The sequence below is a fragment of the Peribacillus sp. NPDC006672 genome (genome assembly GCF_050274955.1).
Classification (GTDB): domain Bacteria; phylum Bacillota; class Bacilli; order Bacillales; family DSM-1321; genus Peribacillus.
This window is the reverse complement of sequence record NZ_JBNNOR010000023.1, coordinates 1-57671: the sequence shown is the minus strand read 5'-3', so window position 1 is coordinate 57671 and position 57671 is coordinate 1. Positions and strand designations below refer to the sequence as shown.

At 38.7% G+C, this 57671-nt stretch carries 51 protein-coding genes and 2 riboswitches (1 of these 53 running past the window's edge); of the genes, 16 read left to right on the top strand and 35 right to left on the bottom strand.

What is annotated here, in order from left to right; genetic code table 11:
• The 14 genes from ptsG to ACQKKK_RS23755 form a co-directional block, all read right to left on the bottom strand.
• Positions 1-473: the beginning of a glucose-specific PTS transporter subunit IIBC gene (ptsG, locus tag ACQKKK_RS23820; protein WP_427619624.1), read on the bottom strand. The gene continues 1597 nt to the left of window position 1, outside the view; 473 of the gene's 2070 nt are visible here — the first part of the coding sequence; it begins with the start codon at positions 471-473; its stop codon lies beyond the left edge, outside the window.
• Between the two features lie 214 nt (positions 474-687).
• Entirely contained in the window at positions 688-1530 is an 843-nt protein-coding gene (glcT, locus tag ACQKKK_RS23815; protein ID WP_427619623.1) for a glucose PTS transporter transcription antiterminator GlcT, read from the bottom strand.
• 152 nt (positions 1531-1682) lie between these two features.
• A complete protein-coding gene (locus tag ACQKKK_RS23810) occupies positions 1683-3014 on the bottom strand; it encodes an NCS2 family permease (RefSeq protein ID WP_289318820.1) in 1332 nt (443 codons plus the stop codon).
• A 106-nt stretch (positions 3015-3120) separates the two neighbouring features.
• Positions 3121-3222, bottom strand: a riboswitch (purine riboswitch).
• Positions 3223-3446: 224 nt separating this feature from the next.
• Positions 3447-5003: a glutamine-hydrolyzing GMP synthase gene (guaA, locus tag ACQKKK_RS23805; RefSeq protein WP_427619622.1), complete on the bottom strand. Its 1557-nt coding sequence runs from the start codon at positions 5001-5003 to the stop codon at positions 3447-3449.
• Between the two features lie 141 nt (positions 5004-5144).
• Positions 5145-5246: riboswitch (purine riboswitch) on the bottom strand.
• A gap of 36 nt (positions 5247-5282) precedes the next feature.
• Positions 5283-7484, bottom strand: a complete 2202-nt coding sequence (locus ACQKKK_RS23800; RefSeq protein WP_427619621.1) for a DUF4129 domain-containing transglutaminase family protein — start codon at positions 7482-7484, stop codon at positions 5283-5285.
• A complete protein-coding gene (locus ACQKKK_RS23795; protein WP_427619620.1) occupies positions 7481-8641 on the bottom strand; it encodes a DUF58 domain-containing protein in 1161 nt (386 codons plus the stop codon). Before ACQKKK_RS23795 ends, ACQKKK_RS23800 begins: the two co-directional genes overlap by 4 nt.
• A 32-nt stretch (positions 8642-8673) precedes the next feature.
• Positions 8674-9630, bottom strand: a complete 957-nt coding sequence (locus ACQKKK_RS23790) for an AAA family ATPase (protein ID WP_427619619.1) — start codon at positions 9628-9630, stop codon at positions 8674-8676.
• A 459-nt stretch (positions 9631-10089) separates the two neighbouring features.
• The gene (gene essA / locus ACQKKK_RS23785; RefSeq protein ID WP_427619618.1) at positions 10090-10572 is read right to left on the bottom strand and encodes a type VII secretion protein EssA; all 483 of its coding nucleotides are present in this window, start codon (positions 10570-10572) and stop codon (positions 10090-10092) included.
• Positions 10559-13486, bottom strand: a complete 2928-nt coding sequence (esaA, locus tag ACQKKK_RS23780; RefSeq protein ID WP_427619617.1) for a type VII secretion protein EsaA — start codon at positions 13484-13486, stop codon at positions 10559-10561. Before esaA ends, essA begins: the two co-directional genes overlap by 14 nt.
• A complete protein-coding gene (essC, locus tag ACQKKK_RS23775; protein WP_427619616.1) occupies positions 13479-17960 on the bottom strand; it encodes a type VII secretion protein EssC in 4482 nt (1493 codons plus the stop codon). Before essC ends, esaA begins: the two co-directional genes overlap by 8 nt.
• Before the next feature lie 30 nt (positions 17961-17990).
• Positions 17991-19295, bottom strand: a complete 1305-nt coding sequence (gene essB, locus ACQKKK_RS23770; RefSeq protein WP_427619614.1) for a type VII secretion protein EssB — start codon at positions 19293-19295, stop codon at positions 17991-17993.
• A 71-nt stretch (positions 19296-19366) separates the two neighbouring features.
• A complete protein-coding gene (locus tag ACQKKK_RS23765) occupies positions 19367-19606 on the bottom strand; it encodes an EsaB/YukD family protein (protein WP_427619629.1) in 240 nt (79 codons plus the stop codon).
• Between the two features lie 97 nt (positions 19607-19703).
• Entirely contained in the window at positions 19704-19994 is a 291-nt protein-coding gene (locus tag ACQKKK_RS23760) for a WXG100 family type VII secretion target (protein WP_427619612.1), read from the bottom strand.
• A 432-nt stretch (positions 19995-20426) separates the two neighbouring features.
• Positions 20427-21341, bottom strand: coding sequence for a nucleoside hydrolase (locus ACQKKK_RS23755; protein ID WP_427619628.1), 915 nt, complete (start codon positions 21339-21341; stop codon positions 20427-20429).
• A 322-nt stretch (positions 21342-21663) separates the two neighbouring features.
• On the opposite strand from ACQKKK_RS23755, the gene ACQKKK_RS23750 reads away from it, so the two are divergent.
• Entirely contained in the window at positions 21664-21846 is a 183-nt protein-coding gene (locus ACQKKK_RS23750) for a hypothetical protein (RefSeq protein ID WP_427619610.1), read from the top strand.
• A 56-nt stretch (positions 21847-21902) separates the two neighbouring features.
• Here ACQKKK_RS23750 and ACQKKK_RS23745 read toward each other — a convergent pair whose 3' ends face one another.
• Both ACQKKK_RS23745 and ACQKKK_RS23740 read right to left on the bottom strand, forming a co-directional pair.
• Positions 21903-23630 (bottom strand): glycine betaine ABC transporter substrate-binding protein, encoded by a 1728-nt coding sequence (locus ACQKKK_RS23745; protein ID WP_427619608.1) that lies wholly within the window; start codon positions 23628-23630, stop codon positions 21903-21905.
• 4 nt (positions 23631-23634) lie between these two features.
• The gene (locus ACQKKK_RS23740; RefSeq protein ID WP_427619607.1) at positions 23635-24840 is read right to left on the bottom strand and encodes a quaternary amine ABC transporter ATP-binding protein; all 1206 of its coding nucleotides are present in this window, start codon (positions 24838-24840) and stop codon (positions 23635-23637) included.
• Between the two features lie 1482 nt (positions 24841-26322).
• Between ACQKKK_RS23740 and ACQKKK_RS23735 the strand changes: the two genes are divergently transcribed.
• Complete coding sequence (locus ACQKKK_RS23735) at positions 26323-26496, top strand: hypothetical protein (protein WP_427619605.1); 174 nt, start codon at positions 26323-26325, stop codon at positions 26494-26496.
• Between the two features lie 467 nt (positions 26497-26963).
• Here the strand turns inward: ACQKKK_RS23735 and ACQKKK_RS23730 are convergent, their stop codons facing one another.
• Positions 26964-27371, bottom strand: a complete 408-nt coding sequence (locus tag ACQKKK_RS23730; RefSeq protein WP_427619603.1) for a sporulation protein — start codon at positions 27369-27371, stop codon at positions 26964-26966.
• A gap of 62 nt (positions 27372-27433) precedes the next feature.
• The gene (locus ACQKKK_RS23725; RefSeq protein ID WP_427619602.1) at positions 27434-28405 is read right to left on the bottom strand and encodes a sporulation protein; all 972 of its coding nucleotides are present in this window, start codon (positions 28403-28405) and stop codon (positions 27434-27436) included.
• A 621-nt stretch (positions 28406-29026) separates the two neighbouring features.
• Here ACQKKK_RS23725 and accD point away from each other — a divergent pair.
• Both accD and ACQKKK_RS23715 read left to right on the top strand, forming a co-directional pair.
• On the top strand, positions 29027-29884 hold the full coding sequence (accD, locus tag ACQKKK_RS23720) for an acetyl-CoA carboxylase, carboxyltransferase subunit beta (protein ID WP_427619600.1): 858 nt from the start codon (positions 29027-29029) through the stop codon (positions 29882-29884).
• A 3-nt stretch (positions 29885-29887) separates the two neighbouring features.
• Positions 29888-30841, top strand: coding sequence for an acetyl-CoA carboxylase carboxyltransferase subunit alpha (locus tag ACQKKK_RS23715; protein ID WP_427619598.1), 954 nt, complete (start codon positions 29888-29890; stop codon positions 30839-30841).
• Between the two features lie 551 nt (positions 30842-31392).
• Here ACQKKK_RS23715 and ACQKKK_RS23710 read toward each other — a convergent pair.
• From ACQKKK_RS23710 to ACQKKK_RS23695, 4 genes are all read right to left on the bottom strand, one after another.
• Positions 31393-32790, bottom strand: coding sequence for an amino acid permease (locus tag ACQKKK_RS23710; RefSeq protein WP_427619627.1), 1398 nt, complete (start codon positions 32788-32790; stop codon positions 31393-31395).
• Positions 32791-33144: 354 nt separating this feature from the next.
• Complete coding sequence (hutH, locus tag ACQKKK_RS23705) at positions 33145-34662, bottom strand: histidine ammonia-lyase (protein WP_427619596.1); 1518 nt, start codon at positions 34660-34662, stop codon at positions 33145-33147.
• A 120-nt stretch (positions 34663-34782) separates the two neighbouring features.
• A complete protein-coding gene (hutP, locus tag ACQKKK_RS23700; protein WP_427619594.1) occupies positions 34783-35232 on the bottom strand; it encodes a hut operon transcriptional regulator HutP in 450 nt (149 codons plus the stop codon).
• A gap of 416 nt (positions 35233-35648) precedes the next feature.
• Positions 35649-35900 (bottom strand): GNAT family N-acetyltransferase, encoded by a 252-nt coding sequence (locus ACQKKK_RS23695; protein WP_427619592.1) that lies wholly within the window; start codon positions 35898-35900, stop codon positions 35649-35651.
• A 23-nt stretch (positions 35901-35923) separates the two neighbouring features.
• Here ACQKKK_RS23695 and ACQKKK_RS23690 point away from each other — a divergent pair, with 23 nt between their 5' ends.
• Positions 35924-36205 carry a GNAT family N-acetyltransferase gene (locus tag ACQKKK_RS23690; protein ID WP_427619591.1) on the top strand — a complete coding sequence of 94 codons (282 nt, stop codon included), beginning with the start codon at positions 35924-35926 and terminating at the stop codon, positions 36203-36205.
• 27 nt (positions 36206-36232) lie between these two features.
• On the opposite strand, the gene pbp4b is transcribed toward ACQKKK_RS23690, so the two are convergent.
• The 9 genes from pbp4b to ACQKKK_RS23645 all read right to left on the bottom strand — a co-directional run bounded on the left by pbp4b (position 36233) and on the right by ACQKKK_RS23645 (position 42808).
• A complete protein-coding gene (pbp4b, locus tag ACQKKK_RS23685) occupies positions 36233-37603 on the bottom strand; it encodes a penicillin binding protein PBP4B (protein WP_427619626.1) in 1371 nt (456 codons plus the stop codon).
• Positions 37604-38605: 1002 nt separating this feature from the next.
• Positions 38606-38761 carry a hypothetical protein gene (locus ACQKKK_RS23680; protein ID WP_427619589.1) on the bottom strand — a complete coding sequence of 52 codons (156 nt, stop codon included), beginning with the start codon at positions 38759-38761 and terminating at the stop codon, positions 38606-38608.
• Between the two features lie 71 nt (positions 38762-38832).
• Positions 38833-39483 carry a hypothetical protein gene (locus ACQKKK_RS23675; RefSeq protein ID WP_427619587.1) on the bottom strand — a complete coding sequence of 217 codons (651 nt, stop codon included), beginning with the start codon at positions 39481-39483 and terminating at the stop codon, positions 38833-38835.
• Position 39484: 1 nt separating this feature from the next.
• The gene (locus tag ACQKKK_RS23670) at positions 39485-40015 is read right to left on the bottom strand and encodes a sigma-70 family RNA polymerase sigma factor (RefSeq protein WP_427619585.1); all 531 of its coding nucleotides are present in this window, start codon (positions 40013-40015) and stop codon (positions 39485-39487) included.
• Between the two features lie 177 nt (positions 40016-40192).
• Positions 40193-40498 carry a hypothetical protein gene (locus tag ACQKKK_RS23665; RefSeq protein ID WP_427619583.1) on the bottom strand — a complete coding sequence of 102 codons (306 nt, stop codon included), beginning with the start codon at positions 40496-40498 and terminating at the stop codon, positions 40193-40195.
• Entirely contained in the window at positions 40491-40745 is a 255-nt protein-coding gene (locus tag ACQKKK_RS23660) for an RNA polymerase sigma factor (protein WP_427619581.1), read from the bottom strand. The genes ACQKKK_RS23665 and ACQKKK_RS23660 overlap by 8 nt, the downstream gene beginning before the upstream one ends.
• Positions 40746-41031: 286 nt before the next feature.
• Positions 41032-41865 carry a class I SAM-dependent methyltransferase gene (locus ACQKKK_RS23655; protein ID WP_427619579.1) on the bottom strand — a complete coding sequence of 278 codons (834 nt, stop codon included), beginning with the start codon at positions 41863-41865 and terminating at the stop codon, positions 41032-41034.
• 426 nt (positions 41866-42291) lie between these two features.
• A complete protein-coding gene (locus ACQKKK_RS23650) occupies positions 42292-42429 on the bottom strand; it encodes a hypothetical protein (protein ID WP_427619577.1) in 138 nt (45 codons plus the stop codon).
• Positions 42430-42643: 214 nt separating this feature from the next.
• Positions 42644-42808, bottom strand: a complete 165-nt coding sequence (locus tag ACQKKK_RS23645; protein ID WP_427619575.1) for a hypothetical protein — start codon at positions 42806-42808, stop codon at positions 42644-42646.
• Between the two features lie 523 nt (positions 42809-43331).
• Here ACQKKK_RS23645 and ACQKKK_RS23640 point away from each other — a divergent pair.
• On the top strand, positions 43332-45104 hold the full coding sequence (locus tag ACQKKK_RS23640) for an oleate hydratase (RefSeq protein ID WP_427619573.1): 1773 nt from the start codon (positions 43332-43334) through the stop codon (positions 45102-45104).
• A gap of 360 nt (positions 45105-45464) precedes the next feature.
• Here ACQKKK_RS23640 and ACQKKK_RS23635 read toward each other — a convergent pair whose 3' ends face one another.
• The gene (locus ACQKKK_RS23635; protein WP_427619571.1) at positions 45465-46055 is read right to left on the bottom strand and encodes a hypothetical protein; all 591 of its coding nucleotides are present in this window, start codon (positions 46053-46055) and stop codon (positions 45465-45467) included.
• A 792-nt stretch (positions 46056-46847) separates the two neighbouring features.
• Between ACQKKK_RS23635 and ACQKKK_RS23630 the strand changes: the two genes are divergently transcribed.
• The 9 genes from ACQKKK_RS23630 to ACQKKK_RS23590 all read left to right on the top strand — a co-directional run bounded on the left by ACQKKK_RS23630 (position 46848) and on the right by ACQKKK_RS23590 (position 54139).
• Complete coding sequence (locus ACQKKK_RS23630; protein ID WP_427619569.1) at positions 46848-48122, top strand: IS110 family transposase; 1275 nt, start codon at positions 46848-46850, stop codon at positions 48120-48122.
• Positions 48123-48318: 196 nt separating this feature from the next.
• The gene (locus ACQKKK_RS23625; RefSeq protein ID WP_427619567.1) at positions 48319-48630 is read left to right on the top strand and encodes an ArsR/SmtB family transcription factor; all 312 of its coding nucleotides are present in this window, start codon (positions 48319-48321) and stop codon (positions 48628-48630) included.
• Positions 48627-49685: an ACR3 family arsenite efflux transporter gene (gene arsB, locus ACQKKK_RS23620; protein ID WP_427619565.1), complete on the top strand. Its 1059-nt coding sequence runs from the start codon at positions 48627-48629 to the stop codon at positions 49683-49685. Before ACQKKK_RS23625 ends, arsB begins: the two co-directional genes overlap by 4 nt.
• Before the next feature lie 11 nt (positions 49686-49696).
• Positions 49697-50113, top strand: a complete 417-nt coding sequence (gene arsC, locus ACQKKK_RS23615; RefSeq protein ID WP_427619625.1) for an arsenate reductase (thioredoxin) — start codon at positions 49697-49699, stop codon at positions 50111-50113.
• Positions 50113-50394: a Fe-S cluster assembly protein HesB gene (locus ACQKKK_RS23610; protein WP_427619563.1), complete on the top strand. Its 282-nt coding sequence runs from the start codon at positions 50113-50115 to the stop codon at positions 50392-50394. Before arsC ends, ACQKKK_RS23610 begins: the two co-directional genes overlap by 1 nt.
• Position 50395: 1 nt before the next feature.
• Positions 50396-50605, top strand: a complete 210-nt coding sequence (locus tag ACQKKK_RS23605; RefSeq protein ID WP_056528883.1) for a hypothetical protein — start codon at positions 50396-50398, stop codon at positions 50603-50605.
• 66 nt (positions 50606-50671) lie between these two features.
• Positions 50672-51997, top strand: coding sequence for an NAD(P)-binding domain-containing protein (locus ACQKKK_RS23600; protein ID WP_427619561.1), 1326 nt, complete (start codon positions 50672-50674; stop codon positions 51995-51997).
• A gap of 51 nt (positions 51998-52048) precedes the next feature.
• Positions 52049-52531: an N-acetyltransferase family protein gene (locus ACQKKK_RS23595; protein ID WP_427619559.1), complete on the top strand. Its 483-nt coding sequence runs from the start codon at positions 52049-52051 to the stop codon at positions 52529-52531.
• A gap of 651 nt (positions 52532-53182) precedes the next feature.
• A complete protein-coding gene (locus ACQKKK_RS23590) occupies positions 53183-54139 on the top strand; it encodes a patatin-like phospholipase family protein (RefSeq protein WP_427619557.1) in 957 nt (318 codons plus the stop codon).
• 309 nt (positions 54140-54448) lie between these two features.
• Here ACQKKK_RS23590 and ACQKKK_RS23585 read toward each other — a convergent pair whose 3' ends face one another.
• Both ACQKKK_RS23585 and ACQKKK_RS23580 read right to left on the bottom strand, forming a co-directional pair.
• Positions 54449-54658: a hypothetical protein gene (locus ACQKKK_RS23585; protein ID WP_427619555.1), complete on the bottom strand. Its 210-nt coding sequence runs from the start codon at positions 54656-54658 to the stop codon at positions 54449-54451.
• 283 nt (positions 54659-54941) lie between these two features.
• A complete protein-coding gene (locus tag ACQKKK_RS23580; protein WP_427619554.1) occupies positions 54942-55157 on the bottom strand; it encodes a hypothetical protein in 216 nt (71 codons plus the stop codon).
• Positions 55158-55365: 208 nt separating this feature from the next.
• Here ACQKKK_RS23580 and ACQKKK_RS23575 point away from each other — a divergent pair, with 208 nt between their 5' ends.
• Complete coding sequence (locus ACQKKK_RS23575; RefSeq protein ID WP_427619552.1) at positions 55366-55974, top strand: hypothetical protein; 609 nt, start codon at positions 55366-55368, stop codon at positions 55972-55974.
• A gap of 831 nt (positions 55975-56805) precedes the next feature.
• Here ACQKKK_RS23575 and ACQKKK_RS23570 read toward each other — a convergent pair.
• On the bottom strand, positions 56806-57327 hold the full coding sequence (locus ACQKKK_RS23570) for a DUF4871 domain-containing protein (protein ID WP_427619550.1): 522 nt from the start codon (positions 57325-57327) through the stop codon (positions 56806-56808).
• Positions 57328-57671 lie beyond the last annotated feature (344 nt).

The window sequence follows — 57671 nt, the reverse complement described above, 5'->3', positions numbered from 1 at the left end:
AGTTCAATTTCATAAAATTTATTATACATAACAGCAGCCATGACACCGACAATAATGCCGCCGAACACGCCAGTTCCCAAAGTTGGGATACCCAGAACATTGCTGTAAACCGCACCATTGTTCTCAATGTCGGCAGCGTCAATTCCAAGGACAGTTCCCATCGTCACATTCATAATCAAGAACCCAATAATCGCTGCTAGCCCGGCAACACCCTCTCCACCAGCTAGCCCAATTGCGACCCCCACAGCAAACAACAAGGGAAGATTCCCAAAAATAATATTTCCGGCATTCTCCATGACCGATGCGATCATTTCAACACCGCCACTCGCAAGAAACGGGGCGATATCCAATAAAGTCTCGTTTTGCAATGCATTACCAAACGCAAGCAATATTCCGGCAGCTGGCAAAATGGCTACTGGAAGCATCAAGGCTTTTCCGATTTTTTGCAAAACACCAAACAACTTCTTAAACATAGGTTTTCCTCCTCTTTACTGTTTTTCCATGCTAATAAAACGGTTACATTTAACGATGGAATTCATCTTCCCACGCAACAGAGTTCAAATCAAAAAAGGCATAAGCAAAGATAGGATTGAAATGAAAATTCAGGTATATAATACCCTCTTTCATAACAATCATTCTCCTCACTTATGCCTGATCGAATCAGTAACACGTAAGTTAATGTATTTTTTATTTTATTTTCTTTTGTAATCGTTGGATATGCATCGTTAGATAGACAGCTTCCGCATCACAAACCGGTTTGCCTAATTTCTGTTGCATAATTTTTATTAGCTTCCATGAGATATTGTAGCACAATGGATATTCTTCTTTCAATAGCAATGCAATTTTTTCAGGTTCATCTACTTTTTCCCCAGCCAACACCCTGTCTATCATGAATCTTAAATGACGGACCAAACGTGTATAGTCAATGCTTTCCTTATTAATTTGTACATTGAGCTGTTCTTCAACGACATGGATAAGATGGTAGATTAATTGCGAGTGTTGATTGACTTCCGATAAGTCTTTATTTGCTATTGCACTATGAATATGAAGCGTAATAAAACCGATTTCCCCTTGCGGAAGGCCTATACCTGTCTTATCCTGAATTAAGTCGATTACATCAACAGCAATATCATGTTCAAAAGGATAAAGGGTTATCGTTTCTTTCAAGAATGGATTTTTGATAGTCATTCCTTGTGAAACACGCTGAAGGGCGAACAGTAAATGATCAGTTAAACCAACATGTATATGTTCATTTAGTTTTCCAGTTACTCGATCGTTAATGAGATGAATGGATTCTATTATGGCAGCTTGAAGACTTTGATCGATCTGCGGTAAAAGTTTTTTATAACTTTCCTGTTCCTTAACATTTTTGAGAACGAATGTTTTTTCCGCAAGTTCCGGACTTAACTCTTCGCCTTTCTTTCGGTTGAAGCCTAAGCCCTTTCCAATAGAAACTACTTCACCATACGACGGATGTGTGGCAATCACCACATTATTGTTCAAAACCTTTTCAACGATAAAACCATTCATTTTTCTCCCTCATTTTTCTCAAAGTCATCCTAATGCCCCATACAGGATAAAGTACTTAGTACTTAGTCCTTTTACTATACACGATATGACCTTTCTCTTACAACATGAAAGAAGAGCCCCAAAATCAGGGCTCTTTTAACTTACTCGCATTATTACTTCAAGAAAATGAAATATAGAAGGAAGACGACTCCAAGGCCCCACATGATTGGGTGAACTTCTTTAGCTCTTCCTTTCATCGACATTGTAATCGGATAGAAGATGAATCCACAAGCTATCCCTGTCGCAATTGAATATGTCATAGGCATCATGATAACGGTAAAGAAGGCTGGAACCGCAATTTCAAACTTCTGCCAGTCAATATTTTTAAGTGAAGACGCCATTAATACTCCGACTATAACCAATGCCGGCGCAGTCACCGCAGATGTCACCACTGAAAGAAGCGGGAAGAAGAAAAGGGAAAGGACAAACAGTAAACCTGTTACTACAGCCGCAAAACCGCTTCGAGCACCAGCAGCAACTCCCGATGTTGACTCTACATAAGATGTAGTGGTTGATGTACCAAGAATTGCGCCTGAAACGATGGATAATGAATCAGCGAGTAATCCTTTTCCTACTCTAGGAAGAACATTATCCTTCATCAGTCCAGCTTGTTGCGCAACAGCAACCAACGTACCTGCTGTATCAAAGAAAGCTACGAACAAGAAGGTCAATATCACGATTAACATTTGACCAGTGAAGAGATCACCGGGATTTCCAAAGGCATCGAATGCAACTCCGAATGTAGGTGCTATGCTCGGAACGGCCCCGATTATTTTCTCCGGCACCGGTACTTGCCCAAAGATCATTCCTGCAATGGCTGTAATGACCATTCCTATGAATACGCCGCTTTTGACGCCTCTCGTCATCAAAATGACGGTTACGACAATTCCAAATACAGCCAATAAAGTATTTCCTGAGGTTAGGTCCCCCAGTCCGACAAGAACGCTGTCATCATTCGTGATGATCCCAGCATTCTGAAACCCTACAAAAGTAATGAATAAACCGATACCTGCTCCAACTGCGTATTTCAGTTCGACTGGTATTGCATTAATGATTTTCTCACGTATTCCCGATAGGGAAAGCAAAACGAAGATAATCCCCGAAATCAATACTCCCGTTAAAGCAGTCTGCCAAGGAATTCCAAAACCAAGTACAACGGTAAAAGCGAAGAAAGCATTCAATCCCATGCCTGGTGCAAGCGATATTGGATACCTGGCTATGAGCCCCATCAATATCGAGCCAATTGCAGCCGCTAAGGCAGTTGCTGCAAAAACTGCTCCGTAGTCCATTCTCAATTCATCTGGATAATCCTCTATGCTTTGTAAAGTCAGCATCACAGGGTTAACAACCAGGATATATGCCATCGAAAGGAACGTAGTTAATCCACCAAGTATTTCACGGCGATAATTGGTTCCCAGTTCATTAAACCGAAAATAGTTTTTCATTATGAGTCTCCCCTATCATAGGTCGTAAGCCAACAGACAAATGCCCCATTCGCTTCCGAACGGGGCTTGACTACAATCATGTAAAGAAGTGGCGGTCTATCCTTGATCGCCAATCCATTAACATCGTAGTCAAGCCGTTCACGGCAGCTTGGTAGAAACTTTTGGGCCATATCCCCAATATTATACGACAATTATATTTTTTATTATTATAGGTATAGTGTAGCAGTCACTAAAATAATCGTCAATATACCAAACGAATATTTTTTATGTAATTTCAGGAAATGTTCGCTTTTCGCTACATATCCCTTAATTATTATGGGTACATATTAGTCAACATACCTGAAATGTAAATATTCAACATATTCTCTAATTATTTTAACAAAAAAAATCAGTGAAGGAAAATCCCTTCACTGATTGGATGATTTTAATCTTCTATTCCCACTCGATAGTTGCAGGTGGCTTAGACGTAATGTCATACACGACGCGATTTACATGGTTTACTTCATTAACGATCCTCGTCGAGATGATTTCAAGTACATCCCAAGGGATTCTCGCCCAATCGGAAGTCATTCCGTCAATGGATGTAACCGCACGGATCCCGATTGTGTAATCGTACGTACGGGCGTCGCCCATTACCCCTACACTACGGATGTTAGGAAGCACAGTAAAGTACTGCCAAATTTCACGTTCCAAACCATTCTTTTTAATTTCATCACGTAAGATATGGTCAGATTCACGAACGATTTCAAGTTTTTCATCTGAAATTTCGCCTAATACACGAATACCTAAACCAGGACCTGGGAATGGTTGACGCCAAACGATTTCATCTGGAATGCCCATTTCACTTCCAAGTGCACGCACTTCATCTTTGAATAAAGTGTTCAATGGCTCGATCAATTTAAATTGCATATCTTCCGGCAGACCGCCAACGTTGTGATGCGATTTAATTGTTTGTGCAGTAGCCGTACCACTTTCAATAATGTCTGTGTAAAGTGTTCCCTGTGCAAGGAAATCAATGCCTTCAAGCTTCGTTGCTTCATCATCGAATACGTAGATGAATTCGTTACCGATGATTTTCCGTTTTTGTTCCGGATCTGAAACGCCAGCAAGTTTCGATAGGAAACGTTCTGATGCATCGACCTTGATTACGTTCATATTGAAGCCCTCACTGAATGTTTCCATTACACCTTCGGCTTCTCCTTTACGTAGTAATCCATGATCAACGAAAATACATGTTAGCTGATCGCCAATCGCTTTATGGATCAATACAGCAACAACGGATGAATCCACTCCGCCGCTCAATGCGCATAACACCTTTTTATCTCCGACAGTTTGACGGATTTTCTCCATCTCGACTTCAATGAAGTTCTCCATTGACCAGTCACCTTTGCAACCACAAACGCCGAATACGAAATTTTTCAAAATGTCATTTCCATAAACTGAATGACGAACTTCCGGATGGAATTGTACGGCATACAATTTACGTGACTCGTCACTCATGGCCGAAATTGGGCAAGATGGGTTCGTTCCATCGATCTTGAAACCTTCAGGCGTTTCCACCACTAAATCACCATGGCTCATCCAGACGATTTGTTCTTTCGGCAGATCACTGAATAACTTAGACTCATTTTGGATCGCAAGTGTCGCTTTTCCGTATTCACGGTTTTTCGCTGGTTCCACTTTTCCGCCAAAATGTTTAGTCATAAGCTGCATGCCATAACAAATACCGAAAATCGGTAGGCCCATTTCGAATATGCGTTCATCACAGCCAAATGCATTTGCATCATAAACACTATTCGGGCCCCCTGAGAATATTATTCCCGTTGGGTTCATTTTCTCGATTTCCTCTACAGTAATTGTATGAGGATGAAGCTCACTGTACACACCAAATTCACGGATACGACGAGTGATCAATTGGTTATATTGGCTTCCGAAATCAAGTACTACGATCATTTCCTGGTTTTTTTGCAATTCTGTTTTCCCCGGCACAAACGTCACCTCTATTAATGTAATTCACTCTAAAATCGAGTGATACTTTCTTATAAAAAATATTATCATAAAAAAAGAAAAACTAAAAATCCACCCTCAAAAATACACAAAAAGTATAGACGAAGGCAGATTTTCAGCTTTCCTGTTAAAATCCGCCTTCATAGTCAAATCATTTACGGTGATTCGGTAGAAACTTTCGATCCATATTATCGAGGATATATGAAGGATATATTAGTTTAAGTTAGTTTTTGTTATTGTATCAATATAATAAAAACCTGGTCAAGAGCTAGTTTTTCTCATTAAGCTTTCCCAACCCTTTTGAAAGTGTTTCCATTCGCCATCTTCCACGTCTCCACGATATATCATTAACTCGTATCCAGCCGTCAATTCACTCATCTCATCTGTATCGTACACTGCATCCACGTAGGCTGCGTACTCCCTTAAAGTTTGCCCCTCCGGACGAACTAAACCTGCTCGCTTTAATTGTTTCAGTAATATTAAATATGCTGTCGTAAAACGAGCACCTGATTTGTTTCTATAATGATGAATCTGCAGATATGGAATCCACTTCCTTCTGGAAAAATAGCCTATTGAAGCAAGAATCATTACACTTAACAGTGTGATGGCAGTCCATTTCAAGAGTCCTCCCATGCCCCCAATACTAATTTTGCCTGATGATTGAGTTTCCCTATCGGGTGTATTCTGCCGTTCCCTGGTCTCTTTCTTTGTTTGTTCTTCATTAGTTGGGGTTTCTTCAGGGTTCTTGATTTCTTCCTGTTTCAACTCCGAATCGTAAAATTCAACTTCCCCATCGAAACCCTTTGTCGGCTCGAAGGGGACCCAGCCTATCCCTGAGAAATAAACCTCGGCCCAGGAATGTGCATTATTATTGGTCACCTTATAAACGGATTCACCATCATGGATTGATTTTTCCCCTTCCGTATAACCCTTTACCCACCTGGCAGGTATATTGGCGGCACGAAGTAAAACGACCATTGCACTTGAATAATTATCACAATACCCTATCTGCGTCTCGAATAAAAATTGATCGACATAATCTTGATTTGTTTCCGGATACGGAATATCGTCCTTTGAATAAATGAATTCAGGCCCGTCAAAATAATCCTCTATTGCTTTTGCTTTATCGTACCAATTCGATTCATTTCTTGTAAGTCGGGATCCCAATTCGTAGATCCGGTTTGGCAATCCCTCTGGAAGCTGTGTGTTTTTTTCCATTAACAAATCCATCGATTCGTCAGGTTCTGTGGCTTTCCTTAACTCAGCTATATCAAAACTCGGCATATCATAAACCAGCTCATACTCTTTCATGACCAGTCGTTCGCCATTTTCCTGTTCAGATATTACTTTGTCCATCCCCTGATAATATTTGAAATCCATTCCGTTCTTACCCTGAATTTTTTTTAAATACCCGGACTGCGGATGAAGTATATGGGAATATGATTCCGTCATGGACAGCTTTGCCGTCATTTCTTCTGTTTTAACCACTTCAGGAACGTCATAAATATTTAAAGATGCCATATCCTGACCGTTGGAAAAAGAGTGAAAGTCCTTTTCCAGTATGGAAACCCATCCTTTCCCGGTATAAATATCTTTGTTCTCCACTTTCCAATAATGTCCTGCAGGTGCATTATTATAAAAAACGGTGGAACTATCTGGCTCAATCGAACCGCCAAGATCCGAATCATCTTCATCATATCCGACACTTTTCTCCTTCGAACTACCGTCTTCTTTTAGGGCTTTATCAGAATAAGAAGTAATATAAGGCACTGGGTCCGGCCACTGCGGAGAGAGTTTTGGGGCACCGAAACCAACAAGGACACTTACCGATATCATTCCGGTCAGCATCAGGAGCCATTTATTTATGGAAACCATCGGAAACCTAATCATCTCGTGTATCGTTAGACGCAGCAGGGACAGCAGACCGAGCATCAAGAACCCGATGATGATGATCCTTATCATTGCCTTATCTCCCACATAGGGAGTGAATGTATCTAGTACAGAGATGAAAATCACTGTTAACATAAAAAAGAAAAAGATGCTTTGCCTCACCATCACCCAGTAATGAATCAAATACGTTACAAGCCAAAGAAGGACAAAAAACAGCAACGTCCGAAACGGATTTGTTAGCAATCCCCAATTCCCATCGTATATATACCCTAGGTTTTCCGAAAAATCCACTAGAAAACCTTTCAACCATGATAATTGAAATAAAGCGGTTTTCGAATGAAGGAACTGTAAAGAAATCATTATATAAGCACTAATGAGAATAAACCGGATTGACCAATGTACGTGGAAATAGTGCAGTAGTAAGGAAAAAATCAAAAATAGGACAAAAATGATGATATTCCCTGTATCGGTGAGTTTATCGACAGGCCTTAACCACTCAGTGATCAACAACAGACCAAAGATATATAGGAGGACATGCATGAACCTTTCCAACTTTTCGGTAGTGACTTTCATTCCGCCATCACCTTTGATAAATCAAGCTTTAGTTGGCCATGTTCAAAAAAGCTAACCTTTATCCCCCTCGAGACTGCTGTAGATCTTGACATTTTTTCCTCATCAGTAAGATCTGCCGGTTTCTTCACACATAACATCAATCCCTGATTAGCACGGGAAGCACTCAACATGTCCACCTTTTCTAAGGTTAAGTCTGAAACAATGAATATCACAGCAGCGTTTGCCGGAAAGATTCCCTTCCATATATTTTCTTTCAATGCGTTTACCTCACTTGGTTCTTCTTTAGCAAGTCGATAAAAAATCTTTCTTCTTTGATTATTGCCTGCTCCTGTCGGTATAATTACCTTCGATCCCATACTTGCATACCCGACCTCCATGCCTTTTTTTAACATGGCATGTGCAATGGAAGCCGTCATTACAATGGATTCTTCTAATAAATCCGAAGGCTTATTATCAAGCATGATGAATAAATCCCGGTTTTTCTGCACTTCGAATTCCTTCGTCATGATTTCACTCGTTCTAGCCGTCGCCTTCCAGTTAATCCATGATAACTGATCGCCTGGCTGATACTCCCTTACCCCGGAGACCACTGAATGTTCCCGTTGTGTTTTCTTTGTTGAACCCACTGCCCCCTCATTGAACACTCGAGCAAGATTACTGTAGGCAAGCTCATGATATGGAGGGAAAACAGTTATTTTCAAAGGTGAGCTATATATCGCCTCCTTTTCAAAGAGCCCGAAAAAATCCTCTACTCTGAAGCGGATCGATTGAAACGAATGTTCTCCGCGTGGCAAGTTTTCCAAGGTATATGACATACTGAAGGTACGCTTGAACCCCGGAAAGATCATTATTTTCCTTTGGAATCCGCTATCTTCCATCCTCTGAGGCAATTCCTCCTCTACCAACATAAATAATAGGGGCAGCAGGTTTTTACGGGTAAATGTCAAGACTACTTCAACAGATTCGCCTGCATGGCATTCCCTTTTATTGCTCTTTCTCTCAACGGTAAAGGCATGCAGCGGATAAAACAGCAGAAGCGCTGCGTACATTGAAAACGGCAAAAACGAATAAAAAATAAACCAACTGACAAAACCACCTTGAAACATTGCAAAGCAGAAGGTAACGGCCATGAGTGATACCAGTCCGATTACACTCATATTTCCCCTTGAAATGCTGATGAATTTTCCCATTAAGTCACAACTCGCTTTACAGGCACTTGAGTCATCGCGACAATTTCATGTATCACCATCCCGGCATCGAATCCAGCATAATTCGCTTCAGGTTTCAAAATAAGCCGGTGGGAGAATACGAATGGAACTAAATATTGAACATCGTCCGGTAGAACATAGTCCCTGCCCTGGATCAAAGCGTATGCTTGGGCTGCCTTCATCAACGCTATCGATCCACGCGGGCTTACCCCTAAATAAACCCCTTCATACGTTCGGGTTTTATTCGCCAATTCAACAATATAACGTTTTATTGTGTCATCCACTATCACCGCTTTTACCTCTGCCTGTAATGCTATCAATTCATCTAAGGTGATGACGGATTCAAGCTCTTCAAGCGGTGCCATATATTGAGCCCTATGAAGTACCTCTATCTCTTCCTCCACTCCTGGATAGCCCATGTTCATTTTTAATAGGAATCTATCCAATTGAGCCTCTGGAAGCGGATATGTTCCCTCGTACTCAATGGGATTTTGTGTCGCCATTACGAAAAAGGGCTTATCCAATCCTCTTGTGATACCATCAATTGTCACACTTGCTTCTTCCATGGCTTCAAGCAAGGCAGACTGCGTTTTAGGCGAGGTCCGGTTAATTTCATCGGCTAAAACAATATGGCCCATTATCGGTCCTGGCCTAAAAATGAATTCTTGTTCCTTAGGATTAAAGATGGAAACACCCGTTACATCAGAAGGCAGTAAATCAGGCGTGAATTGTATACGCTTAAAGCTTGCACCAATTGATTTTGCCAGCGCTCTTACCATTACTGTCTTTCCCACACCCGGAACATCCTCCAATAAGACATGCCCACCGGAAAGAAGTGCTACGATGCTTAGTTCTGCTATATCCCGTTTTCCGATAATCACCTTTTCAATATTACCTAGAACCATTTCAAGTTTCTGATTGACCTGCTTATAACTCATTCTCTACCTCCTGAGATTCCCCTATCACCATTTCATACCTTTTCTATATCAATGCCAACACACCATTTACATTAAGATCCAATTAAACCTTACATTGTAAGTTTACTAGATATTCAGTAATCCATAAACGAATTTCTCTAAAAATATTAATACTGCTAATGAAAAAGGTATGGTAAACTAATTGCCCTTGTCAGCTTAATAGGGAATTCGGTTTAAAACCGAAGCTGTTTCCGAACGGTAAGTACTACTGAAATAAGATGCGTCAACTCCCTCCCTTTCTTGTTTATGCTAAAATGAATGCAATCCACTCATAAGATATAAGGGGTACTGATGATCATGTATAAAAAATTCTTCATTTTGATCTTCGCAGTCGCCCTTCTTTTAGGGCTTATTAAAACCATTATGGAAATGTAGCAAAAACAGCCCGAGTCCTGACATAAGTCAGGACTCGGGCTGTTTTCATTTTCGTTTAACCTCTCCATTAAGCTTCCCCATTTTCGGGATAAGAATAAAAAACAAACAAACAACAGAAAGTGCCAAAATGACGCCGAGCAATATCGTCAGGTCAAACTTAAGGGAAGGTGCTGTTTCTTTTTCGCTTCTCGTTCGAACTCTGACTTCCGAGAATAATCCAAGCTGTTCTGATTTTGAAGCGATGGTATTATTTTGATTCTTCGGTACCGGAGAAAGAAACAGTGAATCCTTCACCGAGTCCATGACATCATATTTCCCTCTTTCAAAAGTAAGGTCCTTTTGTTCTTCAGGCAATCTCCGCTTCTGTTCCAACAATCCTTCCTCATGGAAATACTCCGTTTGAATATCAATATCACTTTCTTGATATTCATTGGGCTCCACCATGGGTTCCTCTTCTGCCCCGCCATGCGGTGTATGGCTAAAGAACATGAAGAATAAGACTGCCATTACGTATTTAATCCACTTCATGGGCCATTTCTCTTCTTTCTGTAAGACGCTTCACTATATATGGAATGCCCGTTCCGATAAGCGTCAGTACAATCAAGATGATAATAGCCGGAATGAATGCCGACTGATTACCGAATTGAATCGACATGTATACGTCTGCAACCGGGTGGTCGACATTGAAATTAGGCATGATTAAATCCAATAATGGAATGGTAAAGAAACTGATCAAACCAATCACCAGGATAGCACCGACAAACGGACCAATTGAGAAGGCAAGCCGGGTAAACGCTGAACAGAAGAATAAAAGCAGGACGGTGAAAACGGTCCATTTAATCTCCTGCATATCTCCCAGTGGATAAATCTTCAAACCATATATACTGATTATTAAACCTACGCTCAGATTCAATAATGTAAACAAGGCCGCATGGACCATCATTGGAATGGTTTCATAATGATGCAGGAAGAAACCGATCAATAACCCAGAAATGAGTATGATCACCAACATGACAATTGGCGGAATATTGACCTTTTCCTGATGAAGGACTTCCCCGCTGATTTGAACGGGATTCGCTAAATATTCGTACACATACCCGTTCTGCTGATCATCGACTAGAGTGTTGTTCAAGACGCTATATACGTCCGTCTTGATTTTTACGGTTGAGTCTACATTTTGGGACCAATTATCATTTAGCTGATCAGCCCTTTCCTGTACGGACCCCACTTTCGCTTGCAGGTCTGCTGTATCCTTCGTAACCGTGTCTTGTCGTTCCGCTACAGAATTGACAAGGGCGGAAATGGAGCCGACAGTTGTTGCCGTATTGTCTTGAAGTGAGACAAACATTTCACCATCAAGGTTCACTGGAGGTTCCGTCCCTATTTCAGGAACTTCAATATGATCTGATAAATTGGCAGATACTCCTTGAGCACGTTCGGTAATTGCCGCTAATTCAGCTAAAGTTGCTTTCTGCCCTGATTCGACGTTTGCATCATATTCCTTCATATAACCCATGATGGAGTCGGAGAACATCCCAAAGTTTTCATTGACTCCTGCCAAACTGGCTTTGACAAGTTTTGCTTCTTCATCTACATTTCCGGAAACCCCAATTTTCAAGTTTTCCAATTCTTTTATATTGGCTGCAAAAACCTTATCTACATTTGCTTCCGTGACTCTTTCAGCCAATTTGCCATAAGATGAGAGTGAACCATAATAGGCAAGGAGGGTAGTTGAATTCCGGTTAGTGATAGGTTTTTCAAAGGCCTTCACCAACATTGCCCGCCTTTCTCCCCCCACTTTTCCAAGGAGTGCCTGTTCGAGATTCTTGATCTTTGTGATGGCCTCGTCAAGTGTCATACTCTGGAAATCTTGTAATTTTTGAATATCTTTCTGGGACTGTTTCCACTGATCACCTAAATCCTTATAATTCATGCCAAGTTTATTATAATCAGCCTGTAATTTCGTAAATTGCGCGAGCAGATCATTATATGAATCTACCAGTGTATTAAACTCCGTTATCACTTGATTATAATTTCCCGTTCTGCCGTTTACCGTTCCGCTAAGATTATTGATTTCAGTTTGGAGTTCCGCTGTAAGAACATTGATTTGTTCGGCAGTTTCTTCACTTCCCTCTGCCGGCACCAAACTTTCAAGTGCCGTGTGTATGCCATTGATTTGATCCAGCAGTCCCTGTAACGACAGATCATCAATCGGGTCCTTCTTTGAAGGAACAGCCTCCGATTCACCTTTACCTGTTTCCGTTTCAATATCTTCTATAATCGTTGTTCCTTCATCAATAATTCCCCCATCTCCAGAGCTGTTTGCAAGATCTTCTCTTTGCATAAGCAAGGTAGACTGAAGGTTTTCAAGAACCGTCTCTTCAGAGTGTTTGAATTGTTCAATCGAGCTTTGTTGATCTTGGGTGATTTTCGAAATTTGTTCTACTTGTTTATCTTTCATATTTGTTGAAAATTGTTCCAACTTATTATTGCTGGAATCAAGTTTCTGCTTCATGATTTCAACATTTCCATTAATGCCTTGGTCATTTAGACTGTATTTCGTATTCATCCCTTGCTGAATCTCCGGTACAGATTGGTTACCCTCATTCAACACCTTGTCATATGATTGTACACTGTCCATGATCAGCTGCTGATTTTGGGCCGAGGTTTTCTCAAAAAGGTTACTTTGAGCTTTTTGATATTCCTCAAAAGAAACTACATCCTTCACAAAGGAAGCCATCTGGGCTTTAGTGTTTCCTATTTCACCCATTGTTTCATTACTCGTTTTCCCAGCATCCTTCGTCTGGGCAAAGACGCCTTCAAGCATCTCCCTATGTCGTTTGATTTCCCCAGCAAGGCTTTCCGAGCTTGGAGTATAGAACTTATACATCGTATTTTGAAAAGCGATTTCTTTGGCAAGGACATTATCGAACTTCTTACGAATATCCCCCACTGATTGGGAAACATAGCTCCAATACTGCGTTGAAATGTGCTTATTCATCTTGCTCTTTGTTTTTTCTAATTCCTTTTGTACCTTTTCCATATTCTCTGCGTTCAAACTTGTTTGTACTTTGTACTTGATCCCCGCCTTGACTGGCTGTTCATCATCGAACGTATAAATATTCTCTGAAAAATCCGATGGGAAGTAAATAACGGCATCGTACTTTTGGTTTGCAAGTCCACTTTCCGCCGTACTTCGGTTAACCACAAACCAATCATATTCAGAATCCTTGTCCAATGTGGCAGCAAGCTCTGAGCCGACGTAAATGGGATTATTGTTAAATTCAGTCCCATCATCTTCATTGACAATGGCGATTTCACGAGAAGCCGTTTCCGTCTTTTTCATTGGATTTTGGCCAATATAAGAAAAAAACAGGATTGGCAGCGCTAAGATCACCAGTATTTTACCGATTAATAGAATCGGCTTTATTTTTTCAGACACTCTCTTGCACTCTCCTTCTATATTCACTTAGAGGAATTTGGATTTTACTTTCCTGACCGTTTAGTACAAAATATCCGTAACCAGGCTGAATCTCTTCTTCTTTTCTCGAATAGGAGAGCGTATACAAGCTTTGGTCCGACTTTTTAAGAAGCAAAACTGCCTGTCTGACTTGTTTCAATTCGGTTGTCAACGAATCATATCCCTTGGTGAAGTCATTTGCATTTCCAGCGACGATTAGACTAAACCCAAGATGACTGTACTGTTTCATCAAACCACTGATCCTATCCTGAATCCTGCCGTCAATCGTTTGTTGAAGCCTTGAAATACTATCAATGACAAAAATGATCGATGGGAATTCCAGCTGCTTCATCGATTTCATTTCCAATGCCGCTAGATAACGTCGTTCACGATCCTCAAAGATGTCAGTGATATGATCGAGCCATTCGGTTATCTGGTCTTTTGTCTCCACATAACGTACCGTCTTCATTGAAGCATATGAAGATAGGCCACGGTCAACTCCGTCAAATAAACCTATTTCCCCAATGGTCTGTGTAAGCAGCGATTCCAATAGTATTTTAAGGACATTCGTTTTCCCTTTACGTGACTGTCCGACGACAAGCAAGAATGGATTGGAATCCAACTCCACACAAACAGGTGTAACGCTTTCCTCTGAAAGCCCGATTGGTATGGAATCCTCCTTAATGGCTTGTGAATAATATGTCTTGAAGGTGTCGGTATCAAGACGTGTCGGTAACATCGGAATGGCCGGCGGCTTAGCTAATTCTTTATATTTATCCTTATGCTTTGCAACAGCTTGTTTCATTTCATCCAAAACGGCTATATCATCCGCTCCATCGGCTGGTAAATAAATCTGCGTGAGATGGGTTTGGTCCTTTTTCACCAACGCCCTTCCCGGAACAGGTTCATTCTCATACTGGGTCCTTCCCAAGACTGAATATTGTTCCGAACTGTCCATTAAATAATGGACGACCTTCGTCTTAAGACTATTCATTAACGGCTGGCGAATCGAATTTATTCTCGTTGCCGTTAAAATCATGAAAATTCCAAGTGATTGCCCATCACGTGCAAACTGAATGAGCTGTGCTTCCTGGTCCTGCATTTCATCCTTCACTAAATCGAAATTATCGACCACGATAAAAATGATCGGCAATTTATCCTCCACTAATGCGTTATAAAGCTTTATATTACTAAGCTCCCTTTCTGAAAAAAGCTGCTTACGCCTTTCCATTTCCGCTTTCATGAACAACATGAATTTTTCAATTTTCCTTAACTCATCGAATCGAAAGTAATCCCCTGTGTGAGGCAGCTGGCGCAATGGCAGTAAAGCGCTATTCCCGAAATCGAAAATGTAATAATGCAGTTCTTCAGGAGTGAATTGATCTGCAAAACTAAAGAGAAGAGTCAAAACGGTGGTTGACTTGCCGTATCCGGAAGAACCAAAAATCCCAACATTCCCATCTTCAATCCAGTTATAGACATAATTTGTCTGGCTCTGCAATTCGGGCTCATCCTTCATTCCAAGATGGAATTGATTCATCGTCAGACTTGTTTCAGCATTTCTCGATAGACGGTCTTGAAGTGGCTGAAGCCATGGGCTTGCCAACTTCTTAATCTTCATTTCTTCCTGCGTCTTCACAATATGATCCGCAACGGCTTCAATTTCACTAATCTTTTCTTTCCTCTTATTAGTGATTTGTTCCGATACATTTGAGATTTGGACAAGACCAAGGTCTGTGACGAATGCCACTTCATCCTCAGATCCAACCGTATCCTCTAAATATGGTGCACCGCTCCAAGCAGACTGAAACAGTTCATAAACCTCATTATTTCCTACTTGCAAATATCCCCGTCCGGTGACCGTAATATTTGCGGCATCGCTATTCTTAAGAATTTCCTTACTATCATTGGCATCCTGCACTTTCAAGGAGATTTTAAAACGGGCATTGCTCCAAATCTGGTTATCAATAACACCGCCTGGCTTTTGCGTGGCAAGAATTAAATGAACACCCAAGCTTCGTCCAATTCTCGCCGTACTGACTAATTCGCGGATGAAATCAGGTTCTTCGTTTTTAAGTTCGGCAAATTCATCTGATATCAAAAATAAATGCGGCAGCGGTTCATCCGCTTTGCCTTCTTTGTATAAATCCGTGTAATCATTGATGTGATTGACTTCATATCGATCAAACATTCTCTGGCGTTTCTTCAATTCGCTATTGATGGAGGCTAGTGCCCTGGCACTGAAATTCTTGCTTCCCTCAATATTCGTAATGACTCCCAGAAGATGCGGAATCTGCCTGAAAGGCTGTGCCATTCCCCCGCCTTTATAATCAATGAGCAAAAAGGCAACTTCATGAGGGTGATAATGAACGGCTAATGATAGGATGTAGGTTTGCAGTAGTTCACTTTTCCCCGATCCCGTCGTCCCAGCCACCAATCCATGCGGGCCATGTGCCTTTTCATGCAAGTTCAATTCAACCCTATCCGTTTTCCCTTTCAATCCAATGGGTACCGCCAAGGATTTGGAAGACTGATTGGTCCGCCAGTTATGGCTGATAGGCAGATCTTCGACTTCACGCGCTTTCAATAATTCCAGAAATGATACCGTTTCTGGTATCGAATTATTCATGCCCTTTTGATGATCTAGTGAACGCAGCGTACGTGCATATCGCTCATTTCCTTCTTTTGTATGTGTATCAAGTGTAAAAGAAGTATGAACAGCCTTCGTTTGCTGGATGAGAATCTCACCTTCGCGATCATTTATATACTTCACAAGTGTATGGACATTTTCCGTCAAACTCTCTTTTGCATCCGCAGCAAAAATCGTCGAGATACCTAAATCGTCTGTTTTGCCTTCTAAATATTCCAGTATGACATGCTCCGCTATTAAATTACGATCCGTGACGATAAAGACGAAATGTGGGGTGAATCTCACTTTCCCTTTATTTTCATCCAAATCCCTTTCCCTCAAGAGCTGATAAATCGAAGTCAGTAGCTGGTCGCGGGATTGCTCATTGTAGATAAACCCTTTTGCATAGGCATGCGGCAGTTGAAAATGAGGGAGCCATTTCATCCATTCCCATTCTTGATAATCCTTTTCCGGAAAAATGGCCACAAATCGTACATCATGATAACTATGAAAAAAGGCCAGTTGTCCAATCAATTGCTGCAGCTCCCGTTTAACGATTGATTCTTTACCGACAAGGCCCATCGACCCGCTTGATAAATCAATGGATAGTGGAAGATCACCCAGGTTTTTATAAACATCGACAAGTTCCTGAGACTGCTCAAGTAAATCATCTATATCCCGATTGGACATATCGTTACTATTTACTGACACCTCATAGCTTGATGGTATAGTCGCCGTTCCAATCTTAAAGTGGAGAGCATCTTCACTTTCCAATGTTCGCTCCCAAATACGGTCGCTAATACTATCAGTTAGATGCTTCATCTTTTCAAAAGAAGGATAATGATAGAACAAAACATTCTTTTGCTTTTCAGACAGCTCTTGCAGTTCTTCCCTTTTCTGCTCTAGATACCGTGTATACACACGTTGACGTTTTTCTTCTCTGAATTTTTGCTTCTTCTTGTCTTTAAAGTATTGAACCGTCGAGGTTACTAAAGTCGTTGTGAACATCACAATCGATATGATGATGAAAATTCCCCGTGGCTGAACGATCGTGATGACCCCCATGACAATCAGCATCATTAACGGCGGCATAAGGATTAGCCATAACCCTCTATTATTATCCTCCGATTCTTGGCTCGGAAATGATATCGTCACTTTCTCATCCGGCAGTTCATAAATCATTCTTGGTGTTCGGCGATATTGTGGGTAGCTTTTTTTCATTTCAGAGATAGGCTTCTTCATTTTAGATAAGGATGTTTCATAACTTTCAGCACTATGAATCATCAATAAGTCGCCTTCAATCAACCTCAGCACCATATTCGGCCAGCAAATCAGATCGCCATTTTGAATGGGAAGTGTTTTCATTACCTTTTCACCGTTCAGGTATAGCCTGCTTGTTGCATCTGGTTTGAGAAGCCACTGCCCTTTATGAAGAACAAAGGAAAGGCCATTGCCGTGAACAGGTCCTTCTTTACGGAAAGTTGCTCCGCGATTTGCCGATATAGTGATTTCTTTCAAGTTGCCAATATAATAAAGGCTTTCTTCCAATTCCCCTGCCGTATAACAAATCTCGACCGTTTCTTCACCTTCATGAAAGGTGAAGCTTTGGAATGGTTTTACATCGCCAAGCTTCTTTCCCTCCCTAAACACCTCATATTCATCAAGCCCACCATGTCTTCTCAGCTCGATAGGTCCCTGTTCAAAGGGAATCGAATAGACGGTGATTGTATCCTGTTTTGAAGGCCCAATCGTAATTGGACCGTTATGTTTATCCTTGATCGTATAGGACTGGTAGGTCCCCTTAGAATAAATCCATAATAAACTCATTTAATCTCACCTCCGCAAAAGGCCCTATGCTCACTCTTTGCTTTTCTCTTTTTCTTCAGATGATTTTTTCGAAGAATCCTTGCTTTCTTCTTTTTCCCCAGAAGCTGGTTCCTTTTCTTCCTCTTCTTTTACAGCAGGCTGTTCTTGTTGCTCTTGCTGTTCTTCCAATTGCTTTTGCAATTCCTTTATTTCCTTTTCATATTGGGACAGCTCAGTATCGACTTCTTTAATTTGTGTTTCCTTTTCTTCCCCAGAAAGTTTATCGTCTAACTTAATCTGTTCTTTCTGATTTACCAGTCCATACATAATCAATTCGCGATCCTCCATGATTCTCGCCAAATCGATCGCGTCCTCGTTCATGCCCCTGCCTATATATATCCAATATAAGAGGTACTGACTATCGGTTTGCAAAGTGATTGCATTTTCTACATTCTTCTTCCTGACATCATCTAACGGCTCATAAATGACATAGGACTTCGCCAGTTCATATTGAACGACATACGGCATATTTTTCGGATCGTAGTTCTCCAACCGGTCAATGACTTCACTGTATTTTTGTTTTAAGAAGCTTTCACCGCTATCTACATATGCATCCTGCCTAGGTTGGGAGAAAAATAGTGTGTAAATCGTAAAGAACATCAGTGGTACTAGAATGATCATCGTACCCCAAAGTGTATAGCGGCCCGTTTTCCATTTTTTTTCAGGGATATGCACAAATGCTTTTTCTTCCTTCTCTAAAGCATCTATCCGTTTTTGAATGACCATGGATAGTTCATCCCAAGTCCCCGCTGCCAATATACTTTGTGATTCGTTCGATAATTTTAATGTTTTATAATAAAACAGATACTCTTCGAAAGTATACTGCCCATCCACTAATGCCGAAATCGTTGCCTTCGTTTCTTGAAATAGCTCATCTTGATTATGCTCATAAGGAGGCAAACTGTCTTTTACACCATAATGTAGGAAATATGGGGTCAAGCTTGGATCAAAAACGATATTTTCTGGACAGACGACTAGTTGCAGCCGAGTCAATTCATGATTTCTGATTTTCTTCACGATTTGATAAGACGATGCCCATCGACCTAAGAGGTTTCTATCTTTAGCATTGGAAAAAACAAAAAAAGAGGCCGGTGGATTTACTCTGATCTGCACCTCGTCCTCTGTCACTTCTATATGTTTCTGGAGAGCATCATCCGCTTCATGAATAAGCTGTAACTCCAGTGGGTCTTGCATCGATAGTTTTGCCCGTTGGAAAACGAACAGATACCCATTATCATCCTTCACCATTGCAGCTTCTGTTTTTTTCTCCAGATATGAGGATTTTTTCTCATCCATTCTATGTACTCCTTTACCCCTGCTAAAAGGGCTTTAGACTTTATTCCTATAACGAGCCCACACTTAATCCATTAGAGGATCTCAAGGCGGTCCCCCGTCGTAATTCCGCTATCAAGCAGGGTATCATAACCTGAACATACAAACTCTTTATTCTGGACCCGCACCCAATAGCCATCTTTAGGTACACTGGCAATATCCTTTACCTGCCATACAATTTCCACAACCTTCTTGATGGAGCGGTAATTCGAGACTTGCAAGTCAAATACTTCCCCTGTATACCTATTTAAATCGATCGTAAGTTGAATATATATGGAAACCACCTCTTTTAAAAGCAAAAAAGCACCACGATCTTCATTAAGAGTCGCGGCGCTTTTTCCTAGAAAATTCTTAATCTCTTTGACCTAATGATTATCCGCGAATTTGACTAGCAATCTGATTATCTGTGTCTTCAAGGATTTGAGCTGATTTATTCAATTGTTGAGAAACTTCATTCAACAAGCGAGCCATATCCATGAATGAAGGCTTCAATTCTTCATATTGCCCGACAAAAGCCTCACTGGAAGAACCTTCCCAAATACCAGTTAAATGATCTCTCATTTTATCTAAACGACCAATGATATCCGTTACCTGTTGGCTCTCATTATCATATTGCCTAGCTACATCTTTCAGTTCCGAAGGTGTTACGCGAATTTGTGACATATAAAAACTCCTCCTTTTATCTTATATAGTACATTTTAATGGAACCATACATTTTCTGCCATATAAATAAAGCTAAAGTCGAAAAATGGTAAATTATGATTAGAGAAAAAACCTAAATATGGAATTATTAAAGTCTATGTACCTGTTTTTTCGAATCAATAAACCTTTCTTTGAATAAGTTTTAATTTTTATTACTTTTTTATGGTAGAAAAAGTTCCTTATGCCCAACTTTTCTGGACCATTACTAAAAGGTATGGTTCCCATCAAAATCTCTATGAAATTAATCAAACGATTGATTAATTTTTTAAAAACCGATTAAAAGGATCGCCGAATGTACGAAGATCCTTTCTTCAAAGCAAATAAACTATTTTAATACATGGATTTCAGCTGTACGACTTAGTTAATGGAGATCATTATCAAATGATCAAGTTCTCATATAACCCGTTCCAAAAAGTGTTTCACAAACCGATCCGCTTCCACTTTCGTACAGACGCGGATTCTAGGTCCGCTATCCTGTTGGCCGATTGTCCTGCCTGTTTCTTCGCCTTCAGTCACCACCTTGACGTTCATCATTTCTGCACTTACAAAACTTGAATCAATCGCAACCCCGACTGCAAGTGGATCATGAAGGGCGCAACCGCCCAAACCTGGATGGGAGGTTTCATAAGCTTTCATATAATAATCGGCCATTTCCGCTAAAAATCGGGCGCTCTCCTTACCAGTTGCCCTCCATTCATCAAGCTTCGATTTCAAAAGATATGTTTGCAGTGTCACATCAAGTCCCACTAGGGTGATTGGCAGCCCGGATGAAAATACCTGGTCAGCCGCTTCAGGATCGGATACTATGTTCGCTTCAGCATAAGGCGTTACATTTCCTTGTACGTTTACAGCGCCGCCCATAATAACCACCTCTTTTACTAAGGACATGATTTTTGGGGCCTTTTTAATCGCCAATGCGATGTTAGTCAGTGGTCCTACTGCAATAACCGTAATTTCATGCGGTCGGCTTTTCACTTGGTCGATAATGAAATCTGATGCATTCCCTTTTGATGCTTTAATAGTTGGTTCAAACTGAAGGGTATTTCCTAATCCGTCTTCCCCATGGACATGCTTGGGATATTTCTTCTTCTTTCCGCGTACCAATGTTTGACCGGCTCCTTCGAAAACCGGAATGCGCCTATTTAATTTCTCCAAAACGGCAAGTGTATTACGGGTCGATTCAACAACGGGTACGTTACCAAAGCAAGTGGTAAACCCCAGCACTTCCAATTCTGGTGAATTTAATGCATATGCCATGGCCATGGCATCATCAATCCCAGTATCAACATCAAATATGATTGGTTTCAATATTTCCACACCTTCCAGAATTACATTTTGGGCCTCTAAATAGCTATCCACACGTTTCATGTCTTTTCTTATGTATCGGGGATCACTATTTTCCAACTGAATTTTAACATTCAATTATAGGCAGTTCCACAGAAATTTAAGAATACTCACAATTTCCAAACAATGAAAAAGCCTGCTGGTTCTTGTATCTACTAGTAAAAATAGTTGACCGCCTATAAATATCAATGATATAAAAAGGGAAATGAAGAAGTAGGGCCCTTATTCCTAGAGTCTTCTCTAAAGGTAGTTATGATTACATGCGGTTGACGAAGGTGGATAAAGGATGCAAATGTTTAAGTTAATCGAAGATGATCCTTTTACGTATAAAAAGGGAACAAAATTTTTTTTAATATCGCATTCAGAATTCATAGGTGTGAAAAGTTTTGTATTACTAGCTGAAGATTTGAAAGGAAAGATCGAAGTAACGGAAGAAGAATTGAAGAGTAAATTCGTTTCCATACATTGATCTTCGTTAAACTGAAAAAACGAGGGAATTTCATTTCTGAAATCCCCTCGTTTTTCTTATTTCAAATCTTCAATCGAATCAATATCGACGTAATCCGGTACGACCAGACCAAGCTTTGTTCCTTTTAAGTTTGGTCCAAGGTCAACCATGTCCTCTTTATACTTATTATAGTATTCAAGATGTGTTCCCGGGAGCCATGCAGCCACCATAGCATCCGCACTTCCGTTTGCAACGCCGGCAAACATTGGTCCCACTTCTACTTGACTTAATGTTACGTCATAACCATTCTGTTCCAGAACCTTGCCAATAACATTTGTACTGGCAATTTCAGTGTCCCATGCAACATAAACCAGTTTGATTTTTTCACCATTTCCTGATTTTGCACCTTGGGTCCATTCTGATACTTTGTCCTGATTTTCCTTAATCCATTTTTCTGCGGCCTCTGAAGGAGACATCCCTTCAGCGACTTTGACCATTACATCTTCCATATCTCCTGTTTCCCAGAAGAATTGATCAAGAATTTTATATGCACCGGGTGCATCCTGTTCAAGGCCTTTTCTCGCAATGGAATTGATGTTTTCAGCCTTGCCGAAGGATTCCTTCGGATCTTCGAGATATTTCAAGTCATATTTCGAAAACATCCAATGCGGTGACCATCCAGTAACGATGATCGGTTCTTTTTTATCAATTGCTTTTTTCAATTCAGCAACCATTGCCGCAGAGGACCCTTCAACCAACTTCCAATCATCCAGCTTATAATCACCTATAGCCGTTTTAGTAAGCTTCATCAAACCTGCTCCAGGTTCAATTCCGATGATTTCATAATTGGTTTTGGCAGCAAAACTGTTTTTATCCCCGTTCACAGCTTTTTCTTTTGTAAAAGTACCGAATAGTGCAGTCCCTACAACAAGTAAAGCTAATATTGTAAAAATGATTTTCCTGCTAACGATATGCTCGTAAGCTGGCTTACGAAGGTTTTGCGTGATACGATCTAGAATGATTGCAATGATTACGATGGATAATCCTGCTTCAAATCCTTGTCCTACATTAATTTGGCTGACAGCCCGGTAAACATCTGCCCCAAGTCCGGGTGCTCCAACCAATGAAGCTGTAACAACCATGGATAATGCAAGCATGATGCTTTGGTTAACTCCCGCCATAATCGTTGGAGTAGCCAATGGTATTTGTACCTTGAATAACTTTTGGCTGCTTGTTGAACCAAAAGCATCCGATGCTTCAATTAAATCATTAGGCACTTCCCGAATCCCAAGATTTGTCATACGGATTGTCGGTGCGATTGCGAAAATGAATGACGCAATGATCCCCGGCACTACCCCTATTCCAAAGAATAATATTGAAGGAATCAAATAAACGAATGCAGGCATTGTTTGCATGAAATCCAAAATTGGGGTTACGATCTTGCGCACGGTTTTATTTTGTGCACACCATATTCCGATCGGTATCCCGATCACTATCGTTAAAGCTCCTGACAATATAACGATTGCCAGAGTTTGGATGCTTGATTCCCAATACCCAAGATTATCAATCAATAGTAAGCTGATGAATGTAAATACTCCCAATGGCCATCTGCTTGTATAGGTAACCAGAAGGGTTAGGACTATGATTAACACGATGGAAGGTCCAGTACTCATTACATCGACCAAGATATTCAATAGACCCTCGATTACATTCGTAATAAATGTAAATAATCCAGCAAATACAATAGTTATCCAATCCACTAAAGAATCAACCCAAGCTCCTAGTGGGATTTTCGGCATATTCATTGAATTATTCACTCTCCATTTCATTCAAGGAATCTTTATTTCCTGCCAGAGCACCGATAACGGCACCACGAAGAAGAATTCCTTTAATTCTGTTCTGATCATCGATGACTGAGATTGGCAAACTTGAAGTCGCCATCACTTCCATGAGGTTTCCAAGTAATTCATCCTCTTTTACAGTTGGGATATCGGTTGACATCACTTCTGAGATCGATTGGTTATTGCTCATTGCCTGACGAGCCTGTTCAGCAGTCACGGCCCCCAATAACTTCTGCTTTCTATCCACAACAAAAATGCTGGAATACCCTTGTTTACGCATGATTTCCAAGGCAACCCTCGGACCTCTGTCCACCGCGACCTTCTCTGGGCGTATCATCACATGAGACGCTGTCAATACTTTTGATAAATCAACATCTTCCACAAACTTCTCGACGAATTCATTGGCTGGATTCATCATGATTTGTTCAGGGGTTCCCAATTGAATGACACTTCCATCCTTCATGAGGGCAATTCTATCCCCGATTCTTAATGCTTCATCAAGATCATGGGTAATGAATATGATCGTTTTTTTGTACTGATCTTGAATTTCAACCAACTCATCCTGCATATCCTTACGTATTAATGGATCAAGAGCACTGAAAGCTTCGTCCATCAATACTATGTCCGTATCACTAGCAAGTGCCCGAGCTAACCCAACCCTTTGCTGCATACCACCGCTAAGTTGTGATGGCAGCTGATTTTCGTAGCCTTTCAATCCAACGGCCTCTAGAGCCTTCATCGCTTTTTCATGACGTTTTGATGGATCCACTTTTTGAATTTCGAGCCCAAATTCCGCGTTTTCCAATATCGTTTTATGCGGGAATAAAGCAAAGTTCTGAAAGACCATGCTTATTTTCTTTTGCCTGACTTCCCTTAAGCGTGCCGCGTTCATCTTTACGATATCTTCTCCCCCAATTAAGATTTCTCCCAATGTAGGATCGATCAAACGGTTGAACATGCGGATTAGAGTAGATTTCCCACTTCCAGATAGACCCATGATGACAAAAATTTCGCCTGGATAAATCTCGAAATTCACATTATTAACCCCTACCGTTTGTCCCGTTTCTTTCAAGATTTCTTTTTTTGTTTTGCCTTGCATCAATAAATCTGTTGCTGCTTTTGGAGATTTGCCAAAAATTTTCGAGACATTTCTGACTTCTACATACGGCTTCATCAATTCACCTCATTCTAATAGTTGCCCATATGATTCAGTTTTGCTGAATTTCCCCGTTTTATGCGAGTTATGATTATTAATACACAAGCACCTTTAATCGAAATTTTAAAAACGATTCTACCCATACACTTTATTCTTCTGTTCTATACCATATTGAGGTAAAAAAAGCGGAATTGACATATATGTGAGTGGTCCCTTCTTGCACAGGACCTAATGAGCATAGATACTTCTATTTTTATTGTTCCCAAGAAGAAATTCTTTACTTGGATTATATATGTGTGATTAATTGAGCATTTCAAGTAGGAAAAGGAGGTGCAATCACAACTGAGGAAACAAGCAGGCACAACATATACCAACTGTAATATAAACGATTTCCACTTAGAGTTTTCTGTCCAAACCTTGGACTAAAGATTACCCTCTTAAGTACTTCATTTTCCTTAACCAGGTGGAATGATACTTGCAGTATGACACCATACGCATTGAAAATGATTATGGGATTCCCAATGTGTCTAATTTGAGCATTTCAAGCAGGGAAAGAGGTGCAATACAACTGAGGAAACTAACAGGCACAGCATATACCAACTGAAATATATGGTTTTTTATTTTTTAGAGTTTTGGTCAGTCCCATTACACGGAATAAACCGTTCTCCCTAAAGTACTTCATTACCTTAACAAACAATGAATATAAATTCAAATGATGTGCGGCGTAATTGTTGAGTACTTAGGTTAAGATGGTGCATCATATGAAAGTGGCGCCATACTACTATAAACATTGATTTATCAACGGTTAAAGCAAAAAAAGCGACATTGAAAATATATATCCGCATACACGATTAATCATTTTTTTCAAATGTAAAATTATCTCACAATCGAGTACTCTTCACGAACAAAACCAGAAGCATAATTGCCTTCTTTCAATTAACCCACTCATAGGTTCTTTGGCTGTACAAGTTTTCCATGCTGCAAAAGTTATTCAATAATAATAATAATAATAAATACAGACCATGCATTTAATTAAACCCGGCCTGAACAATCGCTCCACTTCTTCGCCTTACTATTCATAATAAAGATTGTATTTTCAATCATTTTTTGTTATTTTAAAATATTTTTTTGACGTTGCCGGGAGATGAAATCCGTATTTATCCTAATTGGAATATCCCTAACATCACTAGATTTCTTGGTAAACAAAATTCTCATCTTCACTTATCAATTCATAATTTCTATATACTATATAGATTTTTTTCACATATTTGTGATCAAAGGCAGAGGACGGGCCGGCACAAGGATAACTGCGGCTGGAATGGAGAAATTACTTCCAAAATAAAAGTGCGCTCTTTCATTTCCAGAATACTTTCACACGCGGAATCAAAATCGGATGCCCCGACAAGGCAAGCTTAGTGGGCGAGGGCGGATTCAAAACCCGAAGGCATGAAAAGAAGGTTCCTCTGATAAAAGGAACGTTTGAATGAGGGAGTGACAATTATGCCTGGGAAAAGACACCACTGTCATGGCGAAAGCTATCTTTTGTTAATCGATAATGATCATACCATTTGCCTTGCTTTTGAAGCCGGTCAACTTGAGTTATATGTAATGGGGCCTGTTCTTGTCTTCAACCCGCTTCAATCTACCAAGCATTATGTACAGCGCCTTCTATAATTGAGTAAATACTTTATTGAAGGTATTGCTGCAAATGAAGAGATCCTGTAAGAAAATGCGGAAAGCAGCATCGGTATCATATCGGCTATGAGACAGCTTTCCGTATTGCTCGCGAAGCTGCGGCAACAGAAAAGTCCGTGAGCTGTGTAGGAAGCGCGGGGTCCTCGAAAAAGAGGAACTGGATGTCACTTTGAATTCTTATGAAATGACATTCCGAGATTTGCAGATGTGTATCCATTGTGTATGTTCTGGAAAGAAATTTAAAATAGAGATTTCCTGTTAACTTGAAGGTTATGAAGCTAATCAAAAGTACATTCTTTTATTGCAACTTCACCCCTGGTGAAGTTGCTGTCTTTATACCTAAGGAACTCACTTTAGTTTAGTGCTGACTTTCCAATATCCTCCTTCTTAAACTTGGAAAACATGAAAATCATAATCCAAACTAAATTTATATATTATTGGCAACTTCAATTTTCTTGACTAATTTGTTCTACTATTTGAATGATGTCCTGGTCCTCACTTATTACTCCTTTATCAAAAAACAACCTCGTGTTAAATCGGTAGGATATGTGCTCTGATGACAAGGCAGCGGAAATCGGCAACTGGAATGAAAATGGAATAAGGATTTCCTGCTCCTCCTCTATAAATTTTGTTGTCAGTATGGTTGTGGTGTCAAAGATCCGTTGTACATTATTCACCTTGTCTAATTGCACTAAGTCACACTCCAACCGTTTTATTTTTTGCTCACAGATTCCTCCTATTATGTAGAATTCACCTGTTATCCGTTCTCCCAGCCCATACTTTACCTTAGGCAATTTAAGGTCGATTACAGCTTTTCCTATTCCTAATTGTGACAGATATCTTCTCAACAACAAGTTGTTTTCCCTCCTGGAATTTTACTACAACAATTAAAAATGATTAATGTTTGGTACCTAAGTTACTCATCCCCATCACCGAAAAAGCCACCAAAATCTTCAAACTGTTCTTCCACATCAAACATATTTTCTTCTATTCCGAGGGCATCAGTAGCCCCTTCAATCATTTCATCCATATCCAATCCATCTATCATTTCGCTAAGCAGCATGCCACCCAATACTCCTGCAGCTAATCCTCCAACCATTCCCCCAACACCACTGAATTTATTTTCTGTATGTGAATCTTGTTCATGGTAAGAAAATGGACGCGTGAACAATTGCGGCTGTTCCACAACCTCTGCAATTTGTTGCTGTAAAAAATGGGTAAGCTCTTGATGTTCCTTTAACAGTCTATGATCAATAACAAATTCCCGTTTGGCTTCAATTTCTCGATTCCCATTTCGACAATCGATTTCCATAAACACCTGCTCTACATCTTCTTTCGAAGAAACCCGTATCTCCAATTCATTGATCTGGCCGGCAAATTGTGCTGTAGGAAAGAATGAAAATTCCTGTCCATGCGCATCCACTTTTCCTGAAGTAGCTTGTTCTCGAAAACCGAGCTTACTAAGTGAGTTGAAAATGGCTTCTAGTTCCTCTGGAGCCTTAAGGACCAAAACATCTACATCAATGTGATCCAATCCACCTTGAATATCTAGGTGAGTATCGAAAAAGTAAGAAATTGAACCTCTTGTTAAAGGAAGATCTTGCGGGATTTTGTAAGTGAAATCAAAATGTTTCTCTTCCTTTTCCTTAATTGTAAACGGACCGCTTAAAGGTACAGATGACACTTTTTTCGTGACAGTTTCCCCACGTTTTGTCCTCACTTTAATCATGAAGCCAACTGCTAACTGGTTAATTTGTTGTTCCACTTCTCCGCCATGTAAAATTACTTCCCCTTTTAGTGTTTCACCTGCATAATAAGCACGGTTTTCGTAGCGTAAATCAACAGTTGCTGCACCTTTCCCTAACTTAGCCATAAACTTTTTAAACATTTGGTTCATTTCTCCTTTAATTTCCATTAGTCTGTTAATTTCACTTTCGATTGAACCCCTATCAATTTATACGAATATATAGCTCTTAAAGTTTCATTTACATTTTAAGATTGCCCTCTTGACTATTATGTGTTCCTAATCTGCCCTCTAAATTAAGAAAAAAACTATTAATCTTTATATTTTTAATAATCTGATACATCAATAAAATATTATCCATGGAAGAATGACCCATTCAATTATATTAGTAATCGCATATTATGAGCTTACACCAACTAATGGGAGCATTCGCTTTATTAAATGACGCCTTGCTATTTGGTAAATCGTTCTTTCTAAAAACTGGATAAATGGTGAAGCCATCGATAACCTTTATTCTCATATAGAAGATAATAGGTGTTTTTTAATGTTTGTATACTCGGTTTGTATACAAGCCTATGTATTTCCCTGATAAAATCGTTTCTGATTTTCCAAGTAAAAATGCATTCATACAGGAATAGATAATTTCATAATGAAGACCCACCATAAAATCTTCATTATCTAGGAGGATTGATAATTGTATAAAACAGCTAAAAAACACAACGGTGAGCGTAACTTGTAAAAAGCGGACTTACCAAAGGAGGATTGATGGAGATTTATCCATTAAAGAGAGAAAAAATAGAATCGAATTCTTTTTTTGAAATAGACAAAAGCATTACTCCAATCCCTTTTACTTGTAAATCATGTGGGGAAACTTTTGATGAATCTCTTATGAAAATAGAATTGAATGTATGTCCGAAATGCCAATATCACCACCCGGTTACAGCTTATGACCGCATTTCAATGCTTACAGATAGTGGTTCTTTTTCGGAATTCAATAAAAGTTTATTTTCCGTTGACCCGCTGAACTTCCCTGAATATAAAGATAAATTAATTTCTGATAAGAATAAGACTGCATTAAATGATGCGGTTATTACCGGGAAAGCTTCCATAGGTGGCTATCCGATTGTGATTGGTGTCATGGATTCTCGTTTCCGTATGGGAAGTATGGGCTCAGCAGTCGGTGAAAAAATCACAAGAGCCATTGAGGAATCATTAAAAACACGAAAACCATTTATATTGTTTTCGGCAAGCGGCGGAGCTCGCATGCAAGAAGGAATTCTTAGTCTCATGCAGATGGCAAAAACGAGTGTTGCTTTAGAACAACTAAACTACGAAAAAATCCTTTTCGTATCCGTTTTAACGAATCCTACAACGGGTGGAGTTTCTGCTAGCTTCGCTTCATTAGGTGATATCAATATCGCCGAACCACAAGCTTTAATTGGCTTTGCAGGAAGACGCATAATTGAACAGACGATAAGAGAAGAACTCCCGGAAAATTTCCAAACCTCTGAATTTTTATTGGAACATGGGCAACTGGATATGGTTGTAAATAGAAGTGAATTAAAACAATCATTAACAACCATTTTAAAAATCCATCATCTCGACTTCAGGGAGTGTTTTTAACCGATGAACTTGCAAGTATTAAAACAACTGGAAAATCAAATTGCTGAATTGAAAGAGGTGTCTACAAAGCATAATCTTGACTTTAACGAAGTAATTAATAATCTTGAACAAAAAGTCAATGAAATCAAAATTCATCTTAACGAGAATATGGAAGTTTGGGACAAAATTCAACTGTCCAGAATTCAACAACGCCCTACTACTTTAGATTATATCCACCATATTTTTGAAGACTTTATTGAACTTCATGGTGACAGACTTTATGGGGAAGATCCTGCAATGGTTTCAGGAATAGCTACCTTCGAGGGAATGCCTATAACTGTTTTAGGAAATCAAAAAGGTAAAAATACTAAAGACAATATCTATCGTCGTTTTGGCATGTCGCAACCTGAAGGCTACAGAAAAGCCCTAAGAATTATGCAACAAGCCAATAAGTTCAATCGCCCCATCGTAACATTTATCAACACGCCAGGAGCCTTCCCAGGTCGTGAAGCCGAAGAACGCGGACAATCTCAAGCTATCGCCCTCAATCTTCGTGAAATGGCAAGTTTTGGAGTGCCTATCATCTGTTTTGTAGTTGGTGAAGGTGGGAGTGGTGGTGCATTGGCTCTAGGTATTGGCAATCGAATCTACATGCTAGAAAACACATTTTATTCGGTTATTTCACCTGAAGGAGCAGCAGCATTGTTATGGAAGGATGCCACACAAGCAAAACGAGCAGCTGAAGCATTGAAAATTACGGCTAAGGACTTGCTGGAACTAGGGGTGATTGATGAGATCATCAAAGAACCTGTAGGAGGAGCACATATTGACATCCCACTTCAATCGCACTTTATCAAAGAAACCTTACGAAAAGCATTACAAGAACTTGGTCAATTAGATAAAGGCATTCTACGCCAACAACGTTTTGATAAGTTCCGCAAAATCGGTGAATATATAGAAGAAAGGACATTTAAATAAGTAGATGGACAATTATTTCCCAACATGTTCCTAGACCATTTGATATAGACGTTAGACTCAACATTGTGTAAAGCAAATTATAGTGTCCATTCTTCCCTCCCCAATTACACCTATATCCTTTTGTTACATTATTCATGGCCATGCCAAATAACCCTCCAAACCCTTTTGGCAGGGCTTATCTCTGTTTTACAAAACCGTTAACTAGGCTATATCAAGGAAATCTATTGCCTTTTTAACAAAGCATAAATTCAATGAACCTCCTCTAACTTTAATCAAACTACTTCACGTTTTAAATGTTTGTCCCTTTTCGCCAATAAAAAAATCCCCTCCCAGGTAGATTATTTAATCTACCTGGGAGGGGATAAAAAAGGGATATCCCTTAAATGAAATTGATATTGTGCCTATTGATTCAATCATCTCCAACAGTTACTTCGGCTCAATTAATTGGCATCAACTTCAAATTATTGATTATTTTGTTTCTTTGGCGGTAAGGAACCTTGTCATTTCAAGGCCGCTAAATTTCTTAACAAAGAAAGTTGAAATTCTTATGTCTATTTTGCATTCCTGTGTTCATCAAAATCAATCTGACACTCCTCTAGCGGAATTACTTTTGTTTTCTTAATAAATTTATAGCCAAGCCACATCACCAAAAATAATGGGATGCCAAGATAGCTAGCAATTACACTTGCCCACTCAATCTGATCTCCGATAAAGGCTTGATAGTTTTGCGCCATTAAAACGAAAAAACAAAGGGTAAAGGCAAATATCGGTCCGAAAGGAAACCATTTTGATAGATAGGGAAGATCGTCCAGTGAATGCCCTTGAGCAATGTATGCTTTTCTAAACCGGTAATGGCTCGCCGCTATACCCAGCCAGAATATAAATCCAGTGACCCCAACTGCATTCATCAGCCAAATATAGATAACTCCATCACCGAAAACGGAAGCAAAAAATGCCAGCATCCCAACAAGTGAGGTCACAATCAGTCCCCAAATGGGAACGCCGCGCTTGTTGAGCTTCCCAAAAATCCGCGGTGCCAGCCCTTCGTTTGCCATTGAGTACAACATTCGGCTTGTCACGTAAAGACTTGAATTACCAGCAGATAATACAGCCGTTAAGATGATAGCATTCATCACGGAAGCAGCAAATGCCAGTCCCACTTTTTCAAATACCATCGTAAACGGGCTAACCATGATTGTGTGTCCCTGCAGGCTGCCATTCGTATATGGAACGATCAATCCAATAACAAGTATCGCAAGGATGTAAAAAAGGAAGATCCTCCAAAAGATGCTGCGAACTGCACGAGGTACATTTTTTGCCGGGTCTTCACTTTCACCGGCTGCCACACCGACTATTTCTGTCCCTTGAAAAGAAAAACCAGCAGCAATGAAAATACCCAATGTTGCCAAAAAGCCACCGGCAAACGGAGCGTCACCAACTGTGAAGTTTTTAAAACCAATCGCCTCTCCGTTCATGATCCCGAATATCATCAATATTCCGACAACGATAAAAATGATGATGGTCGCCACTTTAATGAGTGAAAACCAATATTCCCCTTCTCCATATCCTTTAACTGATACGTAATTCAATAAGAATATCAAAACTAAAAACAAAGAACTCCATAAGAATGACGGGCTGTGAGGAAACCAAAACTTCATAACCATTGTTGCGGCAGATAGTTCCGCTGCAAGCGTCATCGCCCAGGTGAACCAATAGTTCCAACCAAGTGCAAACCCTAGTGCCGGATCAATGAATCGCGTAGCATAGGTACTGAAGGCTCCACTGACTGGCATAAATGATGCAAGTTCTCCGAGACTTGTCATAATAAAATAAACCATGATACCGACAACGGTATAAGCGACCAAAGCCCCGCCAGGTCCTGCAGAGTGAATCGCCGGCCCGCTACCGAGAAAAAGCCCTGTTCCAATTGCACCGCCCAACGAAATCATCGTAAGGTGGCGCGCTTTTAGCTTTCTTTGTAAAGTATTTGACGGCTGGTTTTGCTCATTTTTAACAAACGGCTGCAATTGCCTATTTTCCAAATTGGATTCCCTCCAAAAATGCATATTTAATCTAGCACGAATAAGTAAAGTGGATTATTCATCAATAGTTACTTCTTGCAATTTTTACTATTTCAAAGTCATTTTCTCTTATGCTAAGACCTTTTTGGGAATTCAGGGATCTATGTAGCATTTTCGCAACTATGTTAGGCTTACAAACCCAAGCCAAAGGGCTTATAAGCCTAACAGTTTTTTTAAAAGAATCACCGGATTTTTTAAGATTCGATTATTTCGCACATCATATTATGCCGTAGGTAAACTCCTATGAATAAATGAATTCCAATCGATTTGATGTAACCAGCTTGCCGTTGCTTCAATATCTTTTGAAAAGATACGATCTTGTGTAATGCTTGGAATGAGCTTTCTTGCTTCCGTATAAAACTCTTTTGTAAATGGAGCCATCTTTTCTATTCCACGGTATTCCACCGCTTGCAAGGCACAAATGAGCTCAATCGCCAAAACACGGCGAACGTTTTGAATGATTTGATGGGCGTGTCGGGACCCAATCGTCCCCATGCTTACATGATCTTCCTGGTTCGCTGAAGATGGAATGGAATCAACACTTGCAGGATGTGCGAGTGTTTTATTTTCAGAGACTAGTGAAGCTGCACAATATTGCATGATCATCGCTCCCGACTGCAAGCCAGGTGAAGGACTTAAGAATGGCGGTAAGTCATTCAGTTGAGGATTGACGAGTCGCTCAATCCGGCGCTCTGAAATATTCGCAAGTTCTGCAACAGCAATTTTCATGAAGTCCATCGCAAATGCAATCGGCTGGCCATGGAAGTTCCCCCCCGAAATAACCTTTTCACCATCATCAAAAATAAGTGGATTATCCGTCGCAGCATTCATTTCGATTTCCAATTTTTCTTTTACATAATCTAGGGTTTGCCATGATGCACCATGCACTTGCGGGATGCAGCGAAGCGAATAAGCATCCTGTACCCGCAGTTCTCCTTGCTTGGTGATGAGCTGGCTGCCGTTGATCATGCGGCTGATCCGTTCCGCGACCTCTGTTTGCTGGCGGTAACCGCGTGCTAGGTGAACATCCGCATCAAAAGCATCTTCAATACCGCGTAATCCTTCTAAAGTCAGTGAAGCAATCGCTTCAGTTTGGTGGGCCAGCTGTTCGGCTTCAATGTAATTGACGAGTCCCATCCCCGTCATGGCCTGTGTTCCGTTAATTAATGCAAGACCTTCTTTTGCTTTAAGTGTCACCGGAAGAATACCTTCTTTCGATAAAGCTACGATGGCCTCCATTCGCTCTCCTTTATAAAACACTTCCCCTTCTCCCATCAATACTAGCGCCAAATGAGAAAGAGGTGCCAAGTCACCACTTGCCCCAAGAGAACCTTGCTGAGGGATGACCGGATGGATATGAGCATTCAAAAGATCGATCAGACGTTCAATGACAACAGGACGAACGCCGGAAAACCCTTTTAATAGTGCATTGGCACGGAGAAGGACCATTGCTCTCGAAACTTCCTCGGGAAATGGTTCCCCGACTCCGCACGCATGGGAATGAATCAAATTCCACTGTAACTGCTCTGCGTCCTCTGCATCAATCAAAACATCGCTGAACTTTCCAAAACCTGTTGTAATACCATAGACGACTTTCTTTTGTTTCACGATATTCTCAACCGCTTCCCGGCTTTTTTCCACTTTCTTAACACTCTCGGCTGAAGCAGAGACAAATGCTTCCCCATATAATACTTTTTTCGCTTCTTCAATCGTTAAAGTTTGGCCCGTTAACATAATCATTTCCTGCACCCCTATTCTTTTTTTAACAAACAAAAAGGAGGCCATATTGACAGACTTATCCAGTCTTTCAATACAGCCCCCTGTTTCACTAAATAACTATAACTATAGGCTTTTAATTATTTAAATGTGGTTAATTCCCAAGCCAACGGCTTCATGTTCAAATCCCCGAACTGGTGCTCCAATCGTTCCATACACGGCGACTGCAATCCATTCACCTTCGTCCCCGCTTTTAAAAGGCCTGCCCCGAACGATTGCAAACCGAAGGCCTGCCGTCCTCAAAAGACCGCCAAGCTCGACTTGGCCCCGTGTCACGCCTTGGAGTGCTTCGATGATCGCATGATACAGCGCATGCATTTCACGATACATATCGGGATTGACTAATCCAAGTCTTTTAGCTGATGTCTCAATGGCCGCAACTATTTTCTGCAACTCCATTGAACCGACTTTACCTTTTCCATAAAGCCAATCCATCCGCTTAAGATCATTCGTCAATATGACTTCTTCCTCTTCGTTCGCAAACGCGTACATGATTGCATGGCGCCCGATTCTTTTGTCGAATTCCTTTGTCATGCAAGTACCTCTTTTTATAATTTTCTAAATAGACTAATAACTAAATATTATTGTAAGCGGATACAGTCTGTTCGGTCAACATATTTTTTCATTTGTTTTAACATTTCTTTTTGGGGCTAATGTTCATCTTCTCTAATTACCTGCTTATCATATCGAAAACGCTACCTTGATAAGCGCTTCAGGCGGTGATAGTAAAGCATCAAAAAGTTGGTTCCCCGCTTGCCTTTTGAGACACCAAGAGGGTCTTGGTGAAGTGAGTCTATCAACTCCTTACCCTCCCTTCTGTCCGGTACCGTTGACAGGCGCCATTGTGTCGCACTTGGCCACGTTTATAAAAACAAAATCACCGTTCAGAGTGAACGGTGTAAAAAATAAGTCTTGTTAAACTACGCACCCGTCAGTTGAAGATGACACTTTTATTTGTCTAAACATAAAACCATATGTTCTTCGTCATAATAGACACCATTTACTTTTAAAGCTTTTTCCTCAAATCCAAAAACCTTGAAACCTAAGTTTGTGTAAAGATTTTTGGCTTTTTGATTACTTGTTACTACTGTCAAATTTATTTTCTCGACATCATCTATCTCTTTCGCTTTATTTATAGCTTTCTGATGCTGAAAGTTATTGGGCATTAAGGATAGAAGGATTAAAACACTATCCAGAAGCATTTGCAACAAGCTATGAGGAAGCTATGAATAAGGAGAATCCAATAGAGCAGGTTGCTAATAATTTAAAAACCAAAGGAAATTTTACCTTTGGGGCATTTGATGACTACGAGGAACTCATTGGGGTGGTTACCTTAGTTCAAGAACAGCACAAAAAACTACAACATAGGGCAAATATTTTCGCTATGTATGTAACTTCGAAGAAAAGTGGATTGGGTGTTGGAAAAACATTATTAACAGCTTATTTAAGACAGTGTCCCACATACATAGTCAAATTGATGGCCCCGATATCCAGACTGCCAAATTGACTTCCTTACGAAACATATTTCCTCTTATTACTTCGTTTCCAATGCATCATAAATCGCAGTTACAACACTTCCATAGCTTCCTGTTTTGAAGAGGTCACCGAAAAACTGATTGGAATTGGCTACAGGGTTAACGAGCGGTGAATGCTTTTTATTTGTAAGTAGAACAATCCCTAAATCTATTTCAGGATCTATGATCGTGACCGTCCCAGTCCATCCAGTATGTCCGTAAGCACTGTCACTAGCATAAGGGCTGAACATCCACTCCATGCTAGCATCGCCATTTCGTCTCCACCCAAGTCCATAAGTAGGATTCATTTCGGAAGGTGCAACGAATTCATCGATTGTTTCTTGATCAAACAACGTATGTTTACCGTAGCCCCCGCCATTCAGCATCACTTGCAGGAGGACAGCGAGATCGCTTGTGGTCGAGAACAGACCTGCATGACCCGAAACGCCGCCCATCGAATAAAAGGCTTTTTCATCATGAACTTCACCTTGAAGTGTGTATGTGCGAACGTTAGGAAAATCAATCACGCCATCCCGCGTGTTCCCAAGCAATTCAGTTGCCGCAACATCCTTTGGCTTAAAGCCTTTTTGAAGGGGGTTGAACTTTGTATTTTTCAAATTAAGCGGCTTGTACAATTCATTTTCAACATAGGTGTCAAGCTGCTGACCCGTGATTTTTTCAACAATGGCGCCGAGCAGCATATAGTCGACATCACTGTAAACATTCTGTGTTCCAGGTACATATGTCAGCGGTGTTTTGGATATGAACTCAATGGTCTTATCCCGTTCCTGTGAAAAAAGGTCTTTCGAAACCTTTGGATTATGGTATTGCGGATCTGGTTTAAAACCCGCTGTATGATGAAGAACATCAATAATCCTCAGGGTATCCTTTCCTTTGATCACATCCGCTTCCATGTCTTTGAATTCAGGAATGTATTGCTGAACTCTTGCATGGATATTCAACTTGCCTTCACTTACTAATTTCTGAATAGCAAAATTAGTTGCATACATTTTCGTGTTTGAAGCAAGGTCAAATAAAGTGTCCTTTTCCATTTTCCGGAACTGTTTAAGAGGCGTATATCCATTAAATTTCTGTTTGTACCCATAGCTTTCATTTTTAACGATCTTACCGTCCTTTATGACAATCAGGGCAGCACCAGGGAAACCGGCAGCCACTTCCATTTCAATCAGCCGATCCACCTTTTCCAGCTTTTTAGATAAAAAGCCCGCTTCTTCTGGTTTTTTTGCTTTCGTTAACACAGGATACTGGCTGGCAGTTTCCTTACTCACAGGAACTTCCTGATTTTCATTTTCTTTAGCAAAAGACACGGAAGGTACAAGTAATGAGAGTGCCAGAATTGAACTTAGTGTGCAGCTTGTCCATATATTCATCATTTTCCCCCTTTGATATCGTACTTAGAAAACAAGAAACGAACAACTTTACCCTTTGACTAATATCGAAAGAAATAAACTGGATTTAATGAGTTAAAAGAATATTTCGATTAATGAGGTGAATTCTTTACTTCCGTTCTATTACAAGGATTCATATTCCCATAAACTCGTAATTACGTATCCTTTCCGTTCCGGTACAAGGGTTGCGATTAGGATGTCTTATTCTTGAACCACTTTATTTCGCAATTTTTTTATCAAGTATGGTTAGGATACTTTCCCAAAAGCGGTAAATATACTTATAATTCCCAATTTTCAGTATATATTATCTCAAACATAATTTCAATTTGATATCTGAGTCTTTAAAATTATATTTCAATCATGAGCATAAGCCCTCAATTACAATGTAGGAGGAAAAGTAATTATTGAACTAAAATTATCCACATACAATCGGGCTTTCCATCGAGAGGTATATCTTCATTGATATCTATTTTACCTTAAGAATTGCTTTGTCCTCATCTCTATAGGTACCTACCCATAATAATTTTTCATTCATCTAATTTTGCAGCAAGGCCATACCACATTACATTTACTAAGACCCTGCAATGTACGAGGTTCTCGTTAAAACCGACACTGTAAAATCACGGTCTGTTTAAAGGCAGCCCCAATGTTGAAGAAGAAGCGGGTACCCGGTACCTTGTCCACCGCCAAGATGGTCCTCAGCCTGTACAAAACATGCCCTTCTACTATTTAATTGGATTATTCATTTATAAAAAAGATTGATCATTTTTGTGTTCCTTAATCAACTAACGCTTTCTTCACAAACTATAAGAAATTTCCTAAAGAAGAACGTTAACATTATTGTTAACGTCCCCCTTGCTTATTTAATTAATCATTTATGTTATAGACTAATACTTCGAATAATTTCCCATCAGCATAAAGTAATATCGCCCATTCTCCTGCCGTTGGATGTTTACAAGGTGTTTGTGCATCTGCTCCATTATTCTATCCTCCAAGACCTATCGTCCAACCTGTTATTAGGATTTGTTTGACAGTCCCCGTTTCTTTGTGAAAACCAACGACCGTTAGATTGGTCTCTTTCGGATTTTCAATCACCCAAAGATGCCACATCCACTTTTGGGTGATGTTTATGCTTGGCATATCAGCACCAATAACATCTGATTTATTCTCATTCCCTAAGATATTATTACGTAAATCCTAGGCTTTTCGGTTCAGTTAAAAGGTAGGAATAGTTGAGGTAATATTAATTTGTTTTGGTCTCCAACTGGCAATACTACATCACCATATAACTTCTTATCAAAGAAGACTTCAAATTTCCAAATTCCATCTTCTGGTACTACTAACATTGTTGTAAACCTGCCTAAACTTGAATATCCAGGGGAAGGTTCGGTAATTTTTTTTGAAGGTAATACATTTATACGCCCACCTGTCTCTCTATTGATTGCGTATATTTCTATTTCTTTTCCCTTATAGGTATCAAAAGGTTCCTTAAAACTAAACAAATAGCCATAAGGTTTACCGGCAGAAAGGTAAGGATCTGGGGAAACACTGAACAGTATCTTACTATTCCTTGTGTATGCATCTCGAACCTTCCATTCGCTTTCAAGAGTCTGCTTGGCTCCTTGATTTACACCGCTATTAGAAGATAAATTGGCTAATAAACCTGTATAAAACAATAAAACAAATAAGGATGCTGCCAGAGTGGTGATTAAATAAATAGATAAATTTGGTTTTCTAATCACATTTATTTCTTGCTGGTCAAGTGAGGCTCTAATCTTTTTTTTCTGTATATCTGTAAAGTGTATACCTTTGTGAGTGGAAGAATTCATTGCTTTCCGTAAGTTACTAAGTTCTTTCTCCATTTTACTTCCACCTTTCCATCAATGCTTTTAATTTCATCCTTGCCCTATTCAGTCTAGTTTTTATTGTATTTCTATTTTTCTTCAAGATTTCACTTATTTCTTCAATCGATAATTCCTCATAATAATATAGTGTTATAACCTCACGATATTTAATTGGTAGTACTAAAACACAAGTAGATAAAAATTCCTCTTCACTACTCTTCATTATGGACATTTCCGGTGATAATTCTGAAGATTTCGTAAGTGTAAGCAGGTCAGAGTTCGTAACAACTCTTTTAAAAATTGAACTCTTTAATAAATCTTTACACTTGTTTATTGTGATTCTAAATATCCAAGCTTTTAAAGATACAATTTTATCAATGTTTTCATATTCTTTGTAACAAGTAATGAATACATCCTGAACTATATCTTCTGCAAGATTCCAATCCTTTGTATAGTTATAGGAAAGCTTTGTTAATCTGTCACCATATTCATCCATTATTATTTCAAACCACGCGTTTTTATTTTCTGGATTTACATTTTCCTTACCCATTAAGCTTATACCACCTCATTTCTCACTTAATGCTAAGACGACTGAGTTATGTATTGGTTTCATTTTTTATTTTAACAATAAAAAAGCTACTCTACTGAGTAGCTGTAACATTAAGTTAAATAAAAAATATCCACTTATCCTTATGGAACTAAACTGCCCCGTTTGTTCTTTATGACATTATGTTAAGAATTGAAGCCATTTGTGTTCTGGTTCGTGCAATTGTATAGCATACTGAAGCCATTTTTTCCTCTGATTATCTAGTTTACCTATTATCTCCATAAAGTCTTGATGGTCTTTTTCTCTTGTGTTTTTTACTTTATATAAAAGTACAATTTCTGGATTTAGATAAGGAATGCCTGTATCAGAATAACTCCAAACTGACTTAAGTGGATGGGAAATCGTTAATTCCCTTCTGAATTTCCAATCATTTTCCTTTGTTTCATTTAGAAGAACTTCTAATTTATCTCCATTTGACTTATTCAAAGCGTGTATTTCGTGAATAGGTAACTCTAAAAACTTTTCTTAAGCTATCGTAATATTTATTAATTGCTACTCTGTAAAGCCACGCATCAACATACTCTTCCTGAAGAGTATCTAGATATTGCACAAATTGAAAAGCCGTCTCTTGAACAATGTCTTCCGCATCCTCTTTGATCGCTCCCATTTTTAGCAAAAAGAAATACACAGCCTTCAATTTTTTATTTAGGTACAAGCTTAATTGTTCATCCATGACCACCCTCCTACACTATTAACGATTGAGTATTCGATAAGTAAACAATAATTATCAAATTTTTTCATAAAAAAAGATAGCCTTCTGCAGAAGACTACCCAACAAAGCTATATAAATTATTAAATAATAACTGAACTTGCTATGTTACTTGAATAACTCCCTTTAAATTACCTAATTCGATGTCCTTCTAAATATCCCCTCTTATTGCACTATCCTGCCCCGTTAGTTCTTTAAGAAAAGCGATTCTTATTAAAGAATAGCGCCCGTTTCTTCCTTTTAGTTCAATTTATTCTCGTTTTTCTAACAATAAGGCGATTGTTTGACTACCTTCATTATAAGTTTCACCAGAAACATCATTGTAAATTTCTTTTACAGTAAACCCTACAGCAGTAACCTCTTTGATAAATAATTCTTTTGTGAAGAATTGGTACCAAATGTAGTAAGTTTCTGTTTTATCATCGGTAACCACCGTTGTTTGCTCTAATGTTACCCTATCATGGTATTTAAGGTTTCTACCGATTGCTATATAAGGATCTTTCGACCAGAAACCACCATTTTCGCTAAGGTTCCAATATTGTTCTTCTTTGAACTCATCAAATTTGTTTTGCGAGAAAACATCTAATAGCAACTGTCCACCATTTTTTAAGCTATTCCAAATGTTATAAATTAATTTACTGCGATCTTCTGATGCAAGGGCACCATAATCACAATAAATCAATAGGGCTAAGTCATAGATATTTGAATCATCTAATGCCATATAATTCTCATAGCGATATTCAATATCAAGTCCTAGTTCTTTTGCTTGTTCTTTGGCATAATGAATTGAGTTTTCAGAGAAATCTATCCCTGTTACCATATAACCTTTTTTTGCAAGACGCTCGCTATAAAGACCTGGACCACAACCTAAGTCTAATACTTTTTGATAAGATTTTCTTGGAGCAACTTGTTGAATAAAATCAATAGATTTGTCAATAAACGCAAAACTTCTACTAGCTCCTTCCGTATCAGGACTTAAATGAGCTTCTAGTAATCGTTTGGCAATATAAGGATCTTGCCAAAAAGCCTTATCTGCTTTTTCAAATCGTGAAGGTACGTACAACTGGTTTAATAAATCTTTCATGAAACATCCTCCTAAAAATTTTAAAACACAAAAAACCGCAGAGGTTTACTCTGCGGTTAAAAAAGAGAATAAGTCCGTAGAGTAAAAAATCAATAGGCACACTAAATAAACATACAAAAATGCTTATTTAAGTTTGCTTCAAATTGATTTTTTTACTCTTTTCCAGTCATAACAAAGTTCGTGAAAATTAAACTTCTGCTATGCCGAACTTCTTCACCTAGCTTTCTTGTGTTTCCGTAAACATAACAGACAATAAACTATGAAGTCAACCATCAAATTTAACCTCTTATTCGAGAATATTGCCCAATTGTTGAATAAAGGTCAAAGAGCACTCCTCAACTATCCTGCCCCGATAATTGCATAAAGAAAGAGCTACCTTAAAGACAGCTCTGATCTTCAGCTAACGCACCCGTTAGCTGAATAAATCTATTTGAATATAAAGTATAGAACAATTGCTCCAACTATAATAATCCCTCCGATTGTGGGGCTACCATAAAACGTTCTATTCCATCCATCATCAGTATCCATTTTGCTTTTTTTACGTTTACCTTCATCATTTCTCAATGATTTCACCCCTGATTATTCACTTCGGCTTTGACATTTATCTTTATTACGATTTAACCGATTTAAATTTTCAAATTCCTAAGTTCTTAAACTATCCTGCCCCGATAGTTGCATAAGAAAGAGCTGTCTTAAAGACAGCTCTGTTCTCCATGCACCCGATAGTTCAACAAGAAAACAGCTTAATAATAGAGTTTAGAGTTTTATTTCAAAATTATTATTTTTCCCTAAGATGATTTAATAGTGCAATAGCTAATAAAAGTATTGATAAGCCAGTCCCTGAACTATCAGGTCCTTCATCGAAGAAAATTGGAGAAACAAAGTGATTTAAAACTGTAATGATTACAGCTAATGTAACCAAAGAAATATTTGTTATCTTCAAAGGAAAAACCCTCCTATTAAGTATCGAAAGCAAGTGAAAATTTTCCTTTTAAATTATAACTCTTATGGAAATATCCTGCCCCTTAAGTGCCATAAGAAAAAGGCTGCCGAAGCAACCCAATTTATCGAACTAACGAACCCGTTAGTTGAAGTAATAAAGCGACTTTACTTTTATGGCAGTATGTGTCTTTAAGAACTACATCGTTAGTATTTGTTATCTCAATATTTTCTTCGCTAATTGTTACTTTTTCTGTTTTAGAAACAATCTTCACGCTTCTTCCGCCACAACTCGTGATCGTACACATTACAGGATAAGGCATTGCCTGACTCCTTTTAAGAAAAAGATATCGATAAATAATTAATGAAAAATGTCATGAAGTGTTATGTCAAATAAGAACGGGTATGTATACCTATAGTTTACCTTTAAAATTGAAGATTTTGTTAATTCGGCTCACGATTCACCATGATTATGTGAGTTTATGGTACGCTATATTGGAATAATAACTTATGGAGGCGATGATATTATGTATTACAGTAATGGTAATTATGAAGCTTTCGCACGTCCAAAAAAACCCGAGGGTGTTGATGAGAAATCAGCGTATCTTGTTGGTTCGGGGATAGCCTCACTTTCAGCCGCATGTTTTTTAATTCGTGATGGCCAAATGAAAGGAGAGAATATTCATATTCTCGAAGAGTTAGATATCTCAGGAGGTAGTCTTGATGGTATTCAAAATCCGACAAGGGGTTTTATTATTCGTGGTGGTCGAGAAATGGAAGATCATTTTGAATGCTTATGGGATTTATTTCGTTCAATCCCATCTTTAGAAATAGAAAATGCTTCTGTTTTAGATGAGTTTTATTGGTTAAATAAAGAAGATCCTAATTATTCTAAATGTAGATTGATTGAAAAAAGAGGACAAAGACTTGAGGATGATGGGAAATTTACATTATCTGATACAGCATCTGAAGAAATGATTAAATTATTTTTTACTCCTGAAGAGAAATTAGAGGATAAAAAAATTACGGATGTTTTCTCCGAAGAATTCTTTGAATCGAATTTTTGGCTATATTGGTCCACGATGTTTGCTTTTGAAAAATGGCATTCTGCAATGGAAATGCGTCGTTACATTGTACGTTTTATTCATCATATTGGTGGATTACCTGATTTATCTGCTTTGAAATTTACAAAGTATAACCAATATGAATCTTTGGTACTTCCTATGATTAACTATTTAGAAAAGCATAATGTTGATTTTCAATATAATACAGTTGTAGAGAATGTTTTGGTTGATAGAGTTGGTGACAAAAAGGTAGCTCATACTTTGGTGTTAAAACAGAATGGTGAGAAAAAAAATATAGAGCTAACGGAAAATGAATTGGTATTTGTTACAAATGGTAGTATCACGGAGAGTACAACTTATGGTGACAATAATACGCCAGCCCCTAAAAGCTCTGATTTAGGAGGAAGTTGGTCTCTTTGGAAAAATATCGCTTCCCAAGATTCTGAGTTTGGTAGACCAGAAAAATTCTGTGATAACCTTCCTAAAGAAAGTTGGTTTGTTTCAGCAACACTAACTACATTGGATGACCGGGTTGCTCCTTATATTGAAAAGATTAGTAAAAGGGATCCATATGCTAGGAAGGTAGTTACTGGCGGTATTGTATCTGCTAAAGATTCTAATTGGATGCTAAGCTATACGTTGAACCGACAACCTCATTTTAAAAATCAACCAAAAGACCAATTAGTCGTTTGGATTTATGGTTTACTATCAAATAAACCAGGTAATTTCATTAAAAAAAGTATCACGGAATGTACTGGAATCGAGATTGCACAAGAGTGGTTGTACCATATGGGCGTACCAGTAGATGAAATACCAGATTTAGCACAGAATTCTTGTAATACAATTCCATGTTACATGCCGTATATAACATCTTACTTCATGCCTAGAGCATTGGGAGATCGTCCTTTAGTAGTCCCAAAAGGATCTGTTAACTTAGCCTTCATTGGGAATTTTAGTGAAACAGAAAGAGACACTGTATTCACAACTGAATATTCAGTAAGGACGGCGATGGAAGCTGTTTATCAATTATTAAATATTGATCGGGGTGTGCCAGAAGTATTTGCATCTGCTTATGATATTCGGACTTTATTAGGTTCAACCGCTCGCTTACTAGATGGTAAAAAATTAACAGATGTAGATGCTCCATTTATCTTAAAACAAATAGGTAAATTAGGTATTCATAAAACGAAGGAAACAATAATCTATGATTTACTCATAGAAAATAAATTGATTTAACAAACTTACATCAAGTATTGTAAAAAACTGATAATTTCTAATGAAAATTTAGATAAAAAGCGGCTTGTTGATTACTACGATAATCACAAGCCGTTTTTATTTACCAACTAATATACTTTAAAAATTATAGTGACAATAGACTAGTTAAACTCTGTATTGATTTTGATTATCCAAATAAGTTTAGAACTATTGTAAACAAAAGGAACCCATACTTAGTTAAATACTTCAGTATTCCCCCTTCTTTTTTCTTCAACTAATTGCCCCGATAGTTGCATAAAGAAAAAGGCAGCCGCAGCAACCCCACTAACGCACCCGTTAGTTTAAGTACATTTCTTCACAAACTTTGTTTTTTAAATGACTCTAATCTGCTATAGCCTTAGTTTGAACAGAGTTACATAACGTAGGATCAGAAAGTAACTCTGTTAATTCGCTTAAATATAAATAATGTTTATCGCATTGTGAGGATTCAGGTATTCTTTCCCCCTTATTAATCATTTCTAACATTGGAGAGGAAAGAAGAACTTCAACAATAAGTAAACCTGATTCTTCTAAGTTTATTTTGAAACCTGCAAATACATCTTGTTTTATGTCTTTAACTGTTTGAATTAGATTTTGTAACTGAGTACCACTAATTGTTATTTTTATTAAAGGAAAACATCTTACCGTAGGTTTTTTTACTATCTTTCTATTCCTATAATCATAAACGAAATAATACTTATCCTGATATTGATTCAGTTTTTGTAATTCATTAGTTAGTAAGTAATATTGGTCAGTAAGTCCAGTTGATAATTGAGACTCTTCTTCACCTACCAATAACGTCAGATTTTCTGGGGAAGAAATTGATATCGTAGTTATTGAGTTTTTTGATATTTTGAAGGTATATTCCATTAATTCATTTAGCTGAGGATTCGATAACTCACCTTTATAGATTCCTATCAGGTATTGATTCATATTTTACACACTCCTTTTATACTTACTAAGTAAATACGATATGTAAATAGAAAATCCTTCTTCAACAAACCTGCCCCGATAGTTGCATAGAGAAAGAGCTGCCTTAAAGACAGCTCTGATCTTCAGCTAAGCATCTGTTAGTGGAATACCAAAAACTACCTAACATATTGAAGAATTAACTGATAAAATGCTACGCAAAGTCCTAAAATACACGCTTTCATTTTAGATGGGTGGTTTCTTTTACTGCGAAACAAGTAAAAGAAAACTAATATAAAACCCAACGGAATCCATAACTGAAAGACACCTTCTTTTGTACTGCGAGAAAAAATTGGAGCAATGTAAGTGCTTATCAGAAAGTAAAAGAAAATCGTAAATCGTCTTGTTTCTAATTGCTTGCTCCACCTTACTAAAAGGAAAATAATAATTATTGCGATAATCGTAATGTGTAAAGGGGGTAGCACAATAACACCGTTCCCAAATTTGAATTCCAATCTGAATTGCCCTCCTTTTTTTAAAGTGTATCACCATTTATGGGGTAATTTGGAATCTTTTTATTTGAAGTCATATCTTCCTTCGTAAATTTCATTTAACCATATTCCTTATTCCACTAACCTACCCCTTTAGTTCATTAAGGAAAAAAGCCACCAAAATGGCAGCTCTGGATCTCAACTAACGCACCCGTTAGCATTCCTGTAGATCGTTAAATATCAGGTTTGAAAAAAATAGAGCCCCTCAGTAAGATATGAGTATAGAGTCCAATCTAACTCAAAGTCTTAAGGAGGAAGCCCTACTATGAATTTTAAAATGCAAAACAAACAAAATCAACTAATTGAAAGAATTTCGGATCAACATCTAGTTGTTGGTGTGGATATCGCCCAACACGTACACGTGGCCCGTGCTGTAAACTATCGGGGCATTGTGGTCGGGAAACCTTTGTCTTTTGAAAATAATGAAGAGGGTTTTACTAGCTTACTAAACTGGATCAAGGAACTAAAACACATGAAAAACTTAGACACCACGATAGTCGGAATGGAACCTACCGGTCATTATTGGATAAACCTTTCGAAGTGGCTAGTCAAACAAAACATGGATGTCGTCACGGTCAATCCTCACCATGTCAAAAGAAACAAAGAAAATCGTGATAATACGCAATCTAAAAGTGATAAAAAAGATGCCCTTGTCATAGCTGATATGGTGAAGAATGGCTACTATGCCTTCGTTCGTTCCACTTCAGAATCATTTGAAGAACTTCGTGTCCTTATGGCTAACCGAGATGTGATCGTTAAGCGTCTTGTTAGCTCCATCAACCAAATTAATCGCTGGGTGGATGTTGTCTTTCCCGAGCTCCGGGAAGTGTTTAAAGACGTATCATGTAAAGGGGCAATCGCAACTCTACGCCTCTTTCCTACCCCAGCTGAATTATGTTCCTTACAGCCTCAAGATATCGTAACCGGGTGGAAATCATGTATGAAGCGACATTCGGGGCATAAAAAAGCCCATTCCCTGCTTGCGTTGGCCAAGCGTTCAATTGGTACGAAACAAGCCCTTGATGCGTATAAACTTCACTTGGGACAGTTATTAGAGGAATATGATCTCGCTTCATCCCAACTCGAAAGAGTGACGCAAGAAGTCACAAACGTCTTGGAACAGATTCCATTCGTTAAACAATTACTTGCCATTAAAGGAATCAGCGAGATTTCACTAGCGGGCATCTTAGGAGAAGCTGGAGATCTGAGTGGGTTCGCTCACGGGAATGCGCTCCTTCGTCATGCAGGATTACATCTAGCTGAAGCAAGCTCTGGGAAGTGGAAAGGCCAAATTGTTCTTTCCAAACGTGGAAGATCACGCCTGCGGCGTTACCTTTTCCTTGCGACCATGAGTCTGGTGATGAATAACCCTGAGTTTAAAGCCCTACACTCAAACAACGTTAAAGTGAAGAAGATGAAGAAAATGAAATCCATCATGAAACTATGTGGAAAACTCGCCCGTGTCCTAGTAGGGATTGCTCGTAATGGCTCTGCCTATAAACCGGAAATGGTCTTCCCTCTTGAACAACTAGCAGCGTAAATTTACATTCACATTATTATTAACGAAAGTTGGCTTATTCGTGAGCATTATCTATTAAACTGAGGGAGTTCATAAACTTTAAATAAGCCATTTGAAGATACATTATTTGTATCTTCTTTTATTTATAAGTTGCAATTTGAAATAAAAAGCCATAATATAAGTATATTCTTATACAACAATATTAAGAGGTGATGAAATGGATCTTCTTTTACTGGAGAAGCAATTAAAAGCAGTAGCAGATGGGAATCGATTAACACTCCTTTCTTGTTTGAAAAGTGGAGAAGTATGTGTATGTGATTTAGTCGATGTACTTGGCTTATCACAGCCTGCTGTCAGTCAGCAGCTAAAAAAGCTAGAAGAAGCCGGTATTATTACCGCACGTAAAGTGGGAACATGGAAACATTATCGATTAGCAGAGGACCAAACACCTGTTATGCAGACGATACTCGCTCAATTAGAGAAACAAGTGACATGTCAGTGCGGGTCTGAATGTGAGGTTGTTTCATGAGCGAACAGTCTCTAACAAAACAACTTTCCTTTTTAGATCGTTATTTAACTTTATGGATCTTTGTAGCGATGGCAGTCGGTATTGCTATTAGTTTACTCATTCCGGATTTTAAAGAATTACTAGATGTGGCAAGTGTGGGTACGACGAGTATCCCGATTGCTATCGGACTCATCATTATGATGTATCCGCCATTAGCGAAAGTGAAATATGAAGAAATGTGGCGTGTGTTTAAAGACGTAAAAGTATTAGCCTTATCACTTTTCCAAAACTGGCTACTTGGTCCGTTTTTAATGTTCTTCTTAGCGATTATCTTCCTGCATGACTACCCAGAGTATATGGCTGGACTCATTATGATTGGTCTGGCTCGTTGTATTGCTATGGTTATTGTTTGGAATGACCTTGCAAAAGGCGACAGAGAATATGTTGCTGGCTTAGTGGCGTTTAACTCAATCTTTCAAATTCTAATGTATCCGGTATTTGCATGGCTATTTTTAAATGTAATGCCTAGTTGGTTTGGTTTGGATACATTCAATGTTTCGGTATCAGTTTGGGAGATTACAAAGAGTGTTCTCATTTACTTAGGAATTCCATTTGCAGCAGGTATGTTAACACGTTTTATCGGGCTTAAAACGGTGGGCGAGAAAGTATACGAAGAAAAGTTTTTACCTAAGGTTTCACCGTTTACACTTATCGCCTTATTATTTACGATTGTGATGATGTTTGCACTAAAAGGCGATAAAATCGTTGAACTACCTTTAGATGCACTACGTATTGCCATTCCGTTATTCATTTACTTCATCATCATGTTTGTTGTATCATTCTTTGCTTCACGTAAGGCAGGTGCAGGTTATCCGGTAACGGCTGCACTTTCTTTTACAGCAGCTAGTAATAACTTTGAGCTAGCTATTGCAGTGGCGATTGCAGTGTTTGGACTTCATTCTGGGGCAGCATTTGCTGCTGTGATGGGGCCACTTGTAGAAGTGCCGGTCTTAATTGGGCTTGTAAGTGTGGCTTTACGTTGGCGAAAAAAATACTTTAAAACAATCAAGTTATAAGGGGATTTATGATGACTAAAACACTATATTTTTTATGTACTGGTAACTCGTGTCGTAGTCAAATGGCTGAAGGTTGGGCAAAAAAGTTGTTACCCAGTGAGTGGCAAGTTTTAAGTGCTGGGATTGAGGCACATGGCTTAAATCCTAATGCAGTAAAGGCTATGCAGGAGGTAGACATTGATATTACATCGCATACATCGGATGTCATTGACAAAGAGATTTTAAACAGTGCAACGCTTGTGGTAACGCTTTGTGGGCATGCAGATGATCATTGCCCTGTAACGCCACCACAAGTAAAGAGGGAGCATTGGGGTTTCCCAGATCCTGCAAAGGCAACAGGGACAGACGAAGAAAGATGGCACGTATTCCAACAAGTACGTGATGCGATTGGTGTACGCATTGAACAATTTGCAAAGGAGCAAGCATAATGGATGTTTCAGTTGAAGGAAAAAACTATTTAAGACAAGTGATTGAAGAATCAGAAGTAAAAACACTTCGATTTTACGGAATCGCCGGTTGTTGTGGAGTGAATCTTGGTGTTGGATTAGATGAGGCACAAGCTACAGATGAGGTCGCATTTATCGAAGGGATTCAAGTAGCTGTTGATCCACAAGTGAAAGCACAATTAGAAGGTGTGACGATTCATGCGGAAGAAGAAAATGGTGAAATTGGTTTAGTATTACTAGGTTTTAACCCAACAAGTTGCTAATATGCGTGTCCATCATTCAGGGGCGTTAAGCAAAGAATATTTCTATGCGTATATGAAACTTATTTTAGCAACAAGAACTTCTTCATTTGAGGAAATGCGCCAGATGATTGAAACACATTTTTTCAAAGGTGATTTAAATCAATACGGAGCTCATACGAGAACACAATATAAACTAGCTTTACATCAAATTGAAGATGAAATAAATAAGTAGCCTAATGCTACCTATTTATTTCATTTCACCACTATATAAGTAAATTCTTATTTAAGGGGAGCTTTTATGATGAAAACATTTAAAATTTTAAATCAGCAGGCATGTTGTGATCCTTCGACAGGTTGTTGTACGCCGGAATCGTCATTACCAGTAGCCATTATCGGGGCAGGCCCTATTGGGTTAGCTGCTGCTTCTCAACTGGCTGCAAGAAAACAGCCTTTTCTCTTGTTTGAAGCAGGAGACGAAGTAGGAGCAAACATTCGTTCATGGGGACATGTGACACTATTTTCTCCTTGGCAATATAACATTGACGTATCAGCCAAAATGTTACTCCAACAAACGGATTGGCAGGAACCAAAAGGCGACGAAATCCCAACAGGCAATGAATTAATCGACTTTTATTTAAAGCCCTTAGCTGAACTAGAACAAATAAAACCATTCATTTATACAAATCATCAAGTGATTGCCCTTACACGTCAGCAAAACGATAAGATGAAATCAAAGAGTCGTAACGATCAGCCGTTTGTTATTTATACAGAGGTACAAGGAGAACTGAAGACATTTGAAGCGCGTGCAGTGTTAGATGCAACAGGTACATGGGGGAATCCAAATCCTGCACAAGGAAACGGTGTCTGGCTTCCTTCTGAAAAAGCATTAAGTGAACGAATTGATTATCATATTCCAAATGTAGAAGTAAACGCCTCGCTGTATGCGAATAAAAAAGTTGCCGTTATTGGTGGTGGGCATTCCGCCATTAATTCATTGCTGAATCTAGCTGAGTTGAAAGAAAAGTCTCCTGACACAGACATTACATGGATTTTACGCAAAGAGAGTGTCGAAATGGCGTATGGTGGAGAGCAAAATGATGAACTTATGGCACGTGGAGCATTAGGCTCGCGTATTCATCAACTTGTTGATGAAGGAAAAATTCAAATTGTCACACCGTTTTTTATTTCATCTTTAAAAGAAACAGATAAAATTTCAATTATTGGTACACAGCGTGGAGAAAATATGGTTTTAGAAGGTTTTGATCGCTTAATCGTCAATACAGGCAGCCGTCCAAACCATACGATAAACGGAGAGCTTCGTTTAAATATTGATTCAACAACAGAAAGTGTGACAGCACTAGCTTCTCTAATCGATCCAAATGAGCATAGCTGTGGAACAGTAGAGGCGCATGGTGAGGCCATTTTACGCCAGCCAGAGCAAGGATTTTATGTCGTAGGTGCGAAAAGCTATGGTCGGGCTCCAACATTCTTAATGGCGACTGGCTATGAGCAAGTTCGATCGATTGTTGCCTTTTTAGCTGGTGATGAGGAGAGTGCGAAGCGTGTTGAGTTAAGCCTACCTGAGACAGGGGTATGTAATAGTGGTGCAGGTGGTTGTTGCTAATTTTAAGACTGCTAGTGGAAGCTAGCGGTCTTTTTAAAAAGGGGGATTAGAATGATACGTCAAATGAAATTAGCCGATTTAGATGCAGTACTATCAATTTATGGAGAAGGATTAAAAACTGGATGTGCAACATTTGAAACAACCATTCCTTCCAAAGAAAAGTGGGATTCATCCCAACACAAAACATTGCGATTTGTTGCAGAAGCCGGGGAGCAAGTAGTTGGTTGGGTTACGCTATCACCTATATCGACCCGTCAAGCGTATAGTGGAGTAGGAGAAATTAGTATTTACGTTCGTTCCACTTATAGAGGGACAGGTGTTGCATCATTACTTATGGAAAAAATGATTGAACAAAGTGAAAAAGAAGGCTTTTGGACTTTGCAATCTTCTATTTTCGCTATAAATAAACCAAGTATTACATTACATAAGAAAATGGGATTTCGAACAGTTGGTACCAGGAAAAAAATTGCACAGTTATATGGGCAATGGCATGATACGGTGATTATGGAAAGAAGAAGTGAGAACATATTTTAAGTTTAGATGTTTTTAAGGAGGCTTTCTTCAAGATTCGATATACAAATTAAATACTTATTATCAACTTTACATTTTGTCTTATGCGACAAAAAAGGCACCTTCGCTTTATGGAACTCCCTCAGTTTGATACGAATATCTCTCGAATGCTCACTTATTCGCAGAAAATTTCATAACCCTTGTAATTGGACTTCCGAGTAATTTAAATGAGATCAGATCATTTTGGTTTCGTGAAGGCATAGATAAAGGAGCCAGCTGCCACCATATTTCACCAGATAATGTACATCTCCACGCCGCCCCTGGAGGCCTTCATCGGGTCAATTGCCCTCTCATTCCTTCGTCATGCCTATCCAAGGGGTGGAGGCCGCTATGGCTTTTTTATTTTCTTTCAAGCTTTTTTTGGGTTGTAAACAAAGTACGTGCATAATAAATTCCCGTTTGCCTTGCCCGTACTGCTACTCAAACGTAGTCTCATCTATCCTCACCTTAGTATTTTTTTAGATACTCGATGGAGTCCTTCCTTGGATGTTTAGCTACATAATCCGGCTCCTGAAGGATTTCAGGTCAAAGAGGTATTCATTACCCATACTATAGACAAAAAATAAACATATACTTAATGATACTTATGATCAGATTAGAAAGGAGAAATCAGCTTTGACAAAATATCGGATTATGTCCTTTGATGGAGGCGGTACCTTAGGTGCTTTAAGTTTACAACTTTTGAACAGACTGGCTCAGCAAAACCCAAAATTAATTAGTCGAACCAATGTTTTTTCAGGAAATTCAATCGGTTCATTCACTGCCCTTGCGTTAGCAAGTGGAAGATCGCCCAAGAAGACACTCCAGTTTTTTAAGGATAAAATCCTGCCGGCATTCAGCGTTTCCCGACCAGGTGGACCTGTTTTTAACCAACAATTACCATATTCTGGTTTCGTTAAAGCGGTGCAAACATTTTTTCCACCAGATCTTCTCCTCAAAGACTTAAAAAGACGAATTGTTGTCCCTGCATTTCATTTATTCTCACCGGAGCTAAATCGTTGGACTCCTGTGTTATTCCACAACTTTCCTGGCTCTCCCAATTTAAATGAGAAAGCGAGTGATGTAATACTACGAAGCAGTGGTGCTCCCGCGACGCAACGAGCCTATCAAAACTACGTGGATGGGTATACAGTAACAACTAACCCCAGTACAGCCAGTATCGCGTTTGCAGTGGGGAAAGCCAAACAGCCGTTGGATCAAATTGCGGTATTATCCATTGGAACAGGTGAAGAGCCGACTCAATTAAGAAGAGATACGGAGGGGTGGGGGATGGTGAGTGCAGATAACATACGCCCTGAAAATATGAAGAACCTTCCCCCAAATTGGGGAGTTCTTTTGGACCGATCTCCCAATGAACCCTTACTGCCATTTCTACAGATTGTCGCCAGTGGATCCGGTTACTATGAATCCATGGTCAGTTCTCAGCTTCTAGGAAATCGTTTTTTTCGGTTAAATCCAAGAATCCCTAATTTCTCCAAAACGGACCCATCTGTAGTTCCCGCTGTAATTTCAATTGCTAACAAAACAGATTTACAACCTGCAGTTCAATTTATAGAGAAAAACTGGAATTAATGAAATATCCCAGAAATCTGATTGGGTGATTGAAAGCATTTGGATTTTTTTATAGAAAAACAGCCAGATCCTGTCTGTTTTTCTTTATTTATTTATTTATTTATTCAGTTCTTCTTCAACTATACTGCCCCTTTAGTGCCATAAGAAAAAGGCTGCCGCAGCAACCCCTATTAATGAACTAAAGCACCCTTTAGTTTAAGTACAATCTTTCACAAACTCTGCTTTTAAAAAGCAGGCTATGTTAAACTTTATTATTGTTATATAAAAAGTTAAAAGACCTTCTACTTGAAGGTCTCTCTAAAAAAGTGGTTAGTAGATGTAATCCATTATTTTTTGATAACCAAAGGGTAAAACTGAAGCTACTATTAAACCTATTACAATCGAAGAAGTTGCAAAAATGATAAATTTCCGAAGTGATATTTCATTCCTCTTATATCCAATAATTAATACCTTAATCATAGAATAAACAGTTATAAATATTATAATCGCTGAAAAGACACTTGCCAAAATTACCTCCATAGTAACCCTCCTTCACACCAATCATTTAACTAAATTTTACCACTTGAATTAATGAATAGATATAAAATTTTGTTCATTTTGTTAGTTTAATTATATCGTTCTTATGCTCGTTAAAAGATCCTCTGTATTAAGAATATTTCTATTTTCTTAAGGAACTAACCTGCCCCTTTAGTTCCATAAGAAAAGGAGCTGCTGATCAACTCCTGGTAATGAAGTTCTATAAGAATTTTTGTAAAGTTGACACAAACTGTGTAATAAAAAACGTTTAAAACGTCTTGAAAAATTATTTACGTTTCTTATTTTCACGAATGCAAAAGATAACAATCTTTGTTATCCCTGGTTCATAACTGTATTCATTTCTTCTTACTATGTAACCCCATCCATTATGAATCAAAGTATCCCCTTCATTCGGGATAAATATAAAGCCATCTGATGTGATTGGTTCAGGAAAAAGATACTTATCATCAGCCATATCAAAATACAATAGTTCTGTTTTCATACTCTCACCTCAACTATTACTACGTTTTGGTAGTGATCAAAGTTTCATTGCCCCTTTAGTTCAACAAGAAAATCCGGTTTATATAAACGGATAGAAACGCGAAACTTAATTCTGTATGCTAAAAATTTACTTGTTTAATCTCCACTAAAGGGATTTAATGGGTTGTGAACCAAACTTAAAAATCCCCTAACAGTTGGAGGTAGTTTGTATGAAACATTGTATTTATTTAAAAAACACTGAACCTGAAGTTACTTTTCTTTCAGAAGAACACTTATTTCCAGCTGGAATCGGCGGTAAGAAAAAACTTCCGCAAGAATATGTAAGTCACGATTGTAATAATGCCTTTTCCAGTATGGAGTTAGAGTTCATGAGGAATTCCCTTATTTCCATGCCTCGTCAATTTTATGGTCCAGGGAAACGAGGGAAATTAACACCAAGTAAAGCCACAAAATCCAATATATCGCTTATGACTGACGTAAATGATCCCAATTCTATCGGATTTGGCTACATTAGTTTAGGCCAACCTTTCAGCATTTCGAACATAAGGGTTAATACGAATGGCACCATTCAATTTAGTTCAGACCAGTCCTTTGGTGATGCACAAAATCAACTAAGTGATTTTGCTAGAAAACTAGAAAGTTTCAACGATACTTATATACTTCATGAGAATGATCAATTCGGACCCTATTCACTCAACAGTTTTCACCGTACACGCCCTTTACCTAAAGGCTTGTCCTTCTACATAAAGCCACCCCTATGCGACAAGCTGAACGTGTTCCCTAGCACCGTAATGCTAATGGCTACCACCCGAAGGTAGTTCTCACCTTCCCCCAACAGATGAATAGGAATCCATTGAGGGTTGCCCACTTTGTAAGAGTATACTAGGTACTCTCTGCACGAACGCAGGCTATCCAATCAGTTTTTAAGGTGCTTTCAGGCAATTGCACCTGAACAGTTCACAAAAAAAGGCGCTACCCCAATAACCATAAAAACCACTCTGCAATAATTAATAGCAGAGAACTAAATATTATGAAAATATATTTAGTTTTTTTATTATAAATATTGACATTTTTCACCCCCCCTTATGGTTATAATTGTGTAATTTTACATGGTAAAAATAGGGGGGAGGTTATTTTGTTTTAATCAAAAAATCCAATTTTGGTAGGTGAAAGAGAATGAATAAAGTATCAGAAGATATATTGAAAATATGGTTAAAAATCCCTAGATGGTTCAGACTTTTCATAATTCAATCTATTACAATTTATTTGATTTGTATTGCTTTACTTAAAGGAATACAAGTTTTATTTGATTTAGGATCTCTGGGATTAAAGGAATTGTTTATTTGTTTAATAGCATCGTTAATTATATTAATTGCATTTACGAAACTTTCTAAAAAGACATAAAGACATTGTGTAATGCTATGTTGAAAATGAAATTTACAGTTTTTGCCCCGAGGGACTCTACCTATCTATCTGTATTTCTCATTATTTTTTTTAGATAAGAATGTATAATAGCCCTGCTGAAACGGCCATAGTTTTTTAATTCTAAGGCAGTAATAAATTAATTTATTTAAAAAGATTTTATAAAGGGAGTTTGTCATATGAAAAAGAAAATGATTAAAGGCAGCCTTGCACTTTTATCTTCTGGTTTATTTTCCCTTTATATCCATAACCAATGTATCGAATAATTTACCATCAATATAAACTAAGAGTGCCCATTTCCCTGCTTTTGGTAGCTCGACATTCGAAGGCAAACTCGCATCTGCTCCATTAATTTTACCACCACCGACACCAGCCCTAGACCAAGCCCCATCACTTAAAACAGGAATTATATTTGAAGTATCTTGGTTGTAACCAACGATTGTTAATTCACCTTTATCAATCCCCCAAAAATGCCACAACCACTTTTCCACTTTATTTGGTTTTAATTCTGGTCCTATTATGCCAAGTTTATTTTTGTTTCCAACCATATCACTACTACCTGTGTCAAATTCGGTAGCCGTCCTATCCCAATCAATCTTTTCAAAATCTTTTTCCGTTACAAAATTGGGAATATCTTCAGGAAGGCTGAGTTTAGTTGGATTTTGAGGTTCTTGAACCTTGGTTGATGTACAACCACCTACAACAAATAAACATAAAAATAGTGCTACAAAAAGGCTTTTTATTTTCAAGAAGTTTCAGCTCATTTCTCTTTTTCTTCCGATTATACCATTAAATGACAAACTTTTAGAATAGTTATATTACATATGCTTTTTCACTATCCTGCCCCGATAGTTCCATAAAGAAAGAGCTGCCATAATGACAGCTCTGATCTTCAACTAACCACCCGTTAGCATTCCTGTAGATCGTTAAATATCAGGTTTGAAAAAAATAGAGCCCCTCAGTAAGATACGAGTATAGAGACCAATCTAACTCAAAACCTTAAGGAGGAAGCCCTACTATGAATTTTAAAATGCAAAACAAACAAAATCAACTAATTGAGAGAATTACGGATCAACATCTAGTTGTTGGTGTG

Excerpts from the sequence above, each read along its gene's own strand:
- glcT (WP_427619623.1), bottom strand. The coding sequence starts at position 1,530 with ATGAATGGTTTTATCGTTGAAAAGGTTTTGAACAATAATGTGGTGATT.
- ACQKKK_RS23810 (WP_289318820.1), bottom strand. The coding sequence starts at position 3,014 with ATGAAAAACTATTTTCGGTTTAATGAACTGGGAACCAATTATCGCCGT.
- ACQKKK_RS23800 (WP_427619621.1), bottom strand. The coding sequence starts at position 7,484 with ATGAAAGTCACTACCGAAAAGTTGGAAAGGTTCATGCATGTCCTCCTA.
- ACQKKK_RS23795 (WP_427619620.1), bottom strand. The coding sequence starts at position 8,641 with ATGAGTGTAATCGGACTGGTATCACTCATGGCCGTTACCTTCTGCTTT.
- ACQKKK_RS23790 (WP_427619619.1), bottom strand. The coding sequence starts at position 9,630 with ATGAGTTATAAGCAGGTCAATCAGAAACTTGAAATGGTTCTAGGTAAT.
- essA (WP_427619618.1), bottom strand. The coding sequence starts at position 10,572 with ATGAAGTGGATTAAATACGTAATGGCAGTCTTATTCTTCATGTTCTTT.
- essC (WP_427619616.1), bottom strand. The coding sequence starts at position 17,960 with ATGAGTTTATTATGGATTTATTCTAAGGGGACCTACCAGTCCTATACG.
- essB (WP_427619614.1), bottom strand. The coding sequence starts at position 19,295 with ATGGATGAGAAAAAATCCTCATATCTGGAGAAAAAAACAGAAGCTGCA.
- ACQKKK_RS23760 (WP_427619612.1), bottom strand. The coding sequence starts at position 19,994 with ATGTCACAAATTCGCGTAACACCTTCGGAACTGAAAGATGTAGCTAGG.
- ACQKKK_RS23750 (WP_427619610.1), top strand. The coding sequence starts at position 21,664 with ATGCAAATGTTTAAGTTAATCGAAGATGATCCTTTTACGTATAAAAAG.
- ACQKKK_RS23745 (WP_427619608.1), bottom strand. The coding sequence starts at position 23,630 with ATGAATATGCCGAAAATCCCACTAGGAGCTTGGGTTGATTCTTTAGTG.
- ACQKKK_RS23740 (WP_427619607.1), bottom strand. The coding sequence starts at position 24,840 with ATGAAGCCGTATGTAGAAGTCAGAAATGTCTCGAAAATTTTTGGCAAA.
- ACQKKK_RS23735 (WP_427619605.1), top strand. The coding sequence starts at position 26,323 with ATGCCTGGGAAAAGACACCACTGTCATGGCGAAAGCTATCTTTTGTTA.
- ACQKKK_RS23725 (WP_427619602.1), bottom strand. The coding sequence starts at position 28,405 with ATGTTTAAAAAGTTTATGGCTAAGTTAGGGAAAGGTGCAGCAACTGTT.
- accD (WP_427619600.1), top strand. The coding sequence starts at position 29,027 with ATGGAGATTTATCCATTAAAGAGAGAAAAAATAGAATCGAATTCTTTT.
- ACQKKK_RS23715 (WP_427619598.1), top strand. The coding sequence starts at position 29,888 with ATGAACTTGCAAGTATTAAAACAACTGGAAAATCAAATTGCTGAATTG.
- ACQKKK_RS23710 (WP_427619627.1), bottom strand. The coding sequence starts at position 32,790 with ATGATTTCGTTGGGCGGTGCAATTGGAACAGGGCTTTTTCTCGGTAGC.
- hutH (WP_427619596.1), bottom strand. The coding sequence starts at position 34,662 with ATGATTATGTTAACGGGCCAAACTTTAACGATTGAAGAAGCGAAAAAA.
- hutP (WP_427619594.1), bottom strand. The coding sequence starts at position 35,232 with ATGACAAAGGAATTCGACAAAAGAATCGGGCGCCATGCAATCATGTAC.
- ACQKKK_RS23695 (WP_427619592.1), bottom strand. The coding sequence starts at position 35,900 with ATGCTTCTGGATAGTGTTTTAATCCTTCTATCCTTAATGCCCAATAAC.
- ACQKKK_RS23690 (WP_427619591.1), top strand. The coding sequence starts at position 35,924 with ATGAATAAGGAGAATCCAATAGAGCAGGTTGCTAATAATTTAAAAACC.
- pbp4b (WP_427619626.1), bottom strand. The coding sequence starts at position 37,603 with ATGAATATATGGACAAGCTGCACACTAAGTTCAATTCTGGCACTCTCA.
- ACQKKK_RS23680 (WP_427619589.1), bottom strand. The coding sequence starts at position 38,761 with ATGCCAAGCATAAACATCACCCAAAAGTGGATGTGGCATCTTTGGGTG.
- ACQKKK_RS23675 (WP_427619587.1), bottom strand. The coding sequence starts at position 39,483 with ATGGAGAAAGAACTTAGTAACTTACGGAAAGCAATGAATTCTTCCACT.
- ACQKKK_RS23670 (WP_427619585.1), bottom strand. The coding sequence starts at position 40,015 with ATGGGTAAGGAAAATGTAAATCCAGAAAATAAAAACGCGTGGTTTGAA.
- ACQKKK_RS23660 (WP_427619581.1), bottom strand. The coding sequence starts at position 40,745 with ATGGATGAACAATTAAGCTTGTACCTAAATAAAAAATTGAAGGCTGTG.
- ACQKKK_RS23655 (WP_427619579.1), bottom strand. The coding sequence starts at position 41,865 with ATGAAAGATTTATTAAACCAGTTGTACGTACCTTCACGATTTGAAAAA.
- ACQKKK_RS23640 (WP_427619573.1), top strand. The coding sequence starts at position 43,332 with ATGTATTACAGTAATGGTAATTATGAAGCTTTCGCACGTCCAAAAAAA.
- ACQKKK_RS23635 (WP_427619571.1), bottom strand. The coding sequence starts at position 46,055 with ATGAATCAATACCTGATAGGAATCTATAAAGGTGAGTTATCGAATCCT.
- ACQKKK_RS23630 (WP_427619569.1), top strand. The coding sequence starts at position 46,848 with ATGAATTTTAAAATGCAAAACAAACAAAATCAACTAATTGAAAGAATT.
- ACQKKK_RS23625 (WP_427619567.1), top strand. The coding sequence starts at position 48,319 with ATGGATCTTCTTTTACTGGAGAAGCAATTAAAAGCAGTAGCAGATGGG.
- arsB (WP_427619565.1), top strand. The coding sequence starts at position 48,627 with ATGAGCGAACAGTCTCTAACAAAACAACTTTCCTTTTTAGATCGTTAT.
- arsC (WP_427619625.1), top strand. The coding sequence starts at position 49,697 with ATGACTAAAACACTATATTTTTTATGTACTGGTAACTCGTGTCGTAGT.
- ACQKKK_RS23610 (WP_427619563.1), top strand. The coding sequence starts at position 50,113 with ATGGATGTTTCAGTTGAAGGAAAAAACTATTTAAGACAAGTGATTGAA.
- ACQKKK_RS23605 (WP_056528883.1), top strand. The coding sequence starts at position 50,396 with ATGCGTGTCCATCATTCAGGGGCGTTAAGCAAAGAATATTTCTATGCG.
- ACQKKK_RS23600 (WP_427619561.1), top strand. The coding sequence starts at position 50,672 with ATGATGAAAACATTTAAAATTTTAAATCAGCAGGCATGTTGTGATCCT.
- ACQKKK_RS23595 (WP_427619559.1), top strand. The coding sequence starts at position 52,049 with ATGATACGTCAAATGAAATTAGCCGATTTAGATGCAGTACTATCAATT.
- ACQKKK_RS23585 (WP_427619555.1), bottom strand. The coding sequence starts at position 54,658 with ATGGAGGTAATTTTGGCAAGTGTCTTTTCAGCGATTATAATATTTATA.
- ACQKKK_RS23580 (WP_427619554.1), bottom strand. The coding sequence starts at position 55,157 with ATGAAAACAGAACTATTGTATTTTGATATGGCTGATGATAAGTATCTT.
- ACQKKK_RS23575 (WP_427619552.1), top strand. The coding sequence starts at position 55,366 with ATGAAACATTGTATTTATTTAAAAAACACTGAACCTGAAGTTACTTTT.